The sequence below is a fragment of the Rhizobium glycinendophyticum genome, from assembly GCF_006443685.1.
GTDB lineage: Bacteria > Pseudomonadota > Alphaproteobacteria > Rhizobiales > Rhizobiaceae > Allorhizobium > Allorhizobium glycinendophyticum.
Genome location: NZ_VFYP01000009.1, coordinates 1 through 56,902, shown reverse-complemented (window position 1 = coordinate 56,902; position 56,902 = coordinate 1). Strand labels below are relative to the sequence as shown.

At 57.6% G+C, this 56,902-nt stretch carries 47 protein-coding genes, 9 pseudogenes and 1 other annotated feature (1 of these 57 cut by a window edge); of the genes and pseudogenes, 31 read left to right on the top strand and 25 right to left on the bottom strand.

Annotated elements, in window-relative coordinates; all coding sequences use genetic code 11:
• The 7 genes from FJQ55_RS23030 to FJQ55_RS23000 all read left to right on the top strand — a co-directional run.
• Window positions 1-20 carry the end of an ANTAR domain-containing response regulator gene (locus FJQ55_RS23030; RefSeq protein WP_140832506.1) on the top strand. The gene continues 619 nt to the left of window position 1, outside the view, so 20 of the gene's 639 nt are visible here — the last part of the coding sequence; its start codon lies off the left edge, out of view; it ends in the stop codon at window positions 18-20.
• 220 nt (window positions 21-240) lie between these two features.
• Complete coding sequence (locus FJQ55_RS23025; protein ID WP_140832504.1) at window positions 241-1,086, top strand: nitrilase family protein; 846 nt, start codon at window positions 241-243, stop codon at window positions 1,084-1,086.
• Between the two features lie 38 nt (window positions 1,087-1,124).
• Window positions 1,125-2,273: a substrate-binding protein gene (locus FJQ55_RS23020; protein ID WP_140832502.1), complete on the top strand. Its 1,149-nt coding sequence runs from the start codon at window positions 1,125-1,127 to the stop codon at window positions 2,271-2,273.
• A gap of 51 nt (window positions 2,274-2,324) precedes the next feature.
• A complete protein-coding gene (locus FJQ55_RS23015) occupies window positions 2,325-3,158 on the top strand; it encodes a branched-chain amino acid ABC transporter permease (RefSeq protein WP_140832500.1) in 834 nt (277 codons plus the stop codon).
• Between the two features lie 25 nt (window positions 3,159-3,183).
• Window positions 3,184-4,905 carry a branched-chain amino acid ABC transporter ATP-binding protein/permease gene (locus FJQ55_RS23010; protein ID WP_140832561.1) on the top strand — a complete coding sequence of 574 codons (1,722 nt, stop codon included), beginning with the start codon at window positions 3,184-3,186 and terminating at the stop codon, window positions 4,903-4,905.
• On the top strand, window positions 4,898-5,605 hold the full coding sequence (locus FJQ55_RS23005; protein ID WP_140832498.1) for an ABC transporter ATP-binding protein: 708 nt from the start codon (window positions 4,898-4,900) through the stop codon (window positions 5,603-5,605). The genes FJQ55_RS23010 and FJQ55_RS23005 overlap by 8 nt, the downstream gene beginning before the upstream one ends.
• Before the next feature lie 3 nt (window positions 5,606-5,608).
• Window positions 5,609-6,763 (top strand): amidase family protein, encoded by a 1,155-nt coding sequence (locus tag FJQ55_RS23000; protein WP_140832496.1) that lies wholly within the window; start codon window positions 5,609-5,611, stop codon window positions 6,761-6,763.
• Between the two features lie 337 nt (window positions 6,764-7,100).
• Here the strand turns inward: FJQ55_RS23000 and FJQ55_RS22995 are convergent.
• Window positions 7,101-7,503 (bottom strand): annotated as a pseudogene (locus FJQ55_RS22995) (PLP-dependent transferase); the annotation flags it as partial.
• Between the two features lie 57 nt (window positions 7,504-7,560).
• On the opposite strand from FJQ55_RS22995, the gene FJQ55_RS22990 reads away from it, so the two are divergent.
• Window positions 7,561-7,965, top strand: coding sequence for a transposase (locus FJQ55_RS22990; RefSeq protein ID WP_140832494.1), 405 nt, complete (start codon window positions 7,561-7,563; stop codon window positions 7,963-7,965).
• A 495-nt stretch (window positions 7,966-8,460) separates the two neighbouring features.
• On the opposite strand, the gene FJQ55_RS22985 is transcribed toward FJQ55_RS22990, so the two are convergent.
• From FJQ55_RS22985 to FJQ55_RS22960, 6 genes are all read right to left on the bottom strand, one after another.
• Window positions 8,461-9,297, bottom strand: coding sequence for an alpha/beta fold hydrolase (locus FJQ55_RS22985; protein WP_140832493.1), 837 nt, complete (start codon window positions 9,295-9,297; stop codon window positions 8,461-8,463).
• Window positions 9,298-9,684: 387 nt separating this feature from the next.
• Window positions 9,685-11,283, bottom strand: a complete 1,599-nt coding sequence (locus FJQ55_RS22980) for an MFS transporter (RefSeq protein WP_140832492.1) — start codon at window positions 11,281-11,283, stop codon at window positions 9,685-9,687.
• Window positions 11,280-11,720 carry a DoxX family protein gene (locus FJQ55_RS22975; protein WP_140832490.1) on the bottom strand — a complete coding sequence of 147 codons (441 nt, stop codon included), beginning with the start codon at window positions 11,718-11,720 and terminating at the stop codon, window positions 11,280-11,282. The genes FJQ55_RS22980 and FJQ55_RS22975 overlap by 4 nt, the downstream gene beginning before the upstream one ends.
• 190 nt (window positions 11,721-11,910) lie before the next feature.
• Window positions 11,911-13,788 carry an amidohydrolase gene (locus FJQ55_RS22970; RefSeq protein WP_140832488.1) on the bottom strand — a complete coding sequence of 626 codons (1,878 nt, stop codon included), beginning with the start codon at window positions 13,786-13,788 and terminating at the stop codon, window positions 11,911-11,913.
• A gap of 81 nt (window positions 13,789-13,869) precedes the next feature.
• Window positions 13,870-14,157 (bottom strand): XapX domain-containing protein, encoded by a 288-nt coding sequence (locus FJQ55_RS22965; protein WP_140832486.1) that lies wholly within the window; start codon window positions 14,155-14,157, stop codon window positions 13,870-13,872.
• 71 nt (window positions 14,158-14,228) lie between these two features.
• Window positions 14,229-14,918: a hydrolase gene (locus FJQ55_RS22960; RefSeq protein ID WP_140832484.1), complete on the bottom strand. Its 690-nt coding sequence runs from the start codon at window positions 14,916-14,918 to the stop codon at window positions 14,229-14,231.
• A gap of 210 nt (window positions 14,919-15,128) precedes the next feature.
• On the opposite strand from FJQ55_RS22960, the gene FJQ55_RS22955 reads away from it, so the two are divergent.
• Window positions 15,129-16,028, top strand: coding sequence for a LysR family transcriptional regulator (locus FJQ55_RS22955; RefSeq protein WP_140832482.1), 900 nt, complete (start codon window positions 15,129-15,131; stop codon window positions 16,026-16,028).
• A 213-nt stretch (window positions 16,029-16,241) separates the two neighbouring features.
• Here the strand turns inward: FJQ55_RS22955 and FJQ55_RS22950 are convergent, their stop codons facing one another.
• Window positions 16,242-17,258 carry a LacI family DNA-binding transcriptional regulator gene (locus FJQ55_RS22950; RefSeq protein WP_140832480.1) on the bottom strand — a complete coding sequence of 339 codons (1,017 nt, stop codon included), beginning with the start codon at window positions 17,256-17,258 and terminating at the stop codon, window positions 16,242-16,244.
• Window positions 17,259-17,413: 155 nt separating this feature from the next.
• On the opposite strand from FJQ55_RS22950, the gene FJQ55_RS22945 reads away from it, so the two are divergent.
• The 6 genes from FJQ55_RS22945 to FJQ55_RS22920 all read left to right on the top strand — a co-directional run bounded on the left by FJQ55_RS22945 (window position 17,414) and on the right by FJQ55_RS22920 (window position 23,592).
• Window positions 17,414-18,457: a Gfo/Idh/MocA family protein gene (locus FJQ55_RS22945; protein ID WP_140832478.1), complete on the top strand. Its 1,044-nt coding sequence runs from the start codon at window positions 17,414-17,416 to the stop codon at window positions 18,455-18,457.
• 4 nt (window positions 18,458-18,461) lie between these two features.
• A complete protein-coding gene (locus tag FJQ55_RS22940) occupies window positions 18,462-19,364 on the top strand; it encodes a sugar phosphate isomerase/epimerase family protein (RefSeq protein ID WP_140832476.1) in 903 nt (300 codons plus the stop codon).
• Between the two features lie 64 nt (window positions 19,365-19,428).
• On the top strand, window positions 19,429-20,664 hold the full coding sequence (locus tag FJQ55_RS22935; protein WP_140832474.1) for an ABC transporter substrate-binding protein: 1,236 nt from the start codon (window positions 19,429-19,431) through the stop codon (window positions 20,662-20,664).
• A 137-nt stretch (window positions 20,665-20,801) separates the two neighbouring features.
• Window positions 20,802-21,704, top strand: coding sequence for a carbohydrate ABC transporter permease (locus FJQ55_RS22930; protein WP_140832472.1), 903 nt, complete (start codon window positions 20,802-20,804; stop codon window positions 21,702-21,704).
• A complete protein-coding gene (locus tag FJQ55_RS22925; RefSeq protein WP_140832470.1) occupies window positions 21,701-22,528 on the top strand; it encodes a carbohydrate ABC transporter permease in 828 nt (275 codons plus the stop codon). The genes FJQ55_RS22930 and FJQ55_RS22925 overlap by 4 nt, the downstream gene beginning before the upstream one ends.
• Entirely contained in the window at window positions 22,525-23,592 is a 1,068-nt protein-coding gene (locus FJQ55_RS22920) for an ABC transporter ATP-binding protein (protein WP_140832468.1), read from the top strand. The genes FJQ55_RS22925 and FJQ55_RS22920 overlap by 4 nt, the downstream gene beginning before the upstream one ends.
• Before the next feature lie 276 nt (window positions 23,593-23,868).
• Here FJQ55_RS22920 and FJQ55_RS22915 read toward each other — a convergent pair whose 3' ends face one another.
• Window positions 23,869-24,285 (bottom strand): hypothetical protein, encoded by a 417-nt coding sequence (locus FJQ55_RS22915; RefSeq protein WP_140832466.1) that lies wholly within the window; start codon window positions 24,283-24,285, stop codon window positions 23,869-23,871.
• An 892-nt stretch (window positions 24,286-25,177) separates the two neighbouring features.
• Window positions 25,178-26,086, bottom strand: coding sequence for a nucleotidyltransferase and HEPN domain-containing protein (locus tag FJQ55_RS22910; protein WP_140832558.1), 909 nt, complete (start codon window positions 26,084-26,086; stop codon window positions 25,178-25,180).
• Between the two features lie 374 nt (window positions 26,087-26,460).
• On the opposite strand from FJQ55_RS22910, the gene FJQ55_RS22905 reads away from it, so the two are divergent.
• Window positions 26,461-27,636: an osmoprotectant NAGGN system M42 family peptidase gene (locus tag FJQ55_RS22905; protein WP_140832464.1), complete on the top strand. Its 1,176-nt coding sequence runs from the start codon at window positions 26,461-26,463 to the stop codon at window positions 27,634-27,636.
• Window positions 27,637-27,670: 34 nt separating this feature from the next.
• Here FJQ55_RS22905 and FJQ55_RS23815 read toward each other — a convergent pair.
• Window positions 27,671-27,799: pseudogene (locus FJQ55_RS23815) on the bottom strand (SMP-30/gluconolactonase/LRE family protein); the annotation flags it as partial.
• A gap of 379 nt (window positions 27,800-28,178) precedes the next feature.
• On the opposite strand from FJQ55_RS23815, the gene FJQ55_RS22895 reads away from it, so the two are divergent.
• Window positions 28,179-30,254 (top strand): tetratricopeptide repeat protein, encoded by a 2,076-nt coding sequence (locus FJQ55_RS22895; protein WP_140832462.1) that lies wholly within the window; start codon window positions 28,179-28,181, stop codon window positions 30,252-30,254.
• A 28-nt stretch (window positions 30,255-30,282) separates the two neighbouring features.
• Complete coding sequence (locus FJQ55_RS22890) at window positions 30,283-30,501, top strand: hypothetical protein (RefSeq protein ID WP_140832460.1); 219 nt, start codon at window positions 30,283-30,285, stop codon at window positions 30,499-30,501.
• Window positions 30,502-30,818: 317 nt separating this feature from the next.
• Here the strand turns inward: FJQ55_RS22890 and FJQ55_RS22880 are convergent.
• Window positions 30,819-31,571, bottom strand: a pseudogene (locus FJQ55_RS22880) (IS5 family transposase).
• A 68-nt stretch (window positions 31,572-31,639) separates the two neighbouring features.
• On the opposite strand from FJQ55_RS22880, the gene FJQ55_RS22875 reads away from it, so the two are divergent.
• Entirely contained in the window at window positions 31,640-32,062 is a 423-nt protein-coding gene (locus FJQ55_RS22875; RefSeq protein WP_167507787.1) for a hypothetical protein, read from the top strand.
• A gap of 269 nt (window positions 32,063-32,331) precedes the next feature.
• Here the strand turns inward: FJQ55_RS22875 and FJQ55_RS22870 are convergent, their stop codons facing one another.
• From FJQ55_RS22870 to FJQ55_RS22850, 5 genes are all read right to left on the bottom strand, one after another.
• Window positions 32,332-33,249, bottom strand: coding sequence for an SMP-30/gluconolactonase/LRE family protein (locus tag FJQ55_RS22870; protein ID WP_140832456.1), 918 nt, complete (start codon window positions 33,247-33,249; stop codon window positions 32,332-32,334).
• Between the two features lie 16 nt (window positions 33,250-33,265).
• On the bottom strand, window positions 33,266-34,207 hold the full coding sequence (locus FJQ55_RS22865; RefSeq protein ID WP_140832454.1) for an ABC transporter permease: 942 nt from the start codon (window positions 34,205-34,207) through the stop codon (window positions 33,266-33,268).
• Entirely contained in the window at window positions 34,204-35,151 is a 948-nt protein-coding gene (locus FJQ55_RS22860) for an ABC transporter permease (protein ID WP_140832452.1), read from the bottom strand. The genes FJQ55_RS22865 and FJQ55_RS22860 overlap by 4 nt, the downstream gene beginning before the upstream one ends.
• Window positions 35,148-36,614 carry an ATP-binding cassette domain-containing protein gene (locus FJQ55_RS22855; protein WP_167507786.1) on the bottom strand — a complete coding sequence of 489 codons (1,467 nt, stop codon included), beginning with the start codon at window positions 36,612-36,614 and terminating at the stop codon, window positions 35,148-35,150. The genes FJQ55_RS22860 and FJQ55_RS22855 overlap by 4 nt, the downstream gene beginning before the upstream one ends.
• A gap of 100 nt (window positions 36,615-36,714) precedes the next feature.
• On the bottom strand, window positions 36,715-37,731 hold the full coding sequence (locus FJQ55_RS22850; protein WP_140832448.1) for an ABC transporter substrate-binding protein: 1,017 nt from the start codon (window positions 37,729-37,731) through the stop codon (window positions 36,715-36,717).
• Window positions 37,732-37,995: 264 nt separating this feature from the next.
• On the opposite strand from FJQ55_RS22850, the gene FJQ55_RS22845 reads away from it, so the two are divergent.
• The 3 genes from FJQ55_RS22845 to FJQ55_RS22835 all read left to right on the top strand — a co-directional run bounded on the left by FJQ55_RS22845 (window position 37,996) and on the right by FJQ55_RS22835 (window position 40,619).
• Window positions 37,996-39,240 (top strand): GAF domain-containing sensor histidine kinase, encoded by a 1,245-nt coding sequence (locus tag FJQ55_RS22845; RefSeq protein ID WP_140832446.1) that lies wholly within the window; start codon window positions 37,996-37,998, stop codon window positions 39,238-39,240.
• Window positions 39,237-39,959, top strand: coding sequence for a response regulator transcription factor (locus FJQ55_RS22840; protein ID WP_140832444.1), 723 nt, complete (start codon window positions 39,237-39,239; stop codon window positions 39,957-39,959). The genes FJQ55_RS22845 and FJQ55_RS22840 overlap by 4 nt, the downstream gene beginning before the upstream one ends.
• Before the next feature lie 393 nt (window positions 39,960-40,352).
• Window positions 40,353-40,619 carry a hypothetical protein gene (locus FJQ55_RS22835; protein ID WP_140832442.1) on the top strand — a complete coding sequence of 89 codons (267 nt, stop codon included), beginning with the start codon at window positions 40,353-40,355 and terminating at the stop codon, window positions 40,617-40,619.
• A gap of 198 nt (window positions 40,620-40,817) precedes the next feature.
• Here FJQ55_RS22835 and FJQ55_RS23810 read toward each other — a convergent pair.
• From FJQ55_RS23810 to galE, 4 genes and pseudogenes are all read right to left on the bottom strand, one after another.
• Window positions 40,818-40,952: pseudogene (locus tag FJQ55_RS23810) on the bottom strand (IS3 family transposase); the annotation flags it as partial.
• 547 nt (window positions 40,953-41,499) lie between these two features.
• A pseudogene (locus tag FJQ55_RS24050) lies at window positions 41,500-41,643 on the bottom strand (transposase); the annotation flags it as partial.
• Between the two features lie 356 nt (window positions 41,644-41,999).
• The gene (locus FJQ55_RS22825) at window positions 42,000-42,368 is read right to left on the bottom strand and encodes a hypothetical protein (RefSeq protein ID WP_140832438.1); all 369 of its coding nucleotides are present in this window, start codon (window positions 42,366-42,368) and stop codon (window positions 42,000-42,002) included.
• A gap of 431 nt (window positions 42,369-42,799) precedes the next feature.
• Entirely contained in the window at window positions 42,800-43,780 is a 981-nt protein-coding gene (galE, locus tag FJQ55_RS22820) for a UDP-glucose 4-epimerase GalE (protein WP_140832436.1), read from the bottom strand.
• A gap of 683 nt (window positions 43,781-44,463) precedes the next feature.
• Here galE and FJQ55_RS22815 point away from each other — a divergent pair.
• From FJQ55_RS22815 to FJQ55_RS22795, 5 genes are read left to right on the top strand one after another with little or no spacing between them, the layout of a single operon-like run.
• Window positions 44,464-45,534 carry a glycosyltransferase gene (locus FJQ55_RS22815; protein WP_140832433.1) on the top strand — a complete coding sequence of 357 codons (1,071 nt, stop codon included), beginning with the start codon at window positions 44,464-44,466 and terminating at the stop codon, window positions 45,532-45,534.
• Window positions 45,527-46,342 (top strand): glycosyltransferase family 2 protein, encoded by an 816-nt coding sequence (locus FJQ55_RS22810; RefSeq protein ID WP_140832431.1) that lies wholly within the window; start codon window positions 45,527-45,529, stop codon window positions 46,340-46,342. Before FJQ55_RS22815 ends, FJQ55_RS22810 begins: the two co-directional genes overlap by 8 nt.
• A complete protein-coding gene (locus tag FJQ55_RS22805; RefSeq protein WP_140832429.1) occupies window positions 46,339-47,673 on the top strand; it encodes a hypothetical protein in 1,335 nt (444 codons plus the stop codon). The genes FJQ55_RS22810 and FJQ55_RS22805 overlap by 4 nt, the downstream gene beginning before the upstream one ends.
• Window positions 47,670-48,998: a lipopolysaccharide biosynthesis protein gene (locus FJQ55_RS22800; protein ID WP_140832427.1), complete on the top strand. Its 1,329-nt coding sequence runs from the start codon at window positions 47,670-47,672 to the stop codon at window positions 48,996-48,998. Before FJQ55_RS22805 ends, FJQ55_RS22800 begins: the two co-directional genes overlap by 4 nt.
• Entirely contained in the window at window positions 48,995-49,915 is a 921-nt protein-coding gene (locus tag FJQ55_RS22795; protein ID WP_140832425.1) for a polysaccharide pyruvyl transferase family protein, read from the top strand. Before FJQ55_RS22800 ends, FJQ55_RS22795 begins: the two co-directional genes overlap by 4 nt.
• Window positions 49,916-50,008: 93 nt before the next feature.
• Here FJQ55_RS22795 and FJQ55_RS22790 read toward each other — a convergent pair.
• Window positions 50,009-50,547, bottom strand: a pseudogene (locus FJQ55_RS22790) (DDE-type integrase/transposase/recombinase); the annotation flags it as partial.
• A 262-nt stretch (window positions 50,548-50,809) separates the two neighbouring features.
• Here FJQ55_RS22790 and FJQ55_RS22785 point away from each other — a divergent pair.
• Window positions 50,810-51,841 (top strand): annotated as a pseudogene (locus FJQ55_RS22785) (IS110 family RNA-guided transposase).
• Window positions 51,842-52,043: 202 nt separating this feature from the next.
• Here FJQ55_RS22785 and FJQ55_RS22780 read toward each other — a convergent pair.
• Window positions 52,044-53,227 (bottom strand): IS3 family transposase gene (locus tag FJQ55_RS22780; RefSeq protein ID WP_425467585.1). Its coding sequence is split into 2 segments (ribosomal slippage): window positions 52,044-52,942 and window positions 52,942-53,227, totalling 1,185 coding nucleotides; the frame shifts between segments, so codons are not numbered across the junction.
• Window positions 52,830-52,946: a sequence feature (AL1L pseudoknot), on the bottom strand. Its footprint overlaps the gene before it by 117 nt.
• A 531-nt stretch (window positions 53,228-53,758) precedes the next feature.
• Between FJQ55_RS22780 and FJQ55_RS22775 the strand changes: the two genes are divergently transcribed.
• Window positions 53,759-54,442: a sugar transferase gene (locus tag FJQ55_RS22775; protein ID WP_140832421.1), complete on the top strand. Its 684-nt coding sequence runs from the start codon at window positions 53,759-53,761 to the stop codon at window positions 54,440-54,442.
• Between the two features lie 265 nt (window positions 54,443-54,707).
• Entirely contained in the window at window positions 54,708-56,024 is a 1,317-nt protein-coding gene (locus FJQ55_RS22770) for a UDP-glucose dehydrogenase family protein (protein WP_140832419.1), read from the top strand.
• Window positions 56,025-56,125: 101 nt separating this feature from the next.
• Here FJQ55_RS22770 and FJQ55_RS23795 read toward each other — a convergent pair.
• Both FJQ55_RS23795 and FJQ55_RS22765 read right to left on the bottom strand, forming a co-directional pair.
• Window positions 56,126-56,236, bottom strand: a pseudogene (locus FJQ55_RS23795) (IS630 family transposase); the annotation flags it as partial.
• Between the two features lie 55 nt (window positions 56,237-56,291).
• Window positions 56,292-56,492 (bottom strand): annotated as a pseudogene (locus tag FJQ55_RS22765) (integrase core domain-containing protein); the annotation flags it as partial.
• Between the two features lie 204 nt (window positions 56,493-56,696).
• On the opposite strand from FJQ55_RS22765, the gene FJQ55_RS22760 reads away from it, so the two are divergent.
• A partial coding sequence (locus tag FJQ55_RS22760) for a transposase (RefSeq protein ID WP_140832417.1) occupies window positions 56,697-56,902 on the top strand: 206 nt, incomplete at its 3' end.

Genomic DNA, 56,902 nt, shown 5'->3' with positions numbered 1-56,902 from the left:
ACAAGACGACCGAGACTTAACCCGGTATCGCTTAGGGCCCGTAGGGCCCCTGTGCCCAAGGTTTGGACAGCGCCCAAATCTGCTCAATTTTGCGTCTTGACTTGCGTTCGCTTCCATGGAAGCTTTGCCGGCGAGCAAGATTGCTCTGCGGCAAGGTTGCCGCTTTAACATCATGGCTAAGCAGCCTCTGGTTCACGGATTGAGTTCCGTGCCGGAGGTTTTTTGCGTTTGGAGAATGACTTGACCGATCCGGTTCTGACGTCACGAAAATTGACAGTGGCAGCGATCCAGTTCGAGCCGCGCATTGGCGATCGAGCTTTCAATCTTGCTGCCATCGATAGGATGGTTCGTCGAGCGGTGAGCGAAGGCGCCGATCTGGTCGTCCTTCCGGAACTGGCCGATACCGGCTACGTTTTCCAAAACACGACCGAGCTTTCCACCCTTGCGGAAGCGGTTCCCGGCGGCCCAAGCGCAGCTTTTCTTTCTTCGCTTTCCCGTGATCTCGTCGTTCATATCGTGTGCGGTCTGGCTGAGCGCGATGGCGACATCTTTTACAATTCCGCGATCCTCACCGGGCCGGAAGGCTATCTGGGCAAGTATCGCAAGCTCCATCTATGGAACGAGGAGAACCGTTATTTTGCGCCGGGCAATCTGGGGCTGCCGGTCTTCGATGTTGGGATCGGCAAGGTTGGAATCGCGATCTGCTACGATGGGTGGTTCCCGGAAGTATTCCGCCAGCTCGCGCTCAATGGTGCCGAGCTCATCTGCGTGCCGACCAACTGGGTTCCCATGCCCGGCTCGGAAAGCCATACCGACACGATGTCGAACATCCTGACGAAGGCGGCAGCCCATTCCAATGGCGTTCACATCGTCTGCGCGGACCGTATCGGCACCGAGCGTGGCCAGCCCTTCATCGGGCGGAGCCTGATTGTCGGGCCGGAAGGCTGGCCGCTTGTCGGCCCGGCCAGCGCAGACCGCGAAGAGATCCTGCTTGCCCAAATCGACCTGTCGAGTGCGCCGCGCAGCCGCGCCCTCAACAGTTTCAATCATCTGCTCGGCGACCGCCGGACGGATGTCTATCGCTGAGTGCGAAACTACGACCACCAAAGAAAAAGGGGAACACAATGATACGCAGAACCATGATGCTCGCTCTCGCCTCCGTCGCTTTCGCAACGGCGTCTTACGCAGCAGATCCGATCAAGATCGGCGTCCCGGTCGGGCTGTCCGGTGCCAACAGCGTCGTCGCGCCTTCGGTCGTTCAGGCCGCCGAACTGGCAGTCGAGGAAATCAATGCCAATGGCGGCGTCCTCGGCCGGCCACTCGAACTTGAAATCGCCGACGATGCGTCTGGCGCTGCCGGCGCGCAGAAGGCGTTCGATAGTCTGGTTTTCCAGAAGGAGGTGGACGTCCTCATCTCGATGGAAACCAGCGCCGCACGCAACGCCGGCCTGCCGATCGTCACCAAGGGTGATGTGCCGTACATCTACACCTCATTCTACGAGGGCAAGTCGTGCAATCCCAATCTCTACGTCAACGCTTGGGTGCCGGAACAGCAGGTGCCGCCTCTGGTCGACAATTTCACTGGTAAGCAGGGCGCAAGCAAGTTCTTCCTGATCGGTTCCGATTACGCCTTCGGTCGGGGCATGCTGGAATTCGCCCGCGCCTATATCGAGAAATCCGGTGCATCGGTCGTCGGCGAAGAATATCTGCCGATGGACGGCAGTGACTGGACGGCCGTCATCTCCAAGCTCAAGGCCTCCGGTGCCGATGCCATCATTACCTCGACCGCCGGCGGCGCGCCCAACGTGACGCTGACCAAGCAGCTTCGCTCCTCCGGCGTCAGTCTGCCCTATGGCAACCTGGCCGTTGACGAAGGCACTGCAAAGAGCATGGGAGCCGAAGCGAGCGGCATCTTCCTTTCCGCATCCTATGTCACCAGCATCGACAGCTCGGAGAACAAGGCCTTCCTGGCGGCCATGGAAAAGAAGTTCGGCTCCGATCTTCGCACCCCGAATGACCTTTCAGTACCCCAATACGAAGCGATCTATCTTTACAAGGCAGCGGTCGAAAAAGCCGGTTCGACCGAAACGGCGTCCGTGCTGGAAGCGCTGCCGGGTGTCTCCTTTACCGGTCCGCGCGGCACCATTTCCATGAGCAAGCAGCATCACGCGCCGCTGACCATGTATCTGGGCCAGGTTCAGGATGATGGCAGCGTCAAGGTGGTCGACAGCTACAAGGACGTTGATCCCGGCGAGCAGTGCCCGAACCTCTGATTGCTGGCAAGGTGGGGCGAAAGCCCCACCTTCGATCCTGGGATGACATGCATGACACTTTTCCTCGACATCATCAGTACGGCGGCGATCCTCTTCATCGTCGCATCCGGCCTGCTGACCATTTTCGGTGTGCTGAAGATCATCAACTTTGCCCATGGGGCATGGCTGACGATCGGAGCTTACTGCGCGGTCGTGGCCAATCAATTGGGCTTGAACCCTTGGTTGGGCGCCGTCCTGGCCTTTTTGTCCGGCGCCGTTCTCGGAGCCTTGGCCGAACGCTTTATCGTCCGCCCACTCTACCGTCGTCCCTTGGATGCCATCCTGGCCACATGGGGCTTAGGGATCGTTGTCGGGCAGCTGATCACTCTCTGGTTCGGACGCGACGTGCATTTCACGCCGGCTCTGCTGCCAGGGACGCTCGACGTCCTCGGCACGAGCTATTCGCTCTACCGCCTGTTTGCCGTTGTGGCGGCACTTGCGATCGGCCTCGGCTTTGCTTTTCTGCTCGAGGGGACCCGGCTCGGCCTTTCGGCCCAAGCCGTCATCATGAACGAGAACTTGGCGCGCGCACTTGGCATGGACACGACCAGGATCCGATTGGTGACCTTCATGATCGGGACGGGGCTCGCAGCACTGGCGGGCGTGCTTTTGGCGCCGTTGACCAGCGTTGATCCCAACATGGGGGTTGCCTGGCTGACGGGTGCCTTCATGCTGGTCATGGTCGCTGGCACGTCCTTTGGAGCGCTTGCCGCCGCTTGCCTGCTTTTCGGGGCAGCGCAGGTGCTCGTCTCCATATTCTTAAGCCCTGTCCTTGGCGGAATCACCGTCGCTTTGCTCTGCGCCATCGTGCTGCGCATTCGTCCGAAGGGATTTGCCCGTGCCTGACAAACACAAAATCCGGCTGGCGCTGATGGCAGCCCTCGCACTTAGCGCATTGTTGCTCGTCATCTTCGGGCCTCTGGTCCTTGATCGCTTCAGCCTCAACGTGCTTGCACGGTCTATGATCTACGCGATGCTCGCGGTAACCGTCGATCTGCTCTGGGGCTACACCGGTATCCTGACATTCGGCCAGGCAGCCTTCTTCGGTGTCGGGGCCTATGCTACCGCCATGGTCCTGACCCATATCGGCGCGAGCCCCTCCCTCTTTGTGCTGGCGCTCGTGGCTGCTATTCTCGTTCCGCTCGTGCTGGGCCTCGCCGTTGGTTGGTTGTCCTTCTACCACGGCTCGACGCCTCTCTATGCGACCGTGATTTCCCTCGTGGTGCCGATTGTCATTACCCAACTCATCTATTCCGGTGGCATATGGACCGGCTCGTCGAGTGGTATGGTCGGTTACCAGACACTGCCGCTCGGGCTTCCGGGCTTCTTCCGGCTGACGGGGGTCTGTCTCCTCGTGCTTGCCGTGGTCGCTTTCGTGTTCGTGCGCTCGGATGCCGGTCGTCTGCTGGTTGCCATCCGCGACAACGAGACGCGTGTCGCCTATCTCGGGATCAGCCCGGCCCGGATCAAGATCGCCCTGATGGCTGTTCTCGCTGGCGTGGCGGGGCTGGCAGGCTTTCTCTTCGCCAATGCCTCCGGTGTCGTGGCCCCTGAAAACAGCGGTTTCGTGTTCGGCACGGAACTGGTCGTCTGGACGGCTCTCGGTGGTCGCGGCACGATCTTCGGCCCCCTGCTGGGCGCCATTGGCATCGACTATCTGAGCGCCAATTTGTCCGGCGAGCTGCCATTCCTGTGGCAACTCGTCGTCGGGGGCTTGTTCGTGGTAATGATCATCCTGTTGCCGGGTGGCCTGGCCTCTCTTGTGACGGCGCGTTTCGCACAAGGTGGACGCAAACGTCGTCTTGATGCCCTGCCGTCAGCGACCCGCGTGGATGCGATGGCCTTGTGTGCCCCCGTTGTTTCGGTGACGGGGCTTGGCAAATCCTTTGGCGCACTCTCCGTGCTGAAGGGCATCGACTTTACAATTCGCCCAGGCGAGCTTGTCAGTGTGGTTGGTCCAAATGGGGCAGGCAAAACGACGCTCATGCGCTGCCTTTCCGATGGGACGGAAGCGATCGAAGGTCGCGTCGAAATTGGGGGCAGGGATATTGCCGGTCTGCCACCGCAGAAAGTCGTGGCGCTCGGCGTAGGGCGCAAGTTTCAGGTGGCGAGCGTCTTCGACAGCATGACTGTGGCCGAATGCCTGCGCATGGTGCGAATGCGCCACGAGAGACCTGCATTGACGCAAAGCCCTGATGCAATCGACCTTCCCCCCGCAGCGATCGAAATCCTGCGTCTGACCGGGTTGACCGACATGGCAGACCGGCATGTGTCCCTCCTGTCTCACGGACAGCGCCAGGCGCTGGAACTGGCCATGGTCGTAGCCCTGGAGCCGCGTCTCATTCTGCTGGATGAACCGACGGCCGGCCTCAGCAAGGCAGAACGCATGACCATCGGTGTGGTCCTCAAACGCCTGACAGCGGACCTGGGCTTCGCTGCAATCCTCGTCGAACACGACCTCGACTTCGTCCGCGAAATTTCGAGCCGGATTGTGGTTCTGCACCAGGGCAAGCTGGTTCTCGATGGCACGGTCGAAGACGTTGTGCAGTCGGAGACCGTTCGTACCATTTACTCGGGAGGCGCCCATGCGTGAGATCGTCAAACTCGAACTCTTGGGCCTGCGCAGCGGCTACGGAACCGTGAGCATCGTCAACGGCGTCACGCTCTCGATCCAAGCAGGTGAAATCTTCGCCCTCATGGGCAAGAACGGGATGGGAAAGACGACGCTTCTTAAGTCGATTTTGGGCCTGATTAGACCAACCGACGGCGAGGTGAGTGTCGACGGCAAGCTGATCAATGGGCGAAGCACTGCCGAACTGATCGCAGCCGGGATCGGTTATGCACCGCAGGAGCAGCCGTTATTTCAGGATCTTTCGATCCGTGACAACTTGCGACTGGCGCTCAAAACCGACCGGGAGCTCAAGCCGGCGCTTGAGCGTGTATTTACCTACTTCCCCTTTCTGCGGGACAGGATGCAGCAAAAGGCCGGAACGCTGTCGGGTGGTGAACAGAAGATGCTGATCCTCTCTCGCGCGCTGATGCTCAAGCCCAGCCTGCTCTTCATCGACGAGATATCTGAGGGTTTGCAGCCCTCGGTCGTCTCGAAGATTGGCGAGGTGCTCGCCCATGAGCGAGATGAAAACGGAACGACCATCATTCTGGTGGAACAGAATCTCGATTTCGCGCTCTCAATCGCTGATCGTTGGGCTGTGCTGAAGCTTGGCGCCATCGACGATCAGGATCACAACGGCCCCGGCACGCGCGAACGCGTGCTCCAGCATTTGAAGATCTGATCCATGCAGCATCGCACCAATGCATTTCTCCCCTATCCGCAGGCGCCCGTTGCGAACGCTGGAACGGGGCCATTGGAAGGCTTGCGGCTTGGTGTGAAGGACTTGTTCGACGTTGAGGGCTATCCCACGGGGGCCGGAAACCCGTATCTTCTCGCAGCCTCCGGCATCAAGGAACAGACGGCGCCACTCGTGCGCCGCTTGCTCGATCTCGGTGGGATATTTGCCGGCAAGACCCATACCGACGAACTCGCTTATTCCCTGATCGGCAACAACCTGCATTTTGGGATGCCGATCAATCCTTTGTATCCCGACCTCATTCCTGGGGGATCCTCTTCCGGGTCGGCGGTCGCGGTCGCTGCCGGGCTTGCGGACATTGGCCTCGGGACCGACACGTCCGGTTCCATTCGGCTACCCGCCGCGGCAAACGGACTTTTCGGTTGGCGCCCGAGCTATGGCCTGTTGGATCCGACCGGCATCCGTCCACTTGCGCCGAGCTTTGATGTACCCGGCCTCTTTACTCGTGATTTGGCTACTCTGCGGCGCGTGATGCAGTCCCTCGGTGTTCACGATACACGCGCACCATTGACGATCCTCGTCGTGGATGACCTCGTATCGCTGTGTGATCAAGATATCGCCGATGCTTTCTGGGCCGTGATCAGAAAACTTGGGGTTCCAATCCTCACACGACCGTCATTGCCTGTAACAGGCCTTTCCGAACTGGCACGCTGCTTCACTACAATATTGCAGAAGGAAGCCTGGCAGACCAACGAGGTCCTGTTCGAGGACGCCCGACAAACGCTGGCTCCGGACATCGCGCAGCGCTTGACCAGCGGACGGGAAATTTCGGACGAAAGCTACGATGCGGCGGTGTCGCAACGCGCCCGCTTCCGCAAGGCCTTCGAGGAGACAGTGCACGAGACCGTCCTCGTGATGCCGACCCTGCCAATGGTTCCGCCCCGACGCGACGATACGCAAGAGCGTTTCGCCTCCTTTCGGGCTCGCTCCATCGAGTTGCTCTGTATCTCGGGCCTTTCCGGTTGTCCACAGATCACGATGCCATGGCCGTTACCGAGTGGAGAGGCTGCCGGCATTTCGCTCCTTGCGCCACACGGCTTTGACGGATCATTGCACACGGGACTTGCTAAGTGGTTTGCTTGATATTGTTTGTTCAAACGATATCCATGGGGTCATTGGGCAAAAGTTTCAGCAAAAAGGGCGATAGCGGCATCAGGCGATGTGCTGGACCAGCGGAAGGCGAATCCCTGCCTCAGGGCGTTGGCCACTCGGTTTGAAATTGATGCGTCCGCTTGTAGCGTCCATCCGACAGTCGCAAACTGTCCGCTCCCGGCGCCCGATTGAGACATCCCAACCTCATACACAATCTTGCTAAAGCATGGACGGCCGATCGCCCAACTTTCAGGTCACTTGGAGCTTCAGAAAGATTTGTGTGGGGCCGATGTAACGCACCGACCCTTACCTGTTGTCGAGTCCAGCCTTACTCAGCCGCTGACTTCAAGCCCGCAGCGGCTTCCAATCCCCGCTCCAGGTCGGCCAGAATGTCGTCGATATGCTCGATACCGCCGGAGAGACGGATATAGCCCGGGGTCACGCCTGTTTTCAGTTGATCTTCTGCGGTCAACTGGGAATGGGCGGTCGAGGCCGGGTGAATGGCGAGGCTGGGAGCGTCGTCGATATCGGCGACGTGGTGGTGCAGTTCCAGGGCATCGATGAAGCGACGTCCGGCCTCACGACCGGCTGCCAGGTCAAAGCCGACCAGGCCGCCATAGCCGCCGCTTAGATACTTGTCCGCACGTTCGCGCGCCGTGCCTGTCTAATGTCTAAAGGCCAGGGTGGATCACGCGGCTGACCTCGGGTCGCTTCGAGAGAAATTCAGTAACCGGTGTTCTGCCCCCACATTGGCAGCCGCTGCTTGATCTGTGACCGATGTTCCATGGATGAGCGACAAGGAGTGTCTCCATGGAGTCTACGTTGGAGGTTTCACAGCGCGACGGAGTAGGCGTGAGGCGCACTGCCATTGGCCTGACGAGGTCAAGGCACGCATCGTTTCGGAGACCTTACATCCAGGCGCAACTGTGAATGAAGTCGCGCGGCGCTACGGACTGAAGGCCAATCACCTGTCTTCCTCGCGCACGTTGGCGCGGCAAGGCAAGCTGGTGTTGCCAGAGCCGGAAGACGCAGTCGAGTTTGCGGCAATGGTAATCGATAAGTCATTGCCGGAGCCGCCAACGGTAAAGGTTGCCACGCGCGCCGAGATTGTCATCGGACCCGTCACCATTCGATTGGTGGATGCGTGTCCGGCGGTGCCGTCATCCCGATCTGTTCAGAGGGCGATAAAGTAAATGAGTAACTCTGTTCAGAGGGCAAAAACTACAATGCCCGATTTGTAACACAGTTTTAAAGTGCTTCTTCTCAAGCTTTCGGGGAGGATTTCGTGACAATTTCCCGCTCTTGCGGACCGATCGTTGCAAATCCGCCGATTAGTTCTCGATGATACGTCAAACCTTCACGTAAGGGTGATGTTATCGGGTGTCAGAGTGACGTGATGAAAAACATCTTCATCTTTCGATCCGCCATAGCATCGATCAACCGCAATTGCACTGGGCTGATCCGGCTGCCGCGGGAAGATCGAACTTTTATCTAACAATAGCAGGGCGACCCGTGGCGACTGGAGGGAGGACTGGCGACAAATGCAGAGAAATCGAAATACGGGGTGTCCATTGCTCGCGCTTTGCTGAAGCTCAAGCCTCGCCCTTTTTGATTAAGCCGCACTGAGTGCTTAATTAAGGCCGCAACAGACTGCTGTTGCGGCCTCGATCCATGCTCATTCCGGAGGCTCAGGACTGGATGAAGGCCAGCAGATCTGCGTTCAGTACGTCGGCATTGACAGTCAACATGCCATGCGAGAAGCCGGGATAGGTCTTGAGCGTCCCGTTCTGCAGAAGCTTGATCGCCTTGTGAGCCGAATCGGCGATGGGAACGATCTGGTCGTCTTCGCCATGCAGGATCAGGGTTGGCAGCGTGATGGTCTTCAGGTCTTCTGTCTGGTCGGTTTCAGAAAATGCCTTGATGCCGTCGTAATGGGCCTTGGCGCTTCCCATCATGCCTTGACGCCACCAATTCTGGATCACGCCTTCCTGCACATTTGCACCGTCGCGGTTGAAGCCGTAAAATGGGCCAGCCGGCACATCGCGGAAGAACTGGGCCCGGCTTGCAAGAAGGGCGGATCGGAAGCCATCGAATACTTCCATCGGCAGACCTTCCGGATTGGATGCGGTCTTCAACATCAGCGGCGGAACCGCGGCAACCAGAACGGCTTTGGCTGTCCGGCCTGAAGGTTGCCCGTGCTTTGCAACGTAGCGGGCAACTTCGCCGCCGCCGGTGGAATGGCCGATATGCACGACATTTTTCAAGTCCAGCGCCTCGACAACGGCAAAGGCGTCGGCCGCGTAGTGGTCCATATCGTGGCCGTCGGAGACCTGGGCGGAGCGGCCATGGCCGCGACGGTCGTGCGCGATAACGCGGAAGCCCTTCGACAGGAAGAATAGCATCTGTGCGTCCCAGTCATCGGAGGACAGCGGCCAGCCGTGGTGGAACATGATCGGCTGTGCGTCCTTCGGACCCCAGTCCTTGTAGAAGATTTCAACGCCGTCCTTGGTGGTTACATATGCCATTGTCTTATCTCCAATAATTGATTTGGTGGTGGATGCAGCCAGGGCTGCGGGGGGAAAGGTCGAAGAAAGTACGTTTGCAGCAGCGATGATGGCGGTCGTGGCGAGAACGCCGCGGCGGGTTATGGGAAGAAAGTCAGATCTCATCGTGGCTGCCCCTAGAGGTGTTCTTGATCTCATCAGGCGAGGCGTGTTCGTCTGATGAGAGGATCATGCTTCAATGACGGCGTTGCAACAATTGTCGCCATTGTTTCGATTTTGTTGTCGTTTCTGCAATAACAGGGACGAAAGAGGTTGTCGGGCCAATCGCTCGGCTTTGCGCAAACGCAAAAGGCCCGCGCTTGAGAGCGCGGGGTGATCAAGAACAGGGATGTGGGCGAGGTTAGGGCCTCAGACCAGGCCGGGCCGGTTGACCGTCAGGAAGTGGCGCACGACCGGCTTCTCTCTTCCAGTGTGATAAGCCAGTACCTTGCCTTGCAGATCAGCATCCGCATTCGAGACGCGTTTGTGCTGTCGCAGATGTTCCGCCCAGGATTCGACCATGAACCATTCGACGATCTTGGTGGGATCGGCGGAATCCTCCGTCACGCCCCATCCATAGGCTCCGTCGCGGCGACGTGCCTCGGAAAGCCTGTCGATGGCGTGAAAGAACGCCCTGCGGTTATGGTTTTCGACATGGTATTCGATCAGGATCAGGACCGGACCGCGATCATGAGCAATGGGTTCTGCCACCAGCGGCTCCGGCCAATGGTTGGATGGTACCAAGTCGATGTCGCCCGAGGGCAGTTTTACCTGATGCATGACAAAGCCGGCAAGCAGCAAACCGGCCGCACCGATCAGAAGCGTTCCGGGGACACCTGCAGCTTCGCCCAACGCGCCCCAGCCGAGGCTTCCTGTCGTCATCGCGCCGTTGAAGACGGTGAGGTAGACCGCAAGCCCACGACCTCGCACCCAGTTTGGCAACACTGCCTGGGCTGCGCCATTCAGCGTCGTAAGCGCAGTAATCCAGGCGCCCCCGAGGAAGAGCAGAACAAGAATGGCGACCCATTTCGGCGGCGACAGAGAGAGGGCCCCCATGACGAGCGCAGTGACGATGGCAGAGCCGAGAAGCAATGCATCGGCATCGAAGCGGTCCCGGAGCCTTGGCATGATCAGTGCGCCGGTAATAGCGCCTGCGCCGACGGACCCGAGCAAGATGCCATAGAAGCCGGCGTCTCCGCCCAGCATCTGGCGGGCAACAAGCGGGAGCAACGCCCAGACTGCACTGGCGAAGGCGAAGAAGATGGCGGCCCGCACCAACACCACATGCAGCGGACGGCTGGCACGGGTATAGCGAAGACCGGCCCGGAACGCGCCAAGGAAGCCTTCCGCCAGGACATCATCGGCGTTTTTGGCGCGCGGCCACCAGACAAGGGCGGCGATGACGACGAGGTAGCTGGCGACATCGGCGCCATAGGTGGCAGCTGCCCCGAAGGCCGCCAGCAACATTCCGCCCGCCGCCGGGCCGATGGAGCGGGCAATATTGATACCCAGCGAGTTCAGCGCCACGGCGCTTTTCACATCCTCCCGCTTTACCAGTTCCGGGACGATGGCCTGCCAGGTCGGCCCCATCAGCGCGGCACCTACGCCGCCCAGAAAAGTGAGGCCGATGAGCGCGCTGACCGAAAGCAGACCGCTATGGGCCAGCACCATCAATGTCAGACTGACCGAGGCCAGCAGCACTTGCACCGCGATCAGGAATTTGCGTCGGTCAAGGACATCGGTGAGAACGCCAGCGGGAATGGCGAGCAGAAAGATCGGCAGGGTTCCGGCAGCCTGCACCATGGCCACTGCAGCCGGTGAAGCGGAGAGATCGGTAATGAGCCAGGAGCTTGCGACGTCGCGCATAAAGCTTCCTGTGTTGCCGAGGACGGTCGCGGTCCAGAGCACGGCAAAAACTGGCTGATAGAGCGGAGCGAATGTGCCTGTTGAAGATTTGGCGGCGCTCATGGCTTTGATCCTCTCGCAAGATCGGAGGTGGCAACAATAACGAAGGCGCCGGCCAGTCCGAGATGCTCAAAAAAGGCATTTGTGGCCATCATCCGGTCCATGCCCGGTGCGAGTTCCCAGAAGCGCAAAGCAATCAGCGTGGCCAGCAGGGTAAATCCCGCAAGAGCGAGCGCGGCAAGCCAGCGGAAGTAGCCGGTGACGACCATGGCCGAGGCGGTGAGTTCGAACAGGATGACAAGGACCGCGATTGCTTTAGGCGGCGCCAGGCCAAAATGCTCCATTTCGGCAATGGCACCCTGGAAATCCAAGATCTTGGTGATCGGGCCCTGAATGTAAGCGGCGCATAGGGCCATGAGGGCCATGGTTTTCACTGCGGGCCGGGTCAGTACATTCCGTATGACACCATCAGGTCGTTTGAAAAGGGTAGAAGAAGTCATCGCTATGTCCTCTGATCTGGAGAAACTTGCAGGGTTCTGATGCGAGGAGTGTGCAGGCGCGGCTGGCAGGCTACAATTGCAACAATAATTCAGACTTTGTTGTGTAAGTTGAAATAATCAAACCGGGCCCGGGAAGCCCATGGCGGCACAAGCTCTCTGCCGCCAAGGTTTTCTCATGGCCTGTCGCGTTTCAAACTGCCCAGCACGAGCAACCAAGAGCGCCGAAGAAGCCCTGGAGATCCTTGATGGGGAGCTTCGATGTCCAGGCGCCGGCGTGATCGTGCCCGTGGACATTGCAGTCATTGGCGCAGCCGCAAGACACGATCGCCTTGCGGCGCAGAGATTGGCGTCCAGCGCCGTCCGGCTCGCCCCAGGCCGCATAACCACCGAATCTGCGCACCGGTGACCAGTCAGGCATGGCCGGCGGGACAGGATTTTCATCCAGGTTTGCAAAATCGCCGGCGCCATAGACGATCCTGCCGCCCACCATCGTCAGTTCGGATGTCAGGAAGGAGATTTCGTCTTCCGCGCAGGAGAAGAAGTCCTTGTCCGGGACGATCAGGTCGGCAAATTGTCCCTTCTCGATGCGGCCCTTCTTGCCCTCTTCATTGGAGAACCAAGTGACCTTCTCCGTCCACATGCGAAGCGCCGTTTCGCGATCAAGGCAGTTTGCGCGCGGATAAAGCTGCATGCCGCCCACCGTCTTGCCCGTCACCATCCAGGAGAGCGAAACCCAGGGATTGTAGGAGGCAACGCGGGTGGCATCCGTGCCGGCCGAAACATTGACGCCCTTTTCCAGCATGCGCCGGATCGGCGGTGTGGCTTCGGCGACGCCATGGCCATAGCGTTCGACGAAATACTCGCCCTGATAGGCCATGCGATGCTGGGTGGCGATGCCACCGCCAAGGGCCGCGATGCGGTCGATGGAGCGTTCGGAAATCGTTTCGGCATGGTCGAAGAACCAGTTCAGCCCTTCGAGCGGAATGTCCTTGTTGACCTTTTCGAACACGTCGAGCGCCCGAGAGATGGTCTCGTCATAGGTCGCGTGAAGACGCCAGGGCCAGCGGTTCTCGGCTAGGACCCGCACAACCTCTTCCAGCTCGCCCTCCATCTCCGGTGCCATCTCGGGCCGTGGCTGGCGGAAATCCTCGAAATCGGCGGCCGAGAAGACGAGCATCTCGCCGGCCCCGTTGTGGCGGAAGTAGTCGTTGCCCTGCTTGTATTTGACGGAGGATGTCCAGTTGAGGAAGTCCTCCTTTTCCTGCTTCGGCTTCTGCGTGAACAGGTTGTAGGCCAGCCGCACCGTGAGTTGGTTCTCGTCCGAGAGCTTCTGGATCACCGCATAATCGTCGGGATAGTTCTGGAAGCCGCCGCCCGCATCGATGACACCAGTGATGCCGAGACGGTTCAGTTCGCGCATGAAGTGGCGGGTGGAATTGACCTGGTAATCGAAGGGCAGCTTCGGCCCCTTGGCGAGCGTCGAGTAAAGAATGCCCGCATTGGGCTTGGCAAGCAGCAGGCCAGTCGGATTGCCGTTGGCGTCACGCGTAATCTCGCCGCCGGGCGGATTGGGCGTGTCACGCGTATAGCCGACAGCGCGCAGCGCGGCACCATTCAGCAGCGCGCGGTCATAGAGATGCAGGAGGAAAACCGGCGTATCAGGTGCAACAGCATTGATCTCTTCGATCGTGGGGAGGCGCTTTTCGACAAATTGATGTTCGCTAAAGCCGCCAACGACGCGCACCCATTGCGGTGCCGGCGTGATGGCCACCTGCCTTTTCAGCATGTCCATGGCGTCGGCTAGGCTGCGCACGCCATCCCAGCGAAGCTCCATGTTAAAGTTCAAGCCGCCGCGCACAACGTGGGTGTGGTTGTCGATGAGGCCCGGCAGTACCCGCTTGCCCTTGAGATCGATAATTCTAGTCTCCGGCCCTGCCAGAGCGGCGATCTCCTTGTCATCGCCCACCTGCATGAAAATTCCGTCCTTGATGGCAACGGCAGTGGCGGTGGGCTTGGTGCGGTCGAGGGTCGTGATGCGGCCGTTGAGAAGAATGAGATCGGCGAACATGGTAGCACTCCGGGTCAGAGGGATTTGGAAGAAAGTCCAGGATGAAAAGACCGGTCCGGCCTCCTCTCCCTGCATCGAAAGTCAGCCATTTTGATCTTGAGACGGCTGGGTACTTGCAACTTTTGCGGCAGTTGTGTCGCCTGTAGGCAAGTGGCCGAACATGTGGGGCTTGATATGGTTCAGCCAGGACATGGCGGCCGGCTCCCTGGTCCAGAGGGCCGTCGCAAAAGGGATCACCTGTTCGCCCAGGAGAATGCCGAAAAGGCCGACAAGGGCGATGATGGGTGGCGCGGGTGAGCGAACCTGCAACAGGCTGTAGATGATCCCAACCAGGAGGCCTGCACCGAGCGACATCAGATAAGGTTTCATCGGATCTTACTCCTTTTTGTATGGACACGGACTGCTCCCCAGAGCTCGCTCAGGGGAGCAGCGTCCGTCTGTTACTTTGCCGGGTTCGGGCCGATGCGCTTGCCATGGGTGACGCGCTCGTTTGCGCCGTGGACCATGGTGTAGGCGTAGTCCACGCCCATCCCGTAGGCGCCAGAATGCTCCTTTACCAGCGAGGTGACGGCGTCGTAGGTTTCCCTGTGAGCCCAGTCGCGCTGCCATTCGAGCAGAACCTGCTGCCAGGTAACCGGAATGATACCGGCCTGCACCATCCGGTCCATGGCATATTTATGGGCGTCTGCGGAGGTGCCGCCCGAGGCATCCGCGACCATGTAGATCTCATAATCCGGGCGGTCGTTCAGGGCCGACAAGGCGAAGGTGGTGTTGCAGACTTCCGTCCAAAGGCCTGATACAACGATCTTCCTGCGACCCTGGGCGGCGTTTCGGTCGAGCGCATCGCGGACATTCTGGTCATCCCAGGAGTTCATCGAGGTGCGCTCGAGGATGTCGTTTTCCGGGAACACTGCCAGCAGTTCCGGGAATGTATGCCCGGAGAAGGATTGTGTTTCGACCGTCGTGATCGTCGTCGGTATGTTGAAGATCTTTCCGGCCTTGGCGAGGCCAACGACGTTGTTTTTCAGGACCTGGCGGTCGATCGACTGCACGCCAAACGCCATCTGCGGTTGCTGGTCGATGAAAATGAGCTGGCTGTTGGCGGGGGTCAGGACTTCGAGCTTGGACATTGTCAATTCCTCTTTGGTTGCTTTGACCACTGATGCGGTAGGTTGTGAGCAGCTGGGCATCGTGCCTTGGCGCTCGTGAAGGGTTTCGTTTCGCGGGTTCGACCGCCGCTATGCTGTTCATCTGCTGTGTGATGAGAAGCTAGCGCGATTGCGGAGGTGGAGAAATTGCAATAATAATTGCGAATGCATTGCACTGGATGAAATAATCACGTGAACGACTACAAGGCCCTGACGGTATTTCTATTGGCTGCGGAAAAGCGCAGCTTCGCGCAGGTCGCGCGTGAGCTCGACATGACACCCGCTGCCGTTACGCGCTCGATCGCTGCGCTTGAACAGGATCTGGGGGTGCAGCTCTTCGTGCGGACCACGAGGCAGGTCTCGCTGACGACCGATGGCGCAATCTTCGCCGCCCAGATCCAACCCGCGCTGGAAGCGCTGGAAACTGCCCGAAGAGATATTCGCGATACACACAAAACAGACCAGGGTCGTCTGCGCATCAGCGCGCCCACCTGGTTCGGCAAGGCGGTTCTCCCGCCAATTCTATCCGGATTTCGGGAGCTCCACCCGAAGATCAGCTTCGAGGTGTCGCTTTCGGACGGCCTCGTGAACATCATGGAAGACGATTTCGATCTGACGATCCGGATTTCGGCCCAACCGTCCGACAAGTTCACCATCTGGCGCAAGATCAGGGTCGTGCCGCGAATACTTGTGGCCGCACCGGGAAGCCGGTTCGTCGATATGAAAAGTCCTGACGAACTCTCACCAGACGACTGTCTGGCCTATAGCGGAGAAAGTCGACGCGAGAACTGGGTTCTGTCTGATGGTGGAACAAGTCTCACGATTTCTGCAGGACGCGCCTTTAGTGCCAATAGCGGGGAAGTTCTCGCTGATATGGCCGCTGACGGTGCAGGCGTTGCCATGTTGCCAGGCTTTCATATCGCCGAGCATCTGCGATCCGGTCGCCTGGTCCATGTCCTGCGCGGCTGGGCGCCACCTGATTTGTGGCTCACCCTGTATTATCCGCCCTATCAGACATTGCCGCCGCGAATTGCGACGTTCTCAAAGTTTTTCGAACAGAATATCCCGTTGCTCATGACAGAGATTTCTTGATGAGGCACATTCCCGCTGTCTGACAGGGCGCGCGCGACCGGCGGTTCAACGTCGAGGCTGCGGACAAGGCCGTGGTCACCGGCATCACCTCCATCCGGACCGGCGAGAGGTTTGCCTATCTTGGCGTTGTCATCGATCGCCCGTCCCGCCAGACTGCCGCCATACCTTTTTTGTAAGGTAGTATAGCGGCCCTTCGAAAGAGATCATTTCCTCTCATCCGCTCTCGCCCTCGATGAGGGTCATTGGCCAGAGCTGGCGACGAACAGCCTTCGGATAGTGCTGGGCAAAATCTGGCATGGTGGCGAGCAGGCTTTCCGCAAGTCCGATGCCGAGTGAGCGCAGATCCGGCCGGAAGCAGGTCAGGACCGGGTGGAGAAACTGCGCCTGCGGGCTGTATTGCCCCAGCACCGCCATATCACGACCCGGTTTGAGCCCCGCTTCCTGTAGTCCCCTATAAAAGCCGACGACGGTCGCTTCGTTGAGCAGAACAATTGCCGAGGGTCGATCGCGGGTGGAAAGCACCGCCTGGGCCACCGCATAACCGCCGGCCTCATTCGGGCTTGAGCGATATACATGCTGCTGTGCCAATTCCAGCCCATGACGTGCCAGCACGACGCGGCAATGGTTTTCGAAGACATGGCCAAGGTTGATTTCCCCGTAGGGCCGGCTGATGGCAATCTTCTTGTGGCCATTTGCCACCAGTCGCTCGAGCGCCATGTCGGCCATGCCTTCAAAGTCGAGGTCGTACCAGGGTTGCCCGACATCCGTCTGGCTTCGCCCCAGCGTGATGAAGGGGATCTTGGTCTTGTAGAGAAGGTCGAAGCGGGCATCCTGAAAACGGGTTGCGGAGAGGATGATGCCGTCGGCGAAACCTCGGGCGACGATGCGCTTGAGATAGGCATCCGGATCCTCTTCCGAAGAGCAGAGCAGCGCCACCAGATCCAGTTTGTGCCGGGCAAGTACGGTCTGCACACCATCGAAAACCCGCATGAAGAAACTGTCGCCCTGGCCGGTCGTGTCGTGGCCGGTCTGCATCATGAAGCCGATGATGCCGGTTGCACCCTTTCTCAGCGAACGTCCGGCCTGATTGGCGACATAGCCCAGTTTTTCAGCCGCCTCGAGCACCCGCTGACGGGTCTCCTCATTCACGTCGGGCTTGCCGTTCAAGGCGCGAGACACCGTCCCGATCGAAATGTCGAGATAGTCCGCCAATTGCCGGATGCCCTTCATGACCGCTCTCCCAAATCCCAGTCCACAGTCCCGAAGAACGCTCCGTAACCGTTTACGAAAAATCTATTGACACAATGCAGGTCCTGTTCCTAGTATCGTAAACGTTTACGGGGCGAGTGAAAGAGGAGATTCGCTTACCCCTTGGGAGGATTGCAGTGACATCAAGGGCCGTTTTATGCGGATGCGGAGCTATGGCCAGAGGTTGGCTAAAAGCGCTCCAGGCGGACGCCGATCTGCAAAGCGAGGTGGAGCTTGTCGGGCTCGTTGATCTCGATCGGGCGACAGCGCAGGCACTGGCTGACGAGTTTGGCCTGACCGACCTCGTCGTCGGTACAGACCTCTCTGCCGTTCTCAAGGATACCCGGGCCAACATGCTGTTCGACGTCGTCGTGCCTCAGGCCCGCGCAATCGTCGTTTCCACCGGCCTTCGCCATGGCTGTCACGTACTCTCCGAAAAGCCGCTCGCGACATCTCTGGAAGAGGGGGCGATGCTGCTTAAGCTCGCGGCCGAAACCGGTCGCGTGCACGCCGTCGTCCAGAACCGCCGCTTTATTGTGGGTATCAGGCGCTTGCGACGCGCGGTCGACGAAGGCCTGATCGGCGAGCTCACAGGCATCCATTGCGATTTCTTCCTCGGTCCCCATTTTGGCGGCTTTCGCGAAGCGATGGACAATATCCTGCTTCTCGACATGGCGATCCACACATTTGACGCTGCACGTTTCGTCTCGGGTAAAGAGCCGCTTTCAGTCTATTGCGTCGAAACCAATCCCTCCGGCTCCTGGTATGCCCATGGGGCGGCCGCAAATGCCATCTTCCGGCTTTCGGGCGATGCCGTCTTCACCTATCGCGGTTCCTGGTGTGCCGAGGGGCGGCGCACCAGCTGGGAAAGCGCCTGGCGCCTGGTCGGCTCGAAGGGCATGCTGACCTGGGACGGCGAAGAGGCGTTCGAAGTGACCGTGGCCGGCAAGGAGCCCGGCCTGTTGCGAGGATTTGAGACGCTCGCCTTGCCGCAAGCGCCGGATGATGCCGAAACCCACGGGCACCGCAGCGTGCTGTCGGATTTCGTCCGCGCCGTGCGCGACGGCACCACGCCTGAAACCGTCAGCACCGACAATATCAAGAGCCTCGCGATGGTCCTCGGCGCAATCGAAAGCGCCCGGACCGGCCTGGCCGTCGACATTTCTTCAGAAGGATTTTGAACCCGTGAGCAATCCCGCATCATCGATCCGTATCGGCACCATGGTCAGCGCAAGCGGCGGCAAGGCAGCCGAGCGCATCGGCCAGATCGCCGACATGGGATTCGAAAGCTTCGAGCCCTTCTTCTGGCAGACGACCAACGGCCAGGATCTGGCCGAGCTTGGCAAACGCTGCGTCGAGGCCGTTGCTGGCCGCGACATCACGATTTCGACGCTCGGCATGTTCGGCAATCCGCTGGAAGAAACAGATATGGATCTGCAGACCCTGCAAGGATGGAAGGATTGCATCGACAATGCTCATCATTTCGGTGCGACCTGTGTCGCCGGCTTCACCGGGCGGATCCGCAACAAACCTCTGACCGACAGTCTGCCGCGCTACCGCGAAATCTGGAGCGAGCTCGCCAAACGTGCCGCCGACAAGGGTGTCAAAATTGCCTTCGAAAATTGCGCCATGGACGGCAACTGGCAGACCGGCGACTGGAACATCGCCCACAATCCGGATGCCTGGGAACTGATCTTCAACGAGACACCCGACGATCATATCGGGCTCGAATGGGAGCCATGCCACCAGATGGTTTACCTGATCGATCCGATCCCGCAGATCCGCAAATGGGCGCACAAGTTCTTTCACGTGCATGGCAAGGACGCCACCATTCGCTGGGACGTGATCAAAGAGCACGGGATTTTCGGCAAGCATCCCTTCGTCTTCATGCGCACGCCGGGATTTGGCGACACCAACTGGACGGATGTGATTTCCGAACTGCGGCTCGCGGGCTGGTCGGGTTCGATCGACATCGAGGGCTGGCACGATCCGGTCTACCGCGACGCGCTCGAGATGACCGGCCAGGTTCATGGCCTGAACTATCTGAAGAATTGCCGGGGCGGAGACTTCGTCATCGATCCGCAATGAAGACTGCCGGCAGGCTTGGAGGAAGCCGGTCGGATCAATGGTCCAACACGAAAAGGAGGAGAGCATGTCTATCCGCAACAGCCTGATGGCGGGCGCATTGGCGCTCAGCTGCGTATCCGGCCTCGCCATGGCAGCCCATGCGCAGGAAGAAGTCACGATCACGATCTGGAGCCTCGACAAGCCGGAGCAGCCGGCCTTCAATCTCGCCAAGGAATTTGACGAGAAGGAGCCCGGTATCAAGGTCGAATACCGACTGATCCAGTTCGATGACGTCGTCTCGGAAGCCATGCGCGCCTACTCGACCGGCCAGGCACCCGATATCATCGCGATCGACAACCCCGACCACGCGCTGTTTTCCTCGCGCGGTGCCTTTCTGGACCTGACCGACAGGATTGCGAAGTCAGAAGTGATCAAGCCGGCGAATTATTTCCCCGGGCCACTGAATTCCGTCACCTGGGATGGCAAGCTTTTCGGCGTGCCTAAGGCAACGAACACGATCGCGCTTTACTACAATGCCGACATGTTCAAGGAAAAAGGTCTCGATCCGGACAAGCCACCGCAGACCTGGGCTGAACTGCTCGACGCGGCACGCAAACTGACTGATCCCTCAAAGAACGTCTACGGCCTCGCCTTCTCAGCCAAGGCAAGCGAAGAGGGGACTTTCCAGTTCCTGCCATGGGCCCAGATGGGTGGCGGCAGCTATCAGAAGATCAATACTGATGGTGCAGTCAAGGCCTTGGAAACCTGGAAGACGATCATGGACGAGAAGCTTGCCTCGCCTGACAGCCTGACCCGTGGCCAGTGGGATTCGACCGGCACCTTCAATTCCGGCAATGCGGCCATGGCAATTTCCGGCCCTTGGGAACTCAACCGAATGTCGGATGAAGCCAAGTTCGACTGGCGCGTGGCGCTTCTGCCGGTACCTGAGGCCGGCGCCGAACGCTCGTCCGCCATGGGTGACTTCAACTGGGCCATCTTCTCCAATTCCAAGCACCCGGATGAAGCTTTCAAGGCGCTCGAATACTTCGCGTCCCAGGACGACAAGATGTTCGAGAAGTACGGCCAGCTTCCGGCCCGTTCCGACATCACGCTGCCAGCAACCGGCAACGAGAAGAAGGACGCAGCACTCAAAGTGTTCCAGGAGCAGCTGCAATACGCCAAGGCACGCGGTCCGCATCCGGAATGGCCGAAGATCTCCAAAGCAATCCAGGATGCCATACAGGCAGCCCTGACCGGTCAGATGACGCCGAAGGACGCGCTGGATCAAGCAGCAGAGACCATCAGCGCCGTTACGGGTTGAGCGATCGGCGAAAGCTGCGGTTCTAGCCCCAATCAAGGCCGCAGTTTAGCCTCTTCAACCTCCCGGAGGGCCGTCCTCGTTCCCCAAGTCGCGGGGGCGGCCCGACCGGAGATGCCAATCGCCATGCGGAGACATCCATGCGCAAGATCTTATCCAGCCTCACCGACGGGCGCGGCTTCGATATCGGGCTCGTCGCTTTCCCGCTTGGCTTCCTGTTCCTGATGTCGGGGTTACCGCTTCTCTACAATGTGCTGATGAGTTTCCAGGAAGTCGACATGTTCTCGCTCGGCACGCTGTTTCGCCCGTTCGTCGGGCTGAAGAACTACGTCGCTCTGTTTTCGCAGCGTGAAACCTGGCCGATCTTCGCCAATACCGCGATCTTCGTTGCGGCCTCGATCGCCGGGCAATTTCTGATCGGCTTTGGATTGGCACTGTTCTTCTGGACGAACTTTCCCGGCGCGTCCTGGCTGCGCGGACTGTTCCTCGTCTCCTGGGTCATGCCAGGTCTGGTCGTCGGTGCCATCTGGAACTGGATCCTCTCTGGCGATTTCGGCGTCCTCAACTTCTTCCTGCGCGAGGCCGGTCTCATCTCGCAAAACATCTTCTGGCGATCCGATCCGCATTATTCGCTTTGGGCTGTCATCATCGCCAATATCTGGCTTGGGACTTCCTTCAATATGATCCTGCTCTCCGTCGGTCTTTCTGGCATTCCCAAGGATCTTTACGAGGCAGCTGAACTCGATGGTGCCAATGTCTGGCAACGGTTCTGGACGATTACCCTGCCGATGATGCGCTCGACGATCGGCGCCATCGTTTCGCTTGGCCTTATCTTCACCCTGCAGCAGTTCGATCTCTTTGCCGCCATCACAGCCGGTGGGCCGAACAATTCGTCCAATGTCGCGCAATACTGGGCCTGGGATCTTTCGTTCAAGCAGTATGACTTTGCCAGGGGTGCTACGATCTCTGTGATCATGATCATCTTTGTCATGCTGGCATCGCTCGTCTATGTCCGCTCGACGCGTCAGGAGATCCGCGGATGAGCGAGACTGCATACAACCGCCTGATGCTGGCGATCGCTATCGTACTGGCCGCGATCTATCTCTTCCCGCTCTACTGGATGTATATCACCACCGTGAAGACGGGGTCGGCGATGTTTGCAACGCCGCCGACCTTCTGGCCGAGCGATCCGCAATGGGGTGCATTTTCCTATGTATGGGAAAGCCGCAACATGGCGCGCAATCTGTGGAATTCGCTGGTGATTGCCACTGGGGCCGTTGCCCTCATCACCGTGCTTGGAACCGGCTGCGCCTATGTTCTTGCCCGCTATCGCAATGGCTGGGTCGATATCGGGCTCTTTTTGATCCTGATGCTGCAGGTCCTGCCGGCCTCGTTGATGATCACCCCGATCTTTGTCGGCTTCTCGCAGATCGGCATGCTGGAATATCCCCGCCTAGCGGTCATCATCGCGATTGCCGCAAAAAGCATGCCCTTCTTTGTCGTCCTTGTCCGCGCCACTTTCATGAGCGTGCCGATGGAACTGGAGGAGGCGGCCCTTGTCGACGGCAATTCGAGGGTAGGGGCCTTCTTTCACATCGTGCTTCCACTTGCCCGCAACGGCATTTTGGTGTCGGCCATCCTCATCTTCATGCAGGCCTTTGGCGAATTCGTCTACTCGAAGTCGATCATCCAGGCCGTCGAATACCAGCCGGCGAGCGTCGGGCTCAACTCCTTCATGGGCCCCAATACCAACGAGTGGAACAACATCATGGCCTATGCCACGATGTATGTGACCCCGATCCTCGCCGTCTTCGTCCTTCTGCAGCGCCGGATTGTGTCCGGCCTGACTTCCGGAGCGCTTAAATGAACCACCAGATCGAACTTTCGGGCGTCAACAAGTATTACGGTGCCTATCACGCATTGCGCAACATCGACCTGAAGATCAAGAAGGGCTCGTTCGTCGCACTGGTCGGTCCCTCAGGTTGCGGAAAATCGACCCTTCTGCGCTCGCTGGCAGGTCTTGAAAGCATCTCAGCCGGTGATCTGGTGATCGGGGGTGAGCGCATGAACAATGTACCGCCGCGAAAGCGCGATCTTGCCATGGTGTTCCAGTCCTATGCGCTCTATCCGCATATGACGGTGGAAGAGAATCTAACCTATTCGCTGCGCATCCGCGGGGTGAAGAAAGTCGAGGCGAAAAAGGCGGCTGAAGAGGTCGCGGCGACAACGGGTCTGTCGAACCTCCTTCACCGGTATCCGCGGGAGCTTTCCGGTGGTCAGCGCCAGCGCGTTGCGATGAGCCGGGCGATCATCCGCAACCCAAAGGCCTTCCTGTTTGACGAACCGCTTTCCAATCTCGATGCCGCATTGCGCGTCCACATGCGCAAGGAGATCCGTTCGCTGCACGATCGGCTCGGCGCAACGTCTGTCTACGTCACCCATGACCAGATCGAGGCGATGACCATGGCCGACCATGTCGTTGTCATGCGACAGGGGGTGATCGAACAGCAGGGCGCGCCGCTCGAGCTCTATGATCGGCCGACCAACAAGTTTGTCGCCGGTTTCATCGGCTCGCCGGCGATGAATTTCATTCCGGCAACGTCGGATGTAGACGGTCAGTCGCTGGTGCTTGATCTCGGATCACCGCAGGTCGTCAAGTTGGGCCGTCCTGTCCCTGAGGTCGACCAACTGATCGTCGGGTTGCGTCCCGAACATCTGCGCATCGTGCCTGACCACGAAGCAATGTTGCGGCTTCCCGTCGGCGTGGTCGAAAGCACGGGTTCGACGACCTATATTTCCTCTGCCACCTCGCCCGAGATCAATGTGGTGGTCGGGGAGAGGCAGAACCTCACGCATGGTCAGATGATCGGGCTATCCTTCGATCCGAAAAACCTGCACCTCTTCGATCAGGAGACGGAGAAGCGGCTCTGACGGCATGATGTCGTGTTTGAGCGGAAGCAGGAACATAGAGTGTCATCGGGTGCAGGACGCTGCCAGACGCTTCTACACGTGATCGCGATTTCGCTCCCCCGTGTTCAAGACTGTCCTCGATACCGGAAGCGGACGCCACTTATGAGATTTTGCGCTTATAGGCTTGCGGTTTTGCTTGGCGTGCAGTCGGGCGTGCTGGATGCCACCTAAACAGCCTCGTTAAGGATCAATGGCCGCAGTGCGGTCGTGCTCATCCTTGCTTGTGAGGAACGAGAGCTATGGCGAACTGTCGGTTTGATCATGCCAATTCTCCTTGAAGAGCGCGGTGCCTGCTGGAGGCCGGCGTAAGGCGATGGGACTGAGGTCTCCTGCTCCCAGACGGCGTACAGGCCGCCATGTGACCATCTTGCTCTGGCTGGCCGTCTCGAGAAGTTGAAGAACTGCCCGGTAGGTCGTGATATCATTTTGCCGATCAAGATAGGAGGCAAGAGCCTCTTCCGTAAGGTCTTCTGCCGGAAGGTCCGCGCCGACGAAGTCAACGAGGCCTTTTGCCCGAGCATACATAAGGGTGCCGGTGACAATCGAGTGCCAGCCTTCTCGCTTCTTCCACGCAATTCTCAATACGTCGGCAAGCGTTCCTTTCACCGGTTCGACCAGTGGCCAGGCCCCAGTGGACCGCGCAGCACTGATCATTGCAGCCTCAAGTTCGACGGCATCTGCCCTCGTTGCGGCTGCATCAACAAGGAGCGCTCCGCGCGCTCTGCCGCTCACCGTTACGACTCGGAGGTTTCCTTCACGACGTATGACCATGCGATCGACCTGAAGACTTGCCCACAGAACACAAGCGTAATGGTGACGCAGAGATGTCGGGCGTACAAGCCTAAGGTTAACATAATCAGCAGACACGGGGTTTGGACCAAAACTTCTTCGGCTCGGGATGCTTGGGGGATCGGTGACCATCCAGTCTGTCTGCCGGCACGTCGGATATCGTGGCGGATCGCCCGTTTCTTCCACGCAGCTCTTTCGATCTACCGCGCCCGCCCCACCGCAGGCGGGCCGAAGCCATCGGGACTAGATTGCCCTCGGCTGCTATTCGGCGAGATAGATGATTCAAAGATCTTTGCGGCTATGAATTGACAAAACCCGCTCCTCAGGGAGGAGCGGGTCTAGTGGGGGGCGCCCATCATTTGGCGATCATGAGCGCTGAGACTATCTATATGTCCGAACAAGGCGTGGAGCAAGACAGAATTTCCGCATCGTGATTTTATACTTAATGCCGTCCGGTTCTTGACTATATTTGCTTCGGGCAGGTTAGGCGTCGCGAGATATAGAGCCTCGTGGAAACGGCCCGCGATAAGGGCAACGAGTGGGCTTGGTGAATGAGCAGCTACAGGTTCGAGCCTTTTGAGTAGCACATGGCTGGTTTTCGCCAGAGCGCGCAATCTTGACTTGGGTTCGGCTGCCGTTTCAGATTCGGTCTGGGTACAAGCGAGAAGCCAGCGCCACCCAATGCGCAGTGCGCAGTTCCGAGAGCAATAGGTCCCTCTATGGGCATGCGCCGAACGCCGGAACAAACCCGTGACCCTTATCCCGCATTGCGAGCCAACATCTGAAGCCGTTCCGTACAAACGTGCCTTACAAGATCAAGCAAAATGGCCGTCCGCTCATGCAACCAGGCCAACGCTTCCTCACTAATCTCGAAATGCCTGGAATATCGTGCTTTCACATAGGCCTCGTTCAAAGTGTTGAACCACGCGCGTTCCCGATGCTGGTCGCGTGGAAATGCCTGGGCCAACCGGCGATCCTGACCTTCGGCCAGCGAGCGGAGAAACTTGATATTGTGGGAGGGCGGCCCGTAGTTGGTTAGGGTCAGCAGTACGCAAGAATATGCTTGCTCTAGCGACTGATGAAGCTCGAAAGCGGAGTGCTCAAAATACGCGCGGGCTGTGGCCAAGCGCGCCATTTCCTCAAACCGTGTGGCTGCGGTGAACCTCTGCTCAAAAAGTTCGGTTGCTACCCGGAGCCGAGCGACGGGATCAAGTCGCTTCGGTTCGGCCAGCGGCTCATCGTCGAGCTCGTAGAGAACGATGCCTTCCTTGCGAATATCCGAGAAGAAGTACTGCCCTTCCTTCAGGTAGGTGTTTACCTCGCGCAGTGAATGCACAATGAAGCTCACAGGCGTCTCGATCGCATTGTCGCGGTTCAGCCGGTCTGCGGCTTTGTACCAGTAGTCGGCGAATTCGCAGAGCTTGCGATTGTTGACGATGACGAGGAGGTCGAAGTCGGAGCGGTAGCCCTTCATCGTGAACGGTTCGTCCACCCACCCTCCTTTGGCATAGGAGCCGAACAGGATGATCTTTAGGATCCTGCCGCGCTTCTTGAACTCCGCCGATCCTTCTTTCAACGCATCCTCGAATTCCTCGTGCAGGATTTCCAGGACGCGCCCGAGTTCCCGTTGCTTGCGGAGCGGCATGTGATCGAGAGAGGACTTCATCATGGGCGGGCAACGATCCGCAGTCTGGCTGCTATGAAGGGCTGTTGGAAATGGAGACTATCAATTGTTTGAGTCTACACCAACGCTGGCTTCTGACCAACACTAGTACGAGTAGAATGCTCGGAAGCCTGACGCCAATCGGTATGCCACCAGCCTGAGCAGTGTGGTTGAACACGCGGTTGCAACCATCATCTGCAGCATAGTTAGACCTCAGGAATAGCTGTGAGAGGAAATCAAACGACTTGGCTTAGAGCAGCCGACCGACGGTCAGCATCCGAAAATACCGCCTTTCCCGCCCTTGGCCCGCCTTCAGGGGATTGCAATCTGAACCCTCAAAAGCTTGATCTTGCGTGTATGCGCGACAGATTGGGTGCATGCAGGAACCGATCACCATTGATGCCGACTATCTGACAAGTCGCTTGAAGGCCTTGCTCTCTATCCCGAGTCCCACTGGCTTTACAGACGAGGTTGCCCGTTATTGCGCGAAAGAACTGGAAAAACTTGGGCTGACCGTCATGTTGACGAGGCGGGGCGCAATCAGAGCACTGAGGCCTGGTTCTGCACGCCGCCCGGCGCGCGGGATCGTCTCCCATCTCGACACGTTGGGGGCGCAGGTGAAAGCGCTGAAAGAAAACGGGCGGCTGGAGCTGGTATCGATCGGTCACTGGTCGGCGCGCTTTGCCGAGGGCGCTCGGGTATCGATCTTCTCATCGAAAGGCATCTACCGCGGGACGATCCTGCCGCTCAAGGCCTCTGGTCATACGTTCAACGAGGAGGTCGACACCCAGCCGACGGGTTGGCCGCATGTTGAGCTCCGGGTCGATGCGCTTACCCGCCACCGCCATGAACTAGTGCAGCTCGGCATCGACGTCGGCGACATCGTTGCGGTCGATCCCCAACCGGAGTTTCTGGACAACGGCTTCATCGTCTCCCGGCATCTCGATGACAAGGCCGGCGTCGCCATTATGCTTGCCGCACTTGAGGCCATGCAGCGTCAGGAGGTCGAGACCCCTGTCGACACCTATTGGCTATTCACCATCGGCGAAGAAGTCGGCGTCGGGGCCTCGGCAGCGCTTGTGCCGGAGATTGCCTCGCTACTTGCCATCGACAACGGCACGACGGCGCCTGGACAAGCGTCCCAGGAATTTGGCGTGACACTTGCCATGGCGGACCAGACCGGTCCCTTCGACTACCATTTGTCGAAGAAGCTACACCAGATCTGCCTGGATCTGGGCGTGCCGGTGCAGAAGGACGTGTTCCGATACTATCGTTCGGATGCCGCGTCTGCGGTCGAGGCGGGCTACGATGTGCGCACAGCGCTCATCACCTTCGGCGTTGATGCCTCGCATGGCTACGAGCGCATCCACCTTCATGCGCTGATGTCCAATGCCAAGCTTGCGGTCTATTATGCCATGAGCGAGGTGCAGATCGAACGCGATGCGGAGGAAGTCTCTGGCCTGCGCGGGTTCACTCGTCAAACCATTCCTCAGGCGGAGCAGGATCTGGACCCGACGCAGGAGATCGACCCGTCCTCGATATTCCTCCGCTGACCTCCCAATCCGAATGTGCGAGTGTTTTTCTTCGGGGGCGTTGAGTGCCCGTCGTGGTGGTGTAGATCGAATAGAGAGATTTCGTCGCCGTGGTGAACAGACAGTTGCGGCGCGGCCCGCCGATGGTGAGGTTGGCAACGACCTGCCGCACCAGGATCTTGCCGGCCGTTTCTGAGATGAAACAACCACGACGTTTTATCCTTAGTCGGTTCAATTTCCACTAAACTTCTCGCGTGTAGCCCGACGGACAATGAACAGCCCGGCTTTCGGCAGTGCCGACGGCGGGCTGCAAACTACTTTACCTGTAACATCCGGAGGAGCGATTGAGCGAGTATGAGCGTCGTGCTGCACTGCGATAACACATTCGTTACTCAGCCTCGCCCCGAAGCTGTCACAATCTCAGCGCCCTGAATCCTATAGACATTCGCAATGGCATCTCATTTCCTGGTATCCTCGTCTGGGACCTTTGCGCGCTTTTAAGGTTTACAGCTTGTGTATGCCGGGTGAAAAGATATCGACACCTTCCCTATAGGAGACTTCTCATGAAACGGCCAAAGCTTCTCAAAGGCACGACCATACTCCTGGCACTTCTATTGAGCGGTACTACCCTTCAAAATACCTGGGCGGCGTCGTCCGGAGTAATGCCTTCCACCTATTCAGCCCTCGTGAAGATCGTGAAATCGACCAAGGTGGAGGCAGAGAAGTCAGAAGCACTGGCGAAGCTGCAGGATCTGGCCAAGAGCGATGCAGAAGCGATGCGAAGCCTTGCTGAGCTTTATCTGTCGGGATCCGGCGTTCCCTCTGATGTGCCGAGAGCGCTCGCATTATTGGAAGAGGCGGGGACCTCTGGATCGGCCGCCGCATGGCGTAAACTGTCTTCAGAGTATCAGTCTGGTAAGGTTGTCCCTCAAGACAAAGCAAAAGCTCTGGAATACACGCGGAAGGCCGCGGATCTTGGCGATCCCGGTGCGCAATATATCTTGGCTGAGGCGTTGCGAAAGGGAGAAGGAGCGCCGCGCGACGTTGAGACGGCCTTGGAGTTCTACGAGAAGGCAGCGGCCGAGGGCCATGCGGCTGCGCAATCACGGCTCGGGGGTCTCCTGCTTGATGGCAAGACCATGCCGCGAGATACCGCGCGCGCGCTCGAGCTCCTGCAGGCATCGTCGGAGAAAGGATATGGTTACGCGAAGGTCCAGCTGGGTGAGCTGTATCTGAAAGGTGAAGGCGTCGAAGCTGATCAGCAGCGCGGCATCGCACTCCTGCGTGAGGCCGCAGACAGCGGGGAGAAAAGAGCCAAATGGCGCCTGGCGGATGTTCAGCTCTCCGGGGAACTTGGGGACGACGAGCGAGATGCCGGCTTGGCAGCCCTTGAGGGTCTGAGTTTGGATGGCTATGCGGACGCGACGAGGTCATTGATTCGTTACTATTCAGATGCTGGTTGGATGTCAGACAGCGGAGAGCGGCTGGTTGAGCTTAACGTCAGGCTTGCCGATGCGGGCGATGCAGACTCCATGATAAGGCTTGGCGAGATCTACCGTGATGGGGTCTTGGTACCGGCAGACCTGAAAAAATCCGCGTCTTATTTCGCCGCGGCACAAGCAAGCGGTAGTTCCAAAGCTTGGCGCAGGGTTGCGGATGCCTCACTGCGGGGTTTCGGCGAAGATCAAGATCCGCAAAAAGCCGTCGCGCTTCTGCGGGCCGAAGCTGATAACGGCAATCTGGACGCGGCTCTCTATCTCGGCGATGTGCTGTCCAACGGCGACTATGTCGATGCGGATGTGAATAGAGCTGTCGCACTTTACCAAAAGGCTGCCGATGGCGGTAAAGTGCAAGCGTTGAAGCAGTTGGCGCGTCTGTATCTCAAGGGCGCGATGGGCGTCGACGGCAAGATAAAGGCTCGGGACTACCTGACACAGGCGATTGAAAAAGGTGACGATGAGAGCATCGTGATCTTGGCTAATGCGCATCTCAACCGTGCGTTCGGCAGGCAGTCCAATGCAAGGCAGGGCTTAAAGCTGCTGCAAGAGGCACGCCAGAAGGGGGTATCAGGAGCATCAACTACCCTTGCGGAACTTTACTTCCGTGGAAAGAGTGTGCCAAAGAATCCTGCTCAGGCGGTGCGGATTTTGACTGAAGAGGCTGACAAGGGAAATGCTGCTGCAGCAAAAGCTTTGATTGGCGCTTACAGATCAGGCAAAGGTAAGGCGTTTCCAGCGTCTCCGACTAAGGCGAAAACGGTCCTCGTAAAGTACTCAAAGCTTCTCAGTGACAATGAGCGTGGGCGTGAGAATTTTCTGCTGGAAGCTCTGACTGCAAGAAGCCTCGCTCAGTTTGAGAACCTCTACCAGCACATCGCCGCACTTCCTATCACGCAAAGACGCGGATACATCGAAGCAGTCAGGACTGCCAATCAAAACGCCTATGTGTATGTTCTGCAGCAGGGATTAAGGAAGGCCGGTCAATACGCTGGGCCTGTTAATGGCCTGCTGACCGCTTCGACGATCCGCGCGATCAGCGAGGCCTGTGACAAAGGACCGTCTGGAGACCGTTGCAGGACGGGTCCTTTGGGTAATGCAGCGGCGAGAGTTGTAGCTGTCCGCCTCGAAAACATCTTTTGACGCTAATATTGAAGGAAAGGAATACTCCGTGAAACCACACCGGGTCTCTATTTCGGTCGGCATGATTTCAATCGGTCTCGCAGCCTTCGCATCTACATCCGCCCTCGCAAAGGAAGACTTTAACATCAAGTACTTCGGCAAATGCGGTGCCTTGTATGATGGTGACAAGCTCGTAACGCGTTACAGCGGTAAGTCAGGCAAAACGACGGGATATGCGATCGGGACGGGTTGCAAGGATCTGAACTGATGGGGTGGATGCCCCCTCCAGCAGGCATCGGAGTATAATACGTGCCCAGCGCCATGGTGGCGCTCACGCAGAAAAGGCAGAGGACAAAGGTGCATATCCTTGCGATCGACCTCGCGAAGCGGAGCTTCCAAGTCTGTGGAAGGGATCGCGGCGGAGCGCGTGTGGATCCCCCAGTTTGGCAAGAAGATTCTTTGACCGTAGTCCGCGAACGAGGAATTCTGTCGGTCGTGTGTTTGGCCTTTTGATGTTGCCTGATTAGCTACGGGCCGGGATGCAGTTCGAAGAACAGGGACCTCGTTGGTTCAAATAGCTGTGTGCTAGGCCGTGGACTCGTTATGACGGAGTACGATGCGGATGCAAGCTAGCTTCGTCATCGCGAGAAACGTCATTCCGAGCTTGTCATATCGGGTTGCAACCCGCCTGTAGTATTTGAGCTTGTTAAAGAAACGCTCAATGAGATTGCGCTTTTTGTAAAGCCAAGGGCTGAAGACGATTGGCTTGCTTCAATTAGACTTTGGCGGAATGTTTGCCCATGAGCGTTCCGCTCTCAACTTTGAGCGTAACCAGTTGGCATCATAGGCTTTGTCCGCAAGAAGCATCGCACCCGACGGAAGATTATCGAGTAGTTCGCTCGCTGCCGTCAGGTCATGGGCATGGCCGGGTGTAATGGCAATCTTGATTGGCAATCCCTTTCCATCGGTCAAAGCATGGATTTTGGTTGTGAGACCGCCTCGACTTCTTCCAAGGCAGCGATCTGGATGGTCCGCCCTCAATGTCGCCGCTGAATGATGTACACGAATTGAAGTGCCATCGATCATCGTGATCCGATCATGCGATGCGCTGGTGATGGCGTCCATCAAACCGTCCCAGATTCCCGCTTTCATCCAACGTCGGAAGCGATTGTAGCAGGTGGTATAGGGGCCATATCGCTGTGGCACATCACGCCAAGGAGCACCTGATCGCAGAACCCAGAAAATGCCGTTAAGCACGCGGCGGTCATCAACACGCGGCACACCTCGTGGCTTGTTGGGCAACAGCGGCTCAATCACGCCCCACTCAGGGTCGGTCAGATCCTATTGGCTCATGCCGACACTGAATCAGATGTTGACCGCTGGTGGAAGACGTATAGCTTTGTTGCATGAAAGACGATCTTGAGATGCTCCTGCCCGACACGCTGCGATCCGTTGCTTGTCGCAACGGCGGTGAATGGGGTTGGCAACCTGAAACAATACCTCTGGTGATAGATGAAGCCGAGAAATTGGGCCTTCTCAACGTTGGCGGGCAACTGCAATTCCTTATGCCAGAAGGCACCTGCGAATGTTATCGGGTTGAGGTAAATGCGTTGAAGGGCGAGCCAGTCGGGTTAACCTGGAGCGAGCGCGTAGCGCTTTCCGCCAAAAACGCACGACGGCAAATGGTTGATATCACGCGATTTTACGATTTTATCGCAGAAGGGCGCAAAGCATTCGCAGGCCCTTTTGCTGCTTACGAAGCTACCGGTGGCAGCGTCCGCGACCGCATGTGCTTTATTTGGTACTTACAGGCGGACCGCCGCCCATAATTGCCTCGCCGCCCCTTTATGAGTTCACGACCTAGCCGACGCCCGCAAAACCGACGCGGACCGATCAGCGGTCTGCTCAGGACTCATTAAAGCACGACAGTCTGTTGGGGATGTAGAAGAACAGTGGCGAAGTGCTACACCGGATATGCGCTACGTCACCAGCTTTACGTCAATATGGCCGGTTCACCATGCCATTTCGTCCGATCATCCGTAGGTAGTAGTTTGGCCTCAGCCTGTCGGATCTGCGGACTGTAACTCGACGAGATTGCCTATGGCCGGTGCGCCCCAGTCGTTGCCGTGTAAATCGAGTAGAGCGATTTTGTGGCCGTGATGAAAAGACGATTGCGCCGGGGGCCTCCGAAAGTGAGATTGGCAACGACCTGCGGCACTAGGATCTTGCCGAGTAAAACGCCTTCGGGTGAGAAGCAGTGAACGCCGTCCGCCGCACTCGACCAGAGATTTCTGGACATGTCAACCCGCATGCCGTCGGGGATGCCCTTGTCGATGGTGGCGAAGACTTGTGGATTGGAGAGCGCGCGGCCATCTTCCGACACGTCGTAGACGAGGATATGGCGCGGTGCCTCCGGGGCGTGGCTTGCCCCTGAATCGGCCACATAAAGACGACGTTCATCGGGCGAGAAGGCAAGTCCGTTCGGCTGCAGGCAGTCATGCGCCATGATCGCAAGCGATCCCGTCGTTGGATCCAGCCGCCAGACGTTGCGGGTTTCCTGCTCTTCGTCTGCCTTGTAACCTTCATAGTCGGACAGGATTCCGTAGGAGGGGTCGCTGAACCAGACGCTGCCGTCGGAGCGTACGACGACGTCATTGGGCGAGTTCAATCGCTTGCCGTTGTAGCTGTCGGCCAGCACCGTGATTGTCCCGTCTATTTCCGTGCGCGTGACCCGGCGTTCACCGTGCTCACAGGAGACCAGTCGACCCTCACGGTCACGGGTATGGCCGTTGGCAAAGTTGGACGGGCTGCGGAAGACCGAGACGCCGCCACCCTCCACCCAGCGCAGGATACGCTGGTTGGGGATGTCGGAAAACAGGAGATGGCCGGCATCGTCGAACCACACGGGGCCTTCTGCCCAACGGCAGCCGGAATAGAGTTCTTCGAGCGACGCACTGCTGACGACGAGGTCGCGAAATCGCGGATCATGGATCTCGTAGAATGGATTGTCCGACATGGGTCTGTCCTGCGGGTTATCGTTTGTCGAGCGGGCGGGCGCTCGGCAGCATGATGACGGCAATGATGATGAGGCCGGTGAGGATCAGGCGAACGCCGGCACCGAAGCCATAGGTGTTGAGCATCGACACGACCAGGAACATGAAGAGCGAGGCGCCCCAAATTCCCGGCACATTGGAATTACCGCCGGCAACTGCTGTACCGCCGATAACCACGACTGCGATCGACATCAGCAAGTATTCAGTGCCCATGTTCAAAGCTGCTCCGCCTGAAAAACTGGCGAGCAAATAGCCGCAGACAGCGGCCAGCACCGCGCAGATCACATAGGTCGCAAGCCGTGTTCCATCGATCGGGATGCCGGTCATCCGGGCCGCCTTGATGCTCTGGCCGATGGCCGCGATCCAACGCCCGTAAACGGTTTTGTTCAGAACGAACCATACGATCAGCGAGAGCATCAGGGCGACAATCGCGACATTGGGTACGCCGAGCGTCGAAGCTGTGGTGAAGTCCGCCAAGACCGAAGGGGGTTTGATGCGCAAGCCGCGATTGGTCCAGATGGCCGTCGACTGGATGATGAAGCTCATGGACAGTGTCGCGATGATCGGGGGGATGCGCAGCAGCTTGATCAGCGCGTAATTGCCGATACCGATAGCGATCCCGATCAGCACCGCAACCAGGAGCCCGATGAGGATGGTGCCGTTGTCGACATTCATCACCTTCAGCGCCACAGTGCCTGCCAGCGTCATATTGGCCGGTACCGAGAGATCGATATTGCCGGGTCCAAGCGTGATAACCAGCATTTGCCCAAGCCCGACAAGGATCGAGAAGGCGGCGAAGGTGAGGGCGGCCTGGGCGAGCCCGACCGTGCTGGCTCCGCCGGTAAACACGATCGTGGTGATGAAGACGACGGCTGCCGCGACGAAAGACCAGATCCAGGGCCGTTTCAATAAGGCGCTCATGACTTTACCCTCCGGCCTTCGAAGCGGTTAAGGGCAAGACGCAGCGTCAGCACCAGGATCAGGATCGCCCCTTGGGCGCCGATCTGCCAGTCCGGCGAAATCCGCAGGAACGACAGGAATGATCCGGCAAGTGTCAGCGTCAACGCGCCGATGACGGCGCCGATCGGCGAAACCCGTCCACCGACGAACTCGCCACCGCCCAGAATGACACCGGCAATGGACAGCAGTGTATAGCGAAGCGCGATATTGGCATCCGCCGAGGTGGTGAGACCCACAAGCGCAATGCCGGAGAGAACCGCAAAGAACCCCGCCAGTGCATACATCGAGGCGCGGGCGCCGATGATCGACCAGCCGGCCCGTTCGACCGAGCGCGCATTACCGCCGACACCGCGCAACACGACGCCGAAGGAGGACCGCACGATCAAATAGTGACTGACAAAGGCGATGAGGACGCTCGCCATGATCGCCATCGGCACGAGCGGCGGGCGCGAGGTCATGATGGCGCGGATCCAGGTGGGAGCCGATCCGCCAGGCGCCGGCAGGATGAGGACGGCAAGACCGCCCCAGACAAAGCTCATGCCGAGCGTCACGACAATCGACGGCAAATCACGCACATGGATCAGCACTCCGATCACTGCATAGACACCGACTGCGCCGGCGAGGATCGCGATGCCGAGCAGCGGCGTGTCATTGAGGAAGGTCGCCGCAACGCAGGCCGCAAAGCTGACAAAGGTGCCCATCGACAGATCAAGGTCGTTGATCGTCATCACCAGCATCTGGGCGATGGTGGCAAGCGCAATCGGGACTGCGAGATTGAACAGCAAGTTCAGGCCCGTGTAGCTCATTGCGCGCGGCTGGAGATAGAATACCGCAGCCAGAAGTACGCCGAGTGACAGGGCGGGGATCAGAAGGCGGATGCTGTCGGCAGAAAGACGAGCCTTCATGCCGCGGCCTCCTTGAAGGATGCAGACAAGATGTTTTCCTCCGAGACCTCGTCGCCGGAGAGCTCCGCGACGATGGCGCCGTTGTTGAAGACATAGACCCGGTCGCAAAGGCAGACCTCGTCGATCTCCGTCGAATACCAGATGAAGGTTCGGCCGTTTGCCGCCTCGCTTCTCAAGATTGCGTAGACCTCTTGCTTGGTGCCGAAGTCGACACGGCGCATGGGGTCGTCCATGAGGACGACGGGGGCGAGGCTTGCGAGCGCGCGGGCGAAGAGGACCTTCTGCTGATTGCCGCCGGAGAGAGACAGTATCCCGTGTTCGAGGTCCGGGGTGCGGATGCCGATCCGCTCCTTCCACGACTGGCCAAGTGCTTCTTCGTGGGCTTCGTCCAGTTTCCCGAAGCGTGAAAAATCGGGCAGCACGCCGATGCTGAGATTCTTGAGGATGCTCCAGAGCGTGAAGGTGCCGTTGACGGCACGGTCGCCGGCAACGAAGGCAACTTCCGGGTCCTTCGATCGCAGCCAGTTGCCGCTGCGCGCATCGAAGAGATTGACCAGCATGTCGGTCTGGCCATGGCCACCGAGGCCGGCAAAGCCGATGATTTCTCCGCGGTGGGCCTTGAAGGGCAGCCCGATCCCGCGGGCAGGCGGTGCCGTAAGCAGCGGTTCGCCGGAATGAGCCGTCGTTGTGATGCGTGCCTGTCTCGCCTTGATCACGCTTCCCATCGCCTCAATGAGGCCGTGCTCGGAGAATTCAGTCGCCGCACGCTCGGCGACCACCTTGCCGTCTTTCATGACGACAATGCGGCTCGCGATCGAGAGAATTTCACTGAGGATATGGGAGATGAAGATGATAGCGCCGCCTGAGGCGACAAAGCTCCTGACATAGGTCAGCAGTTGGTCGGCAAGGCGGGCATCGAGCGACGAGGTTGGTTCGTCCAGAATGACCAGGCGAACGGGGTTGCCGATCTCGCAAAAGGTAATTGCAATCTCGGCCATCTGCCGCTCGGCGATTGTCAGATTCCCGAGTTGCTCGGAGGCGTCGATCGAATGGCCGGGAAAGATTTCGTCCAGTTTCCGGGCGATGATCTCCGCACCGCGCTTGCGCCAGCCCCAGCCGGCAAGGCCGCGATGCATCACGCGGGTGTTTTCCACCACGGTCAGGTTGGGGCAGAGCGACAGTTCTTGGAAGACGCAGCGGATGCCGGCCTCGCGTGCCGCCTTGATGCCCTGGTCGGTTGATCTGCCGAAGGCAATGGCGCCCTGATGCGGCGTCAGACCGCCATTGATGACGTTGACAATCGTTGATTTTCCCGCACCATTGTGCCCGACGAGCCCGATACATTCGCCCGCCCGGATCGTGAGTGTGACGCCATCCAGGGCCCGGACCGCGCCATAATGCACCTTGGCATCCGTGACCCTGACGACGGTCGCCGCTGTCTCGCTCGCATTCATGTTTATCATCCCATTCGCAGTCGCATGATGACCAAGACGCGGTCACCTTTCCCGTTCCGCCCGGCCATGAGGCCGGACGGAACGGGGGAGGGTCGGTTGAGGCTCAAGCTTACTTGGCCGAAGCGATGACCTTCTGGGCGTCTTCGAGCGAATACTCGACATTGGCAACGCCGCCCGGTTGGGTGTTGGCGAGATTGGCTTCCAGGTTGTCCTGATCGATGCGCAGGAAGGGAACGACCAGATCCTTCTTCACTTCCTTGCCGTCGAGGATCTGCTGGGCGACCCAGAAGGCGAGGGTAGAGACACCCGGCGCAATCGAGACGGACATGGTCTCATAGCCGTTGGCGTCCTTCTGTTCCTTCCACCATTTCAGCTCGTCTTCACGGTTGCCCATGACGATGACGGGCATCTTGCGATTGGCGGCTGCGATTGCCTGAGCCGCACCATAGCCATCACCACCCTGGGTGACGACACCGACGAGGTCTGGCAGGCTCGGCAGGATGCCGGCGACGGCTTTCTGCGCGACGTCTTGCGCCCAGTCGCCATGCACGGAGCCGACGATCTTGAACTGCGGGAATTGTTCGACACCGGCATGGATGCCGGCCGAGATTTCGTCATCGACGAAGACACCGGCGAGGCCGCGGATTTCCAGCAGATTGCCGCCCTGAGGCAGCTTGCCGGAAAGGTATTCGACTTGGCTGCGGCCCATTTCCTTGAAGTCGACGGCGATGCGCCAGGCGCAGGGTTCGGTTACGATGCCGTCGAAGGAGACGACAGTAATGCCGGCATCGCAGGCTTCTTTTACGGCACCGTTCAGGGCCGTCGGCGAAGCAGCATTGATGACAATCGCGTCATAACCCTGCAGGATCATGTTCTGGATCTGGGCGGCTTGCTCGGTGGCCTGGTTTTCGGCAGTCGTAAACGCGTCGGCTGCAGCAACCTGGCCGGCTTTCACGGCTTCACCGGTAACTTTTTCCCAGCTGGTCAGCATGGCCTGACGCCAGGAATTGCCGGCGTAATTGTTGGATAAGGCAATCTTTTTGCCTGAGGTGTCCGCAAGAGCGGTCATCGGCATGGCAGATACGCACAAAGCGGCTGTCGCCAGAAGAATTCTGGTGGCTTTCATCATCTCACTCCCTGTTGCCCGGCCTCAGCGGACCGGTTTCCTCCTGTCAGCTGAACTCAAGCTCGCGCTGACCTCCCTGTCGAGTTTCCTCCTCTCGACGGGTCCAAGATGGAATAGATCGCAGGATGTGTATAGGGCGACGGCGGCAGCGCATGTGCGGGATTTACGAAATAAGGTGCGGGATCTCGCAGGACGCGATCCGCCCGTGTCTGTGTTATAGAGGACTTGGCGCCTGGAGGAGCGGGTGCCACGGGAGGACTACCGATGCTCAATATCGCGCCATCGGCGCTGCTCGATCACTATTTGGGCATATCCCGCCTGCTCGCTGGACAGCTGGATTTTCGCTCCGCGATCAAGGCGGTGGGCGTTGAGGTATCCCATATCGTGCCGCATGACCACCTGGATGTCTGCATCATGATGGTCAACGGCTTGTATCACACGGCCTATGAAACGGGTCTCGACACGTTCTGGGGACAGACGGCCCCCGCACCGATCGACAGCAGCCCGATCCGCACGCTTCTCTGGGGCGAAATCGATTTCCTTCTGACGCCGGATGCGCAACAAGAAAGCCGCTATCACAGCGACACCCCCTTCACTCAACCCATCTTCGAACATAATCTCAGAAGCCGAATTCATGTGCCATTGAAGGTGGGCGGCGAGGTGATCGGGGCGCTCAGTTGTTCATCGCACCAAGTCGACTTTTACACAGCCAGCGACGTGAGCAATGCCCAGTCCGTTGCCGATCTTCTCTCACCCTATTTCTTCGCGCTGCGTGCCGCCGATCAGGCGAAGCACTCGGCCATTGTCGAAGCCGAAGCGCGGGCCCGCGAAGAAGGCTTGCGCCTCGGGGCACTCAGCCTGACCGAAGCCCTGGAGCGGGAACGCCAGCGTATCGGCATGGATCTTCACGACCAGACGTTGGCTGATCTCACCCGCCTGTCACGCCGGTTGGATCGACTGATCCAGGAGCGTGACCTGAACGGCGAGGCGCTGGAGCCGATCGCGCGCAGCCTGCAGCATTGCATGCAGGATCTGCGCGAAATCATCGAAGAAGCGAAACCCTCGGTTCTGCAGCTCTTCGGCTTTGCTCATGCCGTGGAGAACCATCTCGACCGGGCCGTACGCGATCAGGGGGCGCAGATCGAGTGCAATCTGATTGATGAGACCGACGGTCTGATCGATCAGCTCGATCAGACCGTGCGTATCGCTCTCTTCCGAATCGTGCAGGAGGCCATCAACAATTCGGTGCGTCACGCGCAAGCAAGCGCCATTGAGGTGCGCCTGCGGGCCAATCCCACGACCCTCGTCATAGAGGTGGCCGACACCGGTCAGGGCATGCCGCGGACGCAGCGGCGTTCAGGCGGTGGCATCGACAACATGGTGACCCGGGCGCGGCTGATCTCGGCCAAGTTCACGCTGGGGCCAAACCGGGATGGTGGCGGCACCACCGTGCGCATTCAGCTGCCTCTTAGCAACGGCCGGCGAAGAGCCACGGGAGACATGCCATGAAGGTGCTTATTGTCGAGGACGACCCGCTGCATCGTTCCTACCTTTTGGAAGCCGTCTGTGCAGCGCTGCCGGAATGCAAGACGGTGATCGAAGCGGAAAACGGTGCGGATGGCGAGCGTCTCGCGCGCGACCACAAGTCGGCCCATGTGGTCATGGATCTGCAAATGAATGCGCGAAACGGCATCGAAGCCGCCCGCACGATCTGGAAAGAGCGGCCGGACACCCGCATCCTGTTCTGGTCGAACTATTCGGACGAAGCCTATGTCCGCGGCGTCTCTCGCATCGTGCCGGATGGGGCAGCCTATGGCTATGTGCTCAAATCCGCCTCAGACGAGCGGCTGAAGCTAGCCCTGCGCTCCATTTTCGTCGAGGCACAATGTGTCATCGACCGCGAGGTGCGCGGCATGCAGCAGAAGAGCTTGGGCCAAGTGAAAGGCTTCAGCGACAGCGAATACGAGATTCTTGTCGATATCGCACTGGGCTTGACTGACCGCACCATCGCGCGCCGGCGGGGCCTGTCGCTGCGCAGCGTCCAGAACCGGCTGCAGTCGCTCTACGAAAAACTCGACGTCTACCAGATGACGCCGGATGATGGTGAGGAGGGGCGCTTCAACCTCCGCGCCCGCGCCGTCACCGTAGCGCTTTTGCGTAAGCTCCTGAATTACAGCGCGCTAGAACGGGCAGAGGCTGAGCTCGCTGATTGGCTGCGATCCCACTGAGCAATAGGTCACTTTCTCGACCGACGCAGCCATCACTGAAGGGTGGAGCAGGTAAGGCCTTGACTTAAAACGCGAATTGACAGACCCTGGGGAAGGCTTAATGGATGGGCGAGGCCTGGGTGTCGCAGCGTTTGTGCTGACGTGCGGTTTTCGGAGGTGTCACCCTTGGTCGACAAAACCACTGCTGATCGTTGAGAGGTTGCGGATGTACACGTGATACATAGGGCCGGTTAAAAGACCTGTGAAGCTTGACGAGTCGAGTATGAGGGTAGGCATCGTTGGTCAGCCCCACAAGCCGATACCTCGATATTGAAGTATTTCGCATTTTAGGTTAACTTTATGCTTAACCTTAGAGTTATGTTTCCGACGAGTTTAGTGGAAATGAGTTAAGACGTGTCCTATGTTTACGCTAGTGTTGAGTGGAAAGGTGGCAGCATGGACTTTGTAGAGGAGTTGGAAGCAGCGCTTGGGTCACTAAAGGCGGATCCGGACACGAAGGAGACATGGCTGAGGCCTTTGGCGGTCGAAATGTCATTCGGATACGCCGTAAACATCCTGGTGAAGCACGCACTGGAGGGCGGCTACAGCCGCGACGAGGTGTCTGGAGTACTGAGTGAGGCCGCGGTAAAGGTTCTGAAGGACGCTTCGATCAATCACTGATTAACCCGTGATGGCACTCGCGGCGGCTTTACACTGATTTGGTCGGTACTTTTAGTGACGCAGGATTGGAGTGTAATTTTTTCTAATGTTTGAGCGCTGCGGATATCCCCGATTTTAGAAGACACCCTCGGGTTAGATTTTCTGCCGCTTTCCGAACTCGACTGGCGATAGCATTCCGTTTCTGATGTGTTTGCGTCATTGATTGGAGCACATTTCGATGTAGTCGAGTACGTCCTGAAGAGCTTCATCGCATGTACCGTAAACCTTGCGAAGTATCCGCTCCTGCTTGAGAAGATTGAAGAAGCTTTTGGCCGCGGCGTTATGATGGCCGTTGAAATGCCATTCCAAATCTGGCCGCCGGTGATTATTCCGACATGCCATAGCGTGACGCAGTCAGAACGCAGTTACGCAGATGACGACTGAAAGCTCGGGTCATATTGCCTCCGACAAATCAACAGTCGGGGCGATGGAATCAGAATTCGGCAGCCAGGGGAATCCGTGACGCGATTCCGCGTCTAATGGACGTGCTCTAGATCTCCGTGGAGCTTTCGATAGCCCTAATCCTTGCCGCTCTCTTCCCAAGCCTGAAGGAAGACACCGGTCCACCGTTTGTCTTCACCCGACCCCCTTGCTTAACGGGCTCTTCAGCCAGGCTTAGAGCCCGCTCGGGTGCACATGGAGAAGCCGACGCATCGCCGCACCGAGAAAGGCAGGCCATGCAGGGCAATGAGCGCGTACTCAACTTTGCATCCCTGGCGAAGCGCGCGGCCGCTTTTTAGGATGTCGCGCTCATCGATGACGCGAGCAAGCTCCTCCTCCAGCCGCCTCATCTCGTCGGCCTCGTCGCTGGCTTGGTCGTTCGGCGTGCCAAACTTCTTGTTCCATCCGTAGAGCGAATGCTGGCTGACCTCAAGGTGTGAGAGACCTCCGCTACCGTACAGCCGCGCTCGGTGATCGGACGTACCGCGTCGCGCTTGAACTCTTCCGTGAAATTGCCTTTGCCCTTGTGGGCCTCCTGCCTCAAATGTTGGGGAGACGGCGTCTACAAATCTATGGGCTATAGTGCGCCTTTCCCACCCTTATTGCTTGACGGTTTGACCATCAGTTCATGATTGGTGCGCAATCACGCTGCACGACTGGTCAGTGCTCTGTGGGGTAAAGTCTTTAAGGCTGTGGCCGAAGCGGAGGAGCGCCCAACTGATCGCGAATGACGTATTTATCGCGGTTCCCCGGGCACGTTTTAGAGCACATCGAAAGCCGAAAGCGCCTAGCTTAGCGTCAAGAGGTTGTCGCCGCGGCAGCGACGCCAACCTCTTTGAAGCCACTGCTGCGCTTATCGCCTGGGAAAATTAAAGACCCCCAGGCACATGAGATGCACAATCACTTTACCCTGCTGCTTGACACGTAACGGGCGCCATTCTTACGGATGATCGTATAGCGCGTGATGCCCTCCTTATTGGTCCTGACGCCGCGAACCAGGAACTTTTCGATGCTCAGACTGTCGAATGTCGAATAGTAAATATCGCCGCCGTTCGGATAAGACGTTTTGCAGTTCTCACCGAGGACGTAGGCATTCCTTTTTCTGGTTTTTTTGTCATATTTTGTGACGAGCTTATCTCCGTCGTGAAGCAATCCGCACTTCCCAAAGTACTTCATATTGAACTGGGGAGCGCCACCGGGAACGGTTGAGCAGGATGCAAGGGCGATAGTTATGGCCACTACAAGAAAGGTCGGCATATGAATTTTCATCGAAAATCCTTCTCACTTTTTTAGCGAACTACGCTACTGTTACAATTTGGTTTTCTTACCGAGATGTTCCGCGCGGCAGAACCGTGCAAGGGTTGAAAGCGGCAACGCTCGCTCGATATTACGCTCTCAGCGATAGACTGAATAGCACCAATGCTCGATGTCGTCAGCATTACTCTGCCTCGGCTGTGATAGACGCAGATCTTTGCAACCACTCCTGATGGATTCGATGCGTTAAAAATGAGACGGTTGCTTTGGCTGCAAAGCTGGCCCGTCTGGTGTTGGTCATACTTACAAAGACGCGGCTACTCACATTCTCGTGCCAGCCGCATAGCCCATTGCCATTCTGGCTCCTATTGGCTCTCATGTCATTTTCGACTGCGGCAAAACTCCCGGTAAGTCGCCGACTTCGTCAAACTTCTACCTATCGATGATCAGGGCGCATTATGACGGGTGTGCCAGTTCCATGCTGACTTCACTATGTCCTCAATCGAATACTGCGGCTGCCACCCCAGTAGTGTCGCAGCCTTCGTGTTATCAGCGACCAAAGAGGTCGAGTCGCCTGCGCGACGAGACGTTTCCTCGACCGGAAATGCTCTGCCCGAAACGGCGCGGATGGTGTTTAGTAGCTCCTTGACGGTCGTCCCAGTACCTGTACCAAGATTGATCGCTTCCGTCTCTCCCCCTGCCAGCAGATAGTCCACCGCGCGAACATGCGCATCTGCAAGATCCAGTACATGAACGTAGTCCCTGACACAGGTGCCATCGCGGGTTTGATAATCGGTGCCGAATATTTTGAAACCGGTCCTGCGACCAAGAGCAGCCTCAATAGCAATCGGGATTGCGTGAGTTTCGGGCTGATGCCACTCCCCGATACGGCCTTCGAAGTCTGCACCTGCCGCATTGAAATAGCGGAGGATGACAGCCTTAATATTCAACAACTCGCTGTAGTCTTTTAATGCCTGCTCAACAATCCACTTGGTGCGGCCGTATGGGTTGATAGGCACTTGGCGATGACTCTCGTCAAGGCGCTCGCTCTGTGGCAGCCCGTAGGTCGCACACGTGGACGAAAATACGAAGTAATTAACGCCCCCGGCAATCGCTGCCCGAAGAAGATTAAGCGACCCGATGACATTGTTATCATAAAAGCTCAGCGGGTCGGCTAAAGATTGGCCTACTTCTATGAGCGCCGCGAAATGAAGAATTGCCAGTGGCCGATGCTTCTCAATGACCTGTTCAACGCGGCGAGTATCTCTGACATCGCCGACCTCAAGAACTCCCCAACGCACAAATTCCTCATGTCCATTGCAGAGGTTGTCGAAGACTATCGGTTGATAGCCACGCTGCGCCAAAATCATGCAAGTGTGGGACCCGATATAGCCGGCGCCGCCGACGACAAGAACGGGTTTTTTCATACAAACGCCTTTCTGATTGCTGGTTTCACGTGTAGCCGGTTCCGTTTTTAGCCGGGTTCAGCGTCAGAAGTCACGCTGCTATTTCAGGTTCTGAGCGGGTGCGAGACCGCAGCTCTTATGCTGGTCCGTTCGTGGCCCCAGTCCAAAGCAATTCTATGCCGTCTCCTGCGCCTCTGTTGGGCGTCTAGGCTTAAAGATCCAGCCATTCGTGCCTAACCGTGCGGCTTTCGCGCTGAACAAGGGCATTGTGCTGTGGTTCGGCTGGAGCGATCTGTCACAATTCGATCGTTCCCGTCATCAACTGCCATTGTGCCACGTACGCCCACGAGGACGACCGAGGCGCTGCTCAAGGCGTGGTCTGACGTGCTCAGCCGGGCCAGCACGGCTCCAGATTAACCACCTCGGGCGCTTTATATTGCTTCCACATCATACTTAGTCCATTAACTGATTCATTAAATAGTACATTCCGCGAGTCGACTGATGTTAAAGGGACACACGATGCCCATCTTGTAGCTCCGCGCCCCCTGCCATTTGTGGAGTGTGATTCTTGGGTGTCGCCTAATCATCATGCCGACGCGTCGGTTGCATTGATATCTTTTCCGGTACCCGAAAAAATCACTCAGTGCTTCTTAAAATTTACAAAGTCAAATAATATACACATAACAATAAACGTTGAGGGAAACATGAAGGTACTGCATTTCGCGGAAACGTTAATGGGCGGTCCGGCGACGCACTTGAAACAACTTCTTCCATTCCAGGTCGAAGCTTATGACAAGGTCGCACTGCTTTGCCCCAGTAGCCAGAAGTTCGCTGCTCAAGTCGCGGGTGTTGAAACGCATACGTTCGACGGCACGACCAGATCGCTCGGCGGCATCCTTCGCCTGCGCAACGCGGCAAAACAATATGCTTCAACCGGCGAGTACGACATTGTCCACCTCCACAGTTCGTTTGCCGGCGGCGTTGGTCGTTTGATCAACTATCCCAGCCACACGCGCGTTGTATATTGCGCTCGTGGGTGGTCGTTCGCGATCCACAAGAAGGGACTGCGCCGTTACGCCTACGAGACGATAGAGAGACTTCTTTCGGCCCGCACGGACGCCATCATCAATATATCGCCAGACGAGGCGGAACTTGCACGCAAGGCAGGCATCCCCAATGACAGGTGCTATACGGTCTTCAACGGCGTTGCCGACGCTAATTGGCAGTACCTCCCCGACAAATGTACCCCTCGCAAACTCCTGTTCGTCGGCAGATTTGATCGGCAGAAGGGGCTTGACATCCTTCTGTCAGCCATGGAAACCCTGCGGAACGAGGGATTCGAGCTAACGGTCATTGGCGGTCCTGTAGTCGGCAAGCCGACCATGCAGACCTTGCCGGAGTACGTCAGAAACCTCGGATGGCAATCGCCTGAGGTTATCAGCCGGGAGATGACCGAATCGCATGCGATTATCATGCCGTCCAGATGGGAAGGCTTTGGCTTTGTGGCAGCAGAAGCGATGCGTGCCGCCCGGCCGGTGGTCGCGTCAAAAGTCGGTGGCTTGAAAGATGTAGTCATCGAAGGCGAAACGGGCTTCTTTGCATCGCCAAATTCTCCGACTTCATTGGTCGAAGCAATTCGCAAGCTCAAAACTTGCAATATAGCCGAGGTCGGGCGAGCTGGACGGCGTCGCTACGAAACCCATTTCACCTCCTCGCGGATGTTCAAGGAAATCGATCTCATTTACAAACGCCTGATAGGAAACGCCAATGCGTAAGACGTTAATCCTCATGCCGGCCTACAATCCTGACTCGAAGGAGCTGCTGGATTCGGTGGAATCGCTTCTGCAGCAGACCTACCCTGTCGATATTTGCATCATCGACGACGGATCCCGGCAACCAGTCAAATTGCCAGTTCAAGATCCTGAAAACAAGATCACCCTCATCAGATGTGAGAAGAATGGCGGCATTACAGCGGCGCTGAGAAAAGGTGTCGAATACGCGTTGGCGAAAGACTACGCGTATATTGGAAGACTTGATGTCGGCGACATCTCGTACCCCAAGCGCTTAGCTTTACAGCACGCTTTCCTGGATGCAAATCCGAAGGTGGGTCTCGTTGGAACACTCTCTCGTGTCTTGGATATGGGCGGGCGTGAGATGTTTATACATGGGGTCAAGCCCGGAGTGCGGAATGTCAGAACCCAGCTCTGGAAAAGCGCCCCCTTCAAGCACTCGACATTTTTAATGCGCTCTGACGTTTTTCGGGTCGTCGGCAATTACGATCTGGATTTTAACGGATCGGAAGACAACGAACTGATGCAGCGCATCATCAAGAAATTCGACATCGACTGCATTCAAGAAGTTTTAATCGATTATTATGACAACCCGGAAGGCATCTCTTCCAAAAAGCGAAACCTGCAGCTTCGCAAACGCCTCTCCGCCATGGTGAAACATCCATGCCCGCTATCCGCAGGCTGGTACTACGGCCTAATGCGAACCGTCGGATTGATTGTTATGCCGCATCGGGTTGCAAAGTCCATCTCAGTTGGACTTTGGCGTCAATCAAACGGAAATCATGCAAATTGACCATTCGTGGCGTCGCCCTGTTTCTATTGATCATGTCGACACCCCTTAACGGGATTTTGCCGATCTTAAATATTGGAGAGTTGAGTCGTGACGGCTTCTTCTATGCGTCTATACTTTATATCACTGCGATCATGTCCGCTCCAAGTGCATGGCCGAAGCTTGTTCACGTCGTAAAATCGACTCCTGAATTCTTAATGGTCTATGTCGTTGTTGTATTGATGTCGACGCTGCTGAACTACTTCAATATAGAGACGAACCAATATATCGATCGAAGCGGTTGGGGCCGTTTCGTTTCCAGTTCGGCAATTTTTGGCTATTATTTTCTCCTCATGAAGGTAATCCTCGTTCACGTCAGACTGGACGGGTATAAGAAATTCTACGCGAGGGCCGAATCCGCATTTATCTTTCTCGGTGTCCTGCTCGTTCTGCTAAGTGCGTTTGAGTCCCTTGGCTGGTTTTTTTCGCCCCTCGCGAAAATCTTGTTGGCCATTCGATCGTCCTTCGTGTTCGACCCGGAGGTAAGTAGCTTCAGGCTCTCCGGAGTGTCGTTGGAGCCATCATTTAATGCCTTTGCAATGCTCTCATGCATGCCGTTCGTTTATGCGCGACGCCGGACAACCGGATCCCGGCGCTCATTACTTCTCCTGTTCGGGCTCGTGGTCTGCGCCGTCCTGTCGGGCTCCCGGACCGCATATGTAGGACTGTTCATTTTCTACGCGTTCCTGTTCGTGCGCAACTTCACGGCCGGCCGATCCGCGACCTCGGCTACCATTTTTCTGTTTACGTCCCTTGTGTTTGTCGCCGGTCTCCTGTTGCCGCTCTACGCCTTTGATTCCATCGGCGGTGGAACGAGTGTCTCCAACGTTACCCGCAGCTATTTGGCTGCAGCCGCAGTCGAAGCCGGGTTTGACCGGATTTTCGGCCAAGGGTTCGGCCAAGTTTCTTTTTATGTCGTACAAACCATATACTCGCAGCTTATCTACAGTTGGGAACTGCGTGATTATTTTTATGGAGCACGGTTTGGGGAGTTTCCTCCGCTCTTTTCCTGGTATGCCAGAACGCTGGGGGAGTTTGGCCTGCTAGGCTATGCCGTTGTGGCCATCGCGTATGCTAGAGCGCTCAGGGATAATGCGGCGATGTCGCTCAGGGACGCTCGTCTCGAAGTCGGCGGCGCTGCCCTGCTTGCTTATCTGCTGCTGGGGGAATTCTTGGCAATCGGGTTTTCAATCGACTCGGTTCGAGTTCCGCAGTTCTGGCTCGCCTGGACCTTCATGACTATTGCAAGGACCGCCGTTGCGGAAACCTCGCCCTCCGAGGATCAACAGAGATGAAACTGCTGAAAGCCCAGAGTCCGCTCATTAGAAAAGTAATGTATTCCGGTGTGATACGTTTTCTTTCCGTTGCCGCGACATTCGGCTATTTCCTTACCGCTGCCCGGGCGACATCTTCGGTAGAATTCGGCTTGTTCTCGGTCGCCTATGTGACGGCATCCATCTTGAGCTACTGCGCGACGGGTGGACAGCATGTGACCGTCCTCAGGTTTTGGCCGTCAGTCGATGAAATACACGGCCGGAACGTCGCGGCGCAAGTTCTCAAAAGAACATTTCTCATCTGCATCGCAACCTGCATTACAGTATCTGCGGCCTTTGCCAGTCTTGCGGTCTTGCCGCCGCTGTCACCCCTGTACGGCGGATCTGTCAGATACATCTTCGTTATTGCGACCCTGATATTCCTGCTGGGGATATCGGAATATCTGGCCTGTGCCCTGCGCGCTCAAGGTTATCTCTGGATAGCCTTGTTCCCCAGAGATGTTCTGTGGCGCGTCGCGTCCAGCATCTTATTTCTGACGACGCCTCAGAAGCTCGATGCTTCCGGCATGATCATCATGACATCTGCAGTGTTGGCGGCGGTGATTGCGCCGCAGATCGCATATCTGACCTATAGGATCGTTTCGACGGCGAAGGAAGATTTGCCGGCTGAAGATGCCTTGGCGATGCGACGTGGTAGTTTAGCCTTTTGGGGCGGCGCAACTGCGGCACCGGTCATCGAGCAGTCAGCGACGTTAGTCATCTCCGCCCTTCTAGGACCGGCAGCCGCCGCCGCTTACTTCTCGGCGGACAGACTGGCAAAACTCATGCTCGTTGCTAGAGTTGGCATCGATCAGGTCGTCGGCCCGCAGATCTCACGGGCATACAAGGCCCAGAGAAAAGACGAGTTGCGCTCGATCGTCTATGCGGCCTCGGTAGCCGGCGGTGCGTCGGGGTTAACCGCTTTCGTCGCGGCAGTCTTCTTCGGCAAGACAGCGCTCTCGGTTTTCAATCCTGACTTCGCGAGCGCTTACGCCGTGCTGTTGATCCTTTGTTTTGGTCAGCTGATCAATACGATGATGGGCTCGAATGCCGTTCTTCTAAACATGACAGGTTCTGAAAGAGCGCTGCTCGCGCTAAGGGCAGTTTTTGGCGTAACCTTAGTAGTGGGCGTTTACTGTCTTACCCGGGGTTGGGGAGACATAGGCGCGGCGTTTATGAGTTCGGCTGTGCTCATTAGTTGGAATATCGCCGCATCTTATGTATGCGGAAAGCGCCTCGGCATTCTGCCTTGGTATGTTGTAAAAATAAAGAGTATTCTTGATCGTATCGCTGGGGCTTCAAGATGAGTATTTCTGACACTTCTATGGACCGTGCAAAAGAGAATCTGGCATTGCTTGCCAATGCAATTCCGAGGGGATCGAAGGTGGTCTATGTTGATCCACCGATCCACCTTAATGTAGGGGATCTTCTAATAAACCTGGGTGTCGAGAAGCTGTTTCACGACTACAGCATCGATGTAGCACTGCGCATTTCCCTGAACGAATTCGACAGGACCAAGCGCTTCGTTACGCAAGATCATGTGATCGTGCTGCACGGAGGTGGTAATATGGGCGACGTGTGGCCAGGCCACGAAGCCGTCAGGTTGAAGGCTGTGAACGAATTTAAGAAGTGTAAGATCTTGCTGTTCCCGCAGTCGATCCATTTTCGGTCGGAGGAGACCGCGAAACGGCATGCGGCGGTTTATCGCCAGCATCCTGACCTGAGTATCTTCGTTCGAGATCTCGAATCGCAGAAATACGCAGCGGATGTTATGGGGCTCGATACAAAGCTTGCCCCTGATACGGCGCATCAGTTGTGGAACACAAGCCTTATGAGGGTGACCGGCAACGGAGCTGGCACTTTGGAATTTATGCGTAGAGATCGGGAGGCCAGTGCGTCAACGGACTTCGGTGGCGTTGATTGGGACGACATCAAAACTGTGAGCGATAAGCTCGGGATGTACTCGCTTCGGCAGCTTTTGCGGCTTTCTCCAAACCCGACTGTTAGCCAAGCAATCTTTTCTCTTTGGTACTCCCGGCGGGATTCAATAGTACGACGTTCTATACAATACTTCGATAAATTCGAAACAATCAAAACCTCCAGGCTTCATGGTGCGATCCTCGGGGCGCTGCTGAAGAAGAAAGTGCTCATTCAGGACAATAACTATGGAAAGGTCGGCCGTTACTGCAGCCTTTGGTTCGGTGATCAGGTGAAGACCTTTTAATTGCAGCTCGAGGAGCTGGCCGAGAAGGTCATCGTAATGCCGCCAAGATATTAAATCAGCAGAAGGTGAATCTCTCCTAGAGTGCTCCCCGTTTCACCGGGCATGTCGGCTAGTTTGATTTAGCCCTGATGAACTGCCGAGGGAAGCCATCTTGAGCGCGGAATGGGGATGGATTTCATTGTAGGCCTCGATCCATCCATCGATGAGCCGGAGCGCCGTTTCGGCGTCCGGTAGTGCTGCGATGCGGATATAATCCCGCTTCAGGGTTTTGACGAAGGCTTCCGACATGCCGTTCGACTGCGGACTGGCCACCGGCGTGAAGCAGGGCGTCAGATTGAGCGCTTGGGCAAACACCTCGTGTCCCTAGCGGTGTAAGACGAGCCATTGTCCGAGAGATGCTCGATTGCGTGCGGGGCTCTGGTCGCCGCGAAGCGCTTCTCAACTGCCTCCAGCATCATGTCGCGCACGTCAGAGCCGGAGATGCCTGCATTGGCGACCGCCGTCCAGGCAATGATCTCGCGGTCGAAAGCGTCGATGATGAAGGCGGAACGAATGACCTCGCCATTCCAGCAGGTGAACTCCAGACCGTCCGAGCACCAGCGCAGGTTCGAGCGCATGACCATCACTGAACCGGACCGGGTTTGCCGGAGGCTGTTTGGTATAAGTTATGCGGCCATGGCTGGTTCGTCCAGCATGGCGTAATATCGCTCCTCGGCTTCGGCTGGCGGAATATTTCCAATGGGCTCCAGAAGACGACGGTTGTTGAACATGGGGTAATCGCGGTGCGCGCGCCCTGCAACAACTGACGTTCATTGCGGGGTGGTTGCCCCCCGATAAGATGGAGAAACGGGCTCACGATCAGCACCGGGCCCAAGCATCGAATGGAGAGCAACCATGGAACAGTATATCGGGCTTGATGTTTCGCAGAAAGAGACCGCGATTTCGATCCGGCAAGGCAACTCGCGGATCTGGCGAGGCAAGTGCGCATCAGATCCCACAGTCCTGGCAGCGATTATTCGCAAACAAGCACCGCATGTGAAGCGCGTGGTTTTCGAGACGGGTCCGCTCTCGACATGGTTCTACCACGCTCTATCAGCTGAGGGGTTGCCTGTGGTCTGTACCGAAGCGCGCCACGCGCAGAAAATCTTGAACGAGACGCTGAACAAGACAGATGCCAATGATGCGGATGGATTAGCACAATTGGCCGAGGCCGGCTTTTGCAAAGTTGTTCGCGTGAAGGGCTTCGATGCCATGCTGACCCGTACTTTGATCGGCGTTCGCAAGCAAGTCGCGGGCATGTCTATCCAGCTCAGCAATCAAATCCTTGGTGTGATGAAGACGTTTGGCCTCATCGTGCCAAGGAGCAAAGGCCAGGTATTCGAGGGGCACGTTCGAGAGCTGCTCGCCGGAAACGACAATCTGGCAAAGGTAATGTTACCACTGGTCGATGCATGGCGCGACATCCGCAAGCATGTTGCCAACCTGGACCGGCAGGTGCTGGCGGCGGCGCGCAACAGCAAGGCGGCCAAATTACTGATGACAATCCCGGGTATCGGCGCCATCACCTCGCTGTCGTTCTCATCTGCAATTGAAGATCCGGACAACTTCAAGCGATCTCGCTCTGTCGGTGCTTGGCTCGGATTGACCACGAGACGATATCAATCCGGAGAAATCGATTACGACGGGCACATCTCCCGTCGTGGAGATAGCCACTTGCGAAGCCTTCTCTAAGAAGCGGCGATGGTCATGCTCACGCGAACCAAATCCCGTAATGACAGTAGCCTCAAGGATTGGGGACTCAGGCTTCGAGAGCGTCTCGGCGTAAAGCGTGCCGCCGTTGCAGTGGCGCGTAAGTTGGCCGTCATCATGCACAGGATGCTGAAGACGGGAGAGCCATTCAACAGGTTGATTGTTGTTCCCGCATAATCCGAGACCTCCAGGTCAGCAATTCTGCGCGTCACGATGGTCGCGTGAGACGTCCCTGCCGCGGACGTGGGTCTGGTCATTCCGTTTAGATTGGATGCAGTTCCTAAAAACTGCGTGTTGAACATAGGAAGACCATTCCTGCGAAGACCATGATGCGGCGGCTTGTGCCGACCGCGAAAACAACCCCGCTCCCGGTATGTGACTATCCTCGCACAAAATCTGGACGAAGGGGCTTGACCTGTACGATGCGATTAAACAACCAATCGACCCATTCGAGTGTGGCGAATTCAACCGCCCCGGCGGTGCGCCAGGGTCCTCGCCGATGGATGACCTCGGCCTGGTAGAGACCGTTTATCGTTTCGGCGAGGGCATTGTCGTAGCTGTCTCCGACACTTCCGACAGATGGCTCGATACCTGCCTCTGCCAACCGCTCGGAATAGCGAATGGACACGTATTGAACACCCCTGTCCGAATGATGCACAAGGCCGCCGCCGTGAAGGGGACGCCGATCATGAAGCGCCTGTTCTAGAGCATCGAGGACGAAAGTTGCATGCGCCGTCCGGCTGACCCGCCAGCCGACGATACGCCGGGCGAAGGCATCGATGACGAAGGCGACGTATACGAAGCCCTGCCAGGTGGAAACATACGTAAAATCGCTCACCCAGAGCCTGTTCGGCCCGGGGGCCTTGAACTGTCGGTTTACGCGGTCGAGCGGACTGGGCGCGGATTGATCCGGGACCGTCGTTTTGATCGGCTTGCCACGGATGATGCCTTGAAGACCCATGGCCTTCATAAGCCTGGAAGCCGTGCAACGGGCGATATCGAAACCTTCCCTCTGCAGTTGCCGCCAGACCTTGCGCACGCCGTAAACTTGGAAGTTCTCGTCGAAAACACGACGTATCTCGATCTTCAAGGCAATGTCGCTGCGGGCCCGGATCGACAGCCGATCCACGTCCAGGCGCTTGGCAATGTTCTCGTAATAGGTGGACGGGGCAATCGGCAACAGCCTGCAGATCGGCTCGACCCCGAACACGCCTCGGTGTTCGTCGATGAATGAGATCATCGCTTGAAGGGGCGGTCGAGCTCCGCCATCGCGAAATAGGCAGACGCCTCGCGCAAAATCTCGTTGGCTTGGCGAAGCTCGCGGTTCTCCCGCTCAAGAGCCTTCATCTTCTCGGCCACATCACTCGGTAGTCCAGCTCTCTCGCCGCTGTCGACCTCAGTCTTCTTGACCCATTTATGCAGCGTTGCAGGCGAGCAGCCGATTTTGGCAGCGATTGATGAAACCGCAGCCCAGCGTGATGGATGCTCGGCCTCGTGGTTCAGCACCATACGGATGGCACGTTGACGGACTTCAGGTGAAAACTTGTTCGTTGTCTTGCTCATATCGGCTCCACTTTCTCAGAAGTTGGAGCCTCCGGGAAATCCGGTGCGGTTCACTCCCGCTCCCTAGTTTAGTGTTGACGCACCTTGTGATATCGGCAGCCTCAAGCAGTCGCTGGCCGGCTTCTTACAGTTGAGACTCGAGGCAATGCCGGAGCGGTTCAGGCTCCGTGCACCAATCCAATCAGCACCGCTAGAGCCGCGAAAGATAGATTGCATGGCAGAAGCCTTAGGTTTGGAATTTTGTAACCAGGGCTAAAGCAGAAGATCCCTGAAGCTGGTGAGCGCCCTCGACCTCTTTGTAGGGATAAAAAGTAAGCGATCGCTGCCCTGATTCGTTCATTGTGGTCACAAAAGCGCCGTCCGTTGCTGCGTTGCAACATCAGTTACTTGGGTTGCGACCAAAGTTAACCATTTGTTAATTTTGAGAGTGACTGCAAATAACCGGTTTAGTATAAGTGTGTCATTAGGGAGCGCTGAGGCCGCAACATATAAAGTTTGGCGAGCGCGTGGTTTGTTTGAGAGTTTACAAGCATGGTCGAGCTGGGCGTCTTTCAATCTAACAGTGCATTTATATCTTCGCGGACCTCCTCTGGTGTTTGCCGCACTCCGGTCGCAAGCCTCGCAATCAAGCGCGCTTTTGACATAGTGGTATCCCTTAGTTCCCTTGTTTTCCTTGCGCCCGTGCTATTGCTGATCGCCCTGGCCGTTGCGCTGGATAGTCCCGGATCTCCTCTTTTTTCTCAATGGCGCTGGGGCATGGCGGGCAAGAAGATCCGAATTTACAAGTTTAGGTCAATGCGTTCTGACCTCTGCGATGCGACTGGCGTTGCTCAGACGGTTAAGGGCGACCCGCGGATCACAAGGCTTGGTGCGTTTCTGCGCCGAACAAACCTCGATGAGTTGCCGCAGCTCTATAACGTTTTGATTGGCGACATGTCGCTTGTGGGGCCGCGATGCCACGCAATTGGCATGCTCGCTGGTGGCATGCTTTATGAGGAATTGGTCCCAACTTACCATCAGCGGCACCGTATGCGTCCTGGCCTAACCGGTCTTGCGCAGGTACGTGGACTCCGCGGCCCGACCAATAAAGTGTCGAAGGCTAGGGCGAGAGTGGCAGCGGACCTTTACTACGTTGAGAATTTTAGTTTCATGCTCGATCTCAAGATTATTATTGGAACAGTCTGGTCCGAACTTAGCGGGGGTAAGGGTTTTTGATTTGCGGGTGAAAGCTCGGCTGTCAGCAGGGAGTGAACCGCTAGTGGACGGAGGAATGGCAAGTCGGTTCCTGCGGAGTGATCTGAGCGATGGAATAAAGACGTTGATTTGAGGGTGATACTGCTCGTCATGTAGTAGATCTGACGAACTTCAGAAGTGCGATTAAGCTGGCTGTCGAACGCCCCGTATGTGCCGACGAGTACTCGCTGCCAGATGATTTGGCGTCAGGATTGTTAATTGTAAGTCGTACTGTTGGGTTGGGAAAATGCGCATTGTGATGATTGGTTCGGGCTATGTCGGCCTGGTCTCGGGGGCCTGCCTGGCGGATTTCGGCCATCAGGTGATCTGCGTGGATAAGTCCGCAGAGAAGATCGAGGCACTGGAGCGGGGCGAAGTCCCGATATTCGAGCCCGGCCTCGACGCCATCATTGCGCATAACCGGCAGGCCGGACGTCTGAGCTTCTCGCTGGATCTCGCGCAGCCGGTCGCCGACGCCGATGTCGTCTTCATCGCGGTTGGCACGCCGTCCCGCCGTGGCGACGGCCACGCGGACCTCTCTTATGTCTATGCCGCTGCCCGGGAGATCGCGGCGGCCGTTACCGGCTTCACCGTCGTCGTCACCAAGTCCACGGTGCCCGTCGGCACCGGCGACGAGATCGAGCGCATCTTCCGCGAAGAATTCCCGGACAAGGACATCAAGGTCGTCTCCAATCCGGAATTCCTCCGCGAAGGCGCTGCCATCGCCGATTTCAAGCGTCCGGACCGTATCGTCATCGGTTCGGAAGACGAACGCGCGATCGACCTCATGCGCGAAGTCTATCGCCCGCTTTACCTCAACGAGGCACCGCTCTATTTCTGCGAACGCCGCACCTCGGAGCTGATCAAATACGCCGCCAACGCCTTCCTCGCGATGAAGATCACCTTTATCAACGAGATCGCGGACCTCTGCGAGCAGATCGGCGCCGACGTCCAGAAGGTCGCCAAGGGCATCGGCATGGACAAGCGAATCGGCGACAAGTTCCTGCATGCCGGTCCCGGCTACGGCGGCTCCTGCTTCCCCAAGGACACGCTGGCGCTGGTCAAGACCGCTCAGGACTTCGACAGCCCCCTGCGGCTGATCGAGACGACGGTCGCCATCAACGACAACCGCAAACGCGCCATGGGCCGCAAGGTGATCGCTGCCTGCGGCGGTTCCGTACGCGGCAAGAAGATCGCGGTCCTCGGCCTGACCTTCAAGCCGAACACCGACGACATGCGTGACGCGCCCTCGATCACCATCGTGCAGGCGCTCCTCGACGGCGGCGCCGACGTGCATGTGTTCGATCCGGAAGGCATGGACGCCGCACGGTCGATGCTCGGCTCGGTCGCCTATGGCAAGAATCCTTATGAGATCGCGGCCGGTGCTGAGGCGATCGTCGTCGTGACCGAGTGGGATGAATTCCGCGCGCTGGACTTCCGCCGCCTGAAGACGGAGATGAAGGTGCCGGTCATCGTCGACCTGCGCAACATCTACAAGCCGGAGGAAATGGCGAAGTATGGCTTTGCCCATTTCCCGATCGGCAAGCGGAAGGCTAAGGCTTGACATGCGCTATTTCATCACCGGCACAGCCGGCTTCATCGGCTTCCATATGGCCCGCCGGCGGAGAGGTAGTACTGTTTGTCGATCGCTAGAGCACGTCCGTTTTACTCGGGGTCATATCCGCACGATTTGAAGTAGTTTGCGCATTCTTGTGGATCGAACAGTGTGACGATGTGTCTGACGGTATTCCATAAGCCGTCGATAGTTCGCTCGGCTTCGGTAATCCCCCCGTTATTAATGGGGCTCGGCAGTCGAATTCACCGGTCATTATCAGTTCTGTGCGGGTGTAATGCCGCCGGCCCCCATATTGGACCGTTCATTGTTGTAGGTCCATAGTCAATGCGCGGCGAATTCCAGAGCCTCCTCGATGCTTGCGATGATTTATTGGTCGAGGCATTCATGCCGAGCGGTGCGATTGTAGCGCTCGATGTAGGCATTTTGCTGCAGCTTTCCGGGCTGGATGTGGCTCAAGGCAATTCCTTGTGAATCGGCACGGAAAGTTGACCCCAAAATTGGAGTGAACCCCTCGGGCTGGACCATCGAGGCGCTTCCAACTAAGCCGCTTGCTGGGCGAGTTGGGTTTCAAATTCTGCTGGAGACATGTAGCCAAGGTGACCTGCCACTGCGAATTTCCTCCAGAATTGATTAGAGTCCGGCCCATCAGAGGACGGACGAATGAAGAAGCAGAGATTTACGGAAGAGCAGATTATCGGGGTGCTGCGTGAGCAGGAGGCTGGCGCGAAGGCTGCCGACCTGTGCCGCAAGCACGGGATTTCTGAGGCCACATTTTACAACTGGAAGGCCAAATACGGCGGCATGGATGTCTCCGAGGCAAAGCGGCTGAAGGCGCTTGAAGAAGAGAACGCGAAGCTGAAGAAGTT

What these genes read in the sequence shown, in the direction of transcription:
- FJQ55_RS23020 (WP_140832502.1), top strand. Translation starts at nt 1,125, where the DNA reads ATGATACGCAGAACCATGATGCTCGCTCTCGCCTCCGTCGCTTTCGCA.
- FJQ55_RS23015 (WP_140832500.1), top strand. Translation starts at nt 2,325, where the DNA reads ATGACACTTTTCCTCGACATCATCAGTACGGCGGCGATCCTCTTCATC.
- FJQ55_RS23010 (WP_140832561.1), top strand. Translation starts at nt 3,184, where the DNA reads ATGGCAGCCCTCGCACTTAGCGCATTGTTGCTCGTCATCTTCGGGCCT.
- FJQ55_RS23005 (WP_140832498.1), top strand. Translation starts at nt 4,898, where the DNA reads ATGCGTGAGATCGTCAAACTCGAACTCTTGGGCCTGCGCAGCGGCTAC.
- FJQ55_RS23000 (WP_140832496.1), top strand. Translation starts at nt 5,609, where the DNA reads ATGCAGCATCGCACCAATGCATTTCTCCCCTATCCGCAGGCGCCCGTT.
- FJQ55_RS22990 (WP_140832494.1), top strand. Translation starts at nt 7,561, where the DNA reads ATGAGCGACAAGGAGTGTCTCCATGGAGTCTACGTTGGAGGTTTCACA.
- FJQ55_RS22985 (WP_140832493.1), bottom strand. Translation starts at nt 9,297, where the DNA reads ATGGCATATGTAACCACCAAGGACGGCGTTGAAATCTTCTACAAGGAC.
- FJQ55_RS22980 (WP_140832492.1), bottom strand. Translation starts at nt 11,283, where the DNA reads ATGAGCGCCGCCAAATCTTCAACAGGCACATTCGCTCCGCTCTATCAG.
- FJQ55_RS22975 (WP_140832490.1), bottom strand. Translation starts at nt 11,720, where the DNA reads ATGACTTCTTCTACCCTTTTCAAACGACCTGATGGTGTCATACGGAAT.
- FJQ55_RS22970 (WP_140832488.1), bottom strand. Translation starts at nt 13,788, where the DNA reads ATGTTCGCCGATCTCATTCTTCTCAACGGCCGCATCACGACCCTCGAC.
- FJQ55_RS22965 (WP_140832486.1), bottom strand. Translation starts at nt 14,157, where the DNA reads ATGAAACCTTATCTGATGTCGCTCGGTGCAGGCCTCCTGGTTGGGATC.
- FJQ55_RS22960 (WP_140832484.1), bottom strand. Translation starts at nt 14,918, where the DNA reads ATGTCCAAGCTCGAAGTCCTGACCCCCGCCAACAGCCAGCTCATTTTC.
- FJQ55_RS22950 (WP_140832480.1), bottom strand. Translation starts at nt 17,258, where the DNA reads ATGAAGGGCATCCGGCAATTGGCGGACTATCTCGACATTTCGATCGGG.
- FJQ55_RS22935 (WP_140832474.1), top strand. Translation starts at nt 19,429, where the DNA reads ATGTCTATCCGCAACAGCCTGATGGCGGGCGCATTGGCGCTCAGCTGC.
- FJQ55_RS22930 (WP_140832472.1), top strand. Translation starts at nt 20,802, where the DNA reads ATGCGCAAGATCTTATCCAGCCTCACCGACGGGCGCGGCTTCGATATC.
- FJQ55_RS22925 (WP_140832470.1), top strand. Translation starts at nt 21,701, where the DNA reads ATGAGCGAGACTGCATACAACCGCCTGATGCTGGCGATCGCTATCGTA.
- FJQ55_RS22920 (WP_140832468.1), top strand. Translation starts at nt 22,525, where the DNA reads ATGAACCACCAGATCGAACTTTCGGGCGTCAACAAGTATTACGGTGCC.
- FJQ55_RS22915 (WP_140832466.1), bottom strand. Translation starts at nt 24,285, where the DNA reads ATGATCAGTGCTGCGCGGTCCACTGGGGCCTGGCCACTGGTCGAACCG.
- FJQ55_RS22910 (WP_140832558.1), bottom strand. Translation starts at nt 26,086, where the DNA reads ATGAAGTCCTCTCTCGATCACATGCCGCTCCGCAAGCAACGGGAACTC.
- FJQ55_RS22905 (WP_140832464.1), top strand. Translation starts at nt 26,461, where the DNA reads ATGCAGGAACCGATCACCATTGATGCCGACTATCTGACAAGTCGCTTG.
- FJQ55_RS22895 (WP_140832462.1), top strand. Translation starts at nt 28,179, where the DNA reads ATGAAACGGCCAAAGCTTCTCAAAGGCACGACCATACTCCTGGCACTT.
- FJQ55_RS22875 (WP_167507787.1), top strand. Translation starts at nt 31,640, where the DNA reads ATGAAAGACGATCTTGAGATGCTCCTGCCCGACACGCTGCGATCCGTT.
- FJQ55_RS22870 (WP_140832456.1), bottom strand. Translation starts at nt 33,249, where the DNA reads ATGTCGGACAATCCATTCTACGAGATCCATGATCCGCGATTTCGCGAC.
- FJQ55_RS22865 (WP_140832454.1), bottom strand. Translation starts at nt 34,207, where the DNA reads ATGAGCGCCTTATTGAAACGGCCCTGGATCTGGTCTTTCGTCGCGGCA.
- FJQ55_RS22860 (WP_140832452.1), bottom strand. Translation starts at nt 35,151, where the DNA reads ATGAAGGCTCGTCTTTCTGCCGACAGCATCCGCCTTCTGATCCCCGCC.
- FJQ55_RS22855 (WP_167507786.1), bottom strand. Translation starts at nt 36,614, where the DNA reads ATGATAAACATGAATGCGAGCGAGACAGCGGCGACCGTCGTCAGGGTC.
- FJQ55_RS22850 (WP_140832448.1), bottom strand. Translation starts at nt 37,731, where the DNA reads ATGAAAGCCACCAGAATTCTTCTGGCGACAGCCGCTTTGTGCGTATCT.
- FJQ55_RS22845 (WP_140832446.1), top strand. Translation starts at nt 37,996, where the DNA reads ATGCTCAATATCGCGCCATCGGCGCTGCTCGATCACTATTTGGGCATA.
- FJQ55_RS22840 (WP_140832444.1), top strand. Translation starts at nt 39,237, where the DNA reads ATGAAGGTGCTTATTGTCGAGGACGACCCGCTGCATCGTTCCTACCTT.
- FJQ55_RS22825 (WP_140832438.1), bottom strand. Translation starts at nt 42,368, where the DNA reads ATGAAAATTCATATGCCGACCTTTCTTGTAGTGGCCATAACTATCGCC.
- galE (WP_140832436.1), bottom strand. Translation starts at nt 43,780, where the DNA reads ATGAAAAAACCCGTTCTTGTCGTCGGCGGCGCCGGCTATATCGGGTCC.
- FJQ55_RS22815 (WP_140832433.1), top strand. Translation starts at nt 44,464, where the DNA reads ATGAAGGTACTGCATTTCGCGGAAACGTTAATGGGCGGTCCGGCGACG.
- FJQ55_RS22810 (WP_140832431.1), top strand. Translation starts at nt 45,527, where the DNA reads ATGCGTAAGACGTTAATCCTCATGCCGGCCTACAATCCTGACTCGAAG.
- FJQ55_RS22800 (WP_140832427.1), top strand. Translation starts at nt 47,670, where the DNA reads ATGAAACTGCTGAAAGCCCAGAGTCCGCTCATTAGAAAAGTAATGTAT.
- FJQ55_RS22795 (WP_140832425.1), top strand. Translation starts at nt 48,995, where the DNA reads ATGAGTATTTCTGACACTTCTATGGACCGTGCAAAAGAGAATCTGGCA.
- FJQ55_RS22775 (WP_140832421.1), top strand. Translation starts at nt 53,759, where the DNA reads ATGGTCGAGCTGGGCGTCTTTCAATCTAACAGTGCATTTATATCTTCG.
- FJQ55_RS22770 (WP_140832419.1), top strand. Translation starts at nt 54,708, where the DNA reads ATGCGCATTGTGATGATTGGTTCGGGCTATGTCGGCCTGGTCTCGGGG.